This is a genomic window from Acidilobus sp. 7A (assembly GCF_003431325.1).
Classification (GTDB): domain Archaea; phylum Thermoproteota; class Thermoprotei_A; order Sulfolobales; family Acidilobaceae; genus Acidilobus.
On sequence record NZ_CP010515.1, the window covers coordinates 1 to 56,252 of the forward strand.

The following is a 56,252-nucleotide window of genomic DNA, read 5'->3' on the forward strand; positions in this document are numbered from 1 at the left end:
GGAGGATATTCCCATGATAGTGGGCAGGATATTCAGCGACAGGAGGGTCTTCGAGGAGACCTACGTGCCGAGGACGCTGCCAGTTAGGGACCAGGAGGCCGAGACCCTCCTGAGCAGGTACACGTCGCGCTTCAGCGAGGGCCCAGGGGCCACTGATGTAACCGTGATATATGGTTCAATAGGAAGGGTTGGCATAGGGAAGACAACGCTAGCTAAGTATGTAGCGTACTCGCTTCAGGAGCACTTGAGGGGCAGGGGCGTCATCCTGAGGCCTGTCTACATAAACGTCTATGGGGCCCCCAGCATACACCAGATGCTCTCGAGCGTTGTCTCAGAGCTAGGCGTTAACATACCTGTCAGGGGCACCGCTGCCATAGAGATGTTAAAGGCCATAACCGACTACCTCTACATAAAGGACTCCTACGCGCTCGTGGTCCTTGACGAGTTCCAGTCCCTCCTCATGTCAAACAGGTTGAGCAACGAGGACCTCTACATGCTGCTCAGGGTCTACGAGGAGATACCGCCTAAGGACAACGTGAACAGGCTCAACTTCCTCCTGGTTTCGCAGGACTTCAGGGTTCTGAGCTACATGAGGGAGAGGATACCCCAGGTCGAGTCGCAGATAGGCTTCAAGGTCTACCTAAAGCCGTACTCCGCTGAGGAGCTGAGGGCAATTCTTGAGCAGAGGGCGGCCCTGGGCCTCGTGGACAGCGCGTGGAGCGACGACGTAATAGGCATGATAGCTGACTACTACGGCTACTCTGAGAGAGGGGGAGGAGGGGACGGGAGCGCCAGGAGGGCAATACTCACCCTCAGGATGGCGGCAGAGATGGCTGAGGCCGAGGGGGCCTCCAGGATAACGGAGGAGCACGTGAGGAGGGCCATAAGCGCTGACGCTATATCAAACATACCGCTTGAGGTCATGAGGTCCCTCAACCTCCATGAGCTTCTGATACTTATGGCGGTCTCAACACTGATAGCCACGAGGGGCGGCTGGCTCTCGACGGGTGAGGTAAAGGGAGAGTACGAGAGCCTTGCCAGGGCCTACGGCGAGGAGCCCAGGAGGCACACGCAGTTCTACGAGTACCTCAAGGAGCTCTCAAACGCCGGCCTGCTCGAGGCGAGGGTGAGCAACCTGCCGCAGAGGGGCAGGACCACGATGGTGAGGCTGCCGCCTGAGATACCCGCTGACAGGCTGAGGGAGGTCGTGGAGTCAATAATCATGGACAGGGCGGGAGGGCCTAAGGTGCCCCAGTGAGGTGGTCTTCATTGAGGGCCGAGGACATCCTCTCCAGCAAGGGGAGGGTCAAGGTCCTCAAGGTCCTGCTCAGCGAGGGGCAGGCAAACATAACGAGAATAGTCAAGGAGTCTGGGCTGAACCACAGGCTCGTTGAGAGGCACCTGGAGGAGCTCGTCAGAATGGGCATAGTGCAGGAGAGAAGGTATGGCAGGCTGAGGATGTTCATGGTTGATCTCAGGGACCCCAAGGTAAGTGGACTGAGCGAGGTGCTCAGGCAGCTGGAAAGCCTCTGAGCCAGACCTTAAAGCCCTCCCCTTCACCTAAGCCCTGGCGAGAGCATGGCTCACATGGTTGACGTTACTCAGAAGCCGGTGATCTACAGGGAGGCCGCGGCCTCAGGGGAGATAGTTCTGAGGCCCGAGACCGTGAGGAGGATAAGGGAGGGCAGGGTTGAGAAGGGCAACGTCGAGGCGGTGGCGTCAGTCGCCGCAATAATGGCAGCCAAGGACTCCTCCAAGATCATACCTCTGGCGCACCCAATACCTATAACGGGCGTCGACGTCAGCTTTGACTACACCGAGAGCTCCGTCAGGGTTAGGGTAACCGTTAGGACTAAGGCTGAGACGGGCGTTGAGATGGACGCCCTCGCGGGCGTCATGGCCGGCCTCCTTGCCATCTGGGACATGGTGAAGGCCTATGAGAAGGACGAGCACGGCCAGTACCCGGTGACCTCAATAAGGAACGTCGTGGTGGAGTCAAAGCTGAAAGGTCAGCCTGGGGGCAGCAACTCCTATAGCCCGTGAGGTGCTGCAAAAGTACAAGGATGTTTATTCCCTGGCGTCAGGCATGAAGCGGGGGTGCGAAGTGAGGGTCCACGACGCGCTTAGAAAGGCATTCACTAAGTACAACGCCTATGCCGACCCCTTCACCCTGATGGAGATAGAGAACTTCGTAACAGCGGCCCTCAAGGACGGCCCTGAGAGCAGCAGCATGAGGACACTCGTAGACAACCTTGAGGTCATCCTTAGGAGGTCTGAGGACCCAGACGCGGAGGGTAAAGCCAGGCAGATAGCGGAGTACGTGATTCAGCTCTGCTCCTCAGGGTGCAGCTGATGAGCCTCAACAGGAACTCCTTGGCGGCCCTCCTGGCTGGAGGGGAGCCGCTCGTAATACACCACTGGGACGCCGACGGAGTAACCTCGGCAGTAACGATAGCACAGTTCGTGGGGCGGGGCGTCTCCTTCCTTGTGCCCCCCTTCACCTACAGGCCCAAGGCAGACTTCATGAACGTAGTTGCTGGGCTGTCAGCTGACAAGGACCTTGTGCTAGTGGTGGATTACAACGTTCAGCCCGAGGTCTATGCCTCGATAGTGGCGGCCGCAGCCGGTAAGCCGGTCGTAGTCATCGATCACCACGTGTCGGCCTACCCTAGGGTCGCCAACTTTTACTATTACAACCCTGCGGCCGAGGGCGACCCCATGGGCCTGTGGCCGAGCGCGGCCCACGTGATAGCGGATGCCCTGGGGTTCTACGACCCCATGCTGATAGCTGTAAGCATTTACGGCGACCTGTGGGAGGAGGCCCTGAACAACAGGGTCTACAGGGCCTACATGAACGAGCTGGGCCTTGACGTTGAGAGGGACTCAGGCCTCATAAGGGAATGCGCCATGCAGCTCTGGGCCTCGGAGGCTGCAAGGCTTACTGACGTCATAGGTGGCCTGGCCTACTCACTAGCATATGGCGGCGTCGACCCATGTCAGGCCATACTCAGCGACCCAAGGATGACAAACGCCAGGGAGGCCGTGGAGGCTGACATGAGGAGGGCTATCAACGACGCCGAGAGGGGTGAGGCGCTGGGCGGCAGGGTAATGATATATGGAATAAAAGCAAGCTACAGGGTGACAGGCATGATAGCCAGGCAGCTAGCGAGGCAAAACCCAGGTAAGGCGGTGGTGGTTTACTCGCTTGAGGGCGGCGTCGGCAAGGTCTACGTCAGGGGGCTTAGGGACTCAAGGCCTCTCATAGAGCGGCTTCGCTCAAAGGGCCTCAGCGCAGGTGGCAAGAGCCAGCTGGGCAACAATGTCGTCTCCCTCGAGGTGCCCCAGGAGTCCCTTGACGTCACCGTAAAGGAGGTCATAAGGTCCATGGAGGAGCTCGCTGGGTCCATACTCCTGGCCTAAATAATGTCAGTTATAAGTGACGCGAGGAGCCTAAGCGAGTTCGCAGGGCTTCTTACGAGCGCCCTTAGGGCGCCGTAGTAGGCCCTCCAGCTCCTGGCAGACTCTCTGAACAGGCTGAAGTGAATGTCATAGTCCACCTTGCCTGAGACCTCCTCGGCCAGCCCTGACGACGTGGCAGCGTAGACGAGGAGGTCAACAGCCTCGGGGCGTGAGTGAAGGAGCTTTGACATGTGGTAGCTCCTCCTCAGCCCCCTGTTAACGCTCTTCACAGAAGCCTCAAGGGCGTCAGCGACGCTGATTCCTTTGGCTATCATCCGCTGGGCCATCCTTGAGGCTGCCGCAGAGGGGTACAGCCCGCCGCCCGTGAGCGGCTTGTTCATGGAGGCGGCGTCCCCAACGACAACTACCCTGCCGAGCCTCACCTTATCTGACGGCGGGCCAGTTATTATGGGGCCCCCATACGTCTTCACGATGTCACCTTCTACATTGTGGGCCTTCATGGCCTCCCTGAGCTTTGCAGCTAGGACGCTGGGGCGTCTCGACGCCGTGCCGACGACGCTCACGGACCTCAGGGTCACCCTCCATGAAAAGAAGCCATCCGAGGTAGTTTCATCAAACTTCGCCTCAAAGTCAGGGCTTCCGCCGTCCTCGGCCTCTGCATTGACGCCATAAGTCACCTCTCCGTTAAAGCCTATTCCAAGCTGTCTCCTGGCGGTTCCGTTGAAGCCCTCTGCGAGGATCACGACGTCATAGCTTTTGCCTAGGGGGAGGACAGTTCCATCCGGGAGGGGCCTGGTCTTCACGCCGTCTATGAACTTAACGCCCTCGGCCTCTGCCCCCTCAAGCATGAGCTCCTCCAGCCTCACCCTGTTCAGCTTCACTATGGGCTGCGAGGCCCTGAGCCTGAGGGAAAGCCTTGGACCTGATATCACGAAGCTCTCTATGACCCCCAGCTCTGACTTGAGGGCAGGGCCGCCTATCATCTCCTCTGTGGCCCTTGATATGAGGCCAGTGCAGTGCTCAGGGAAGCCGACCCTTCTGTGCTCCTCAAATAGGTCAACGTTGACTCCAGCCTGCGCCAGTGCCGTGGCAAACATCAGGCCTGAGAATCCTGCTCCTATTACAGCCGCCCTCAAGCCCTGGACCTGCAAGTGCGCGCGCACTCGCAATAGCTAAAAATTCAGATGCTCACCTGCCCTCGGGTCAAAGTTGAGCGCGCATGATATTAGCGTAGCCTTTGAGAAGATGGACTCCTACGCAGGGCCCCTGACAATAGTCAACTTGCGGAGGCTTGAGGAGAAGGGGCTGGCTAAGGTCAGCGAGATGCCATACTCAATAAGGGTGCTGCTTGAGAACATAGTCAGAAACTATGACGGCTTCATAGTGAGGGACGAGGACCTCGAGACAATATTCAACTGGAAGGAGAGCGCCGGTAAGGTTGAGATGCCCCTTCTGCCCGCGAGGGTCGTCATGCAGGACCTCACCGGCGTCCCGGCTGTAGTGGACCTGGCGACTATGAGGGACCAGTTCACCAAGATGGGCTATGACCCAAACCTTGTCAACCCCCTAATACCTGTTGACCTGATAATAGACCACAGTGTTCAGGTAGACTACTACGGCACCGCCCTGGCGCTCAAGAAGAACATGGAGAAGGAGTTCGAGAGGAACTCCGAGAGGTACAGGTTCCTGAAGTGGGCTCAGAAGTCCTTCCAGAACCTGAGGGTCGTGCCGCCTGGCAAGGGCATAATACATCAGATAAACCTTGAGTACCTTGCAAAGGTGGTCTGGGTAGGAAACGACAGGCGCAGGGGCCTTATGGCGTATCCCGACAGCGTGCTCGGCACCGACAGCCACACGACGATGATAAACGGCCTCGGCGTGCTGGGCTGGGGCGTCGGCGGCATAGAGGCGGAGGCTGTCATACTTGGCCAGCCCTACTACATGCTAGTGCCCCCAGTCGTCGGGGTTAGACTGGTCGGCAAGCCTAAGGAGGGGGTAACGCCAACCGACATAGTGCTCTACATAACGGAGCTGCTCAGGAAGGCTAACGTCGTCGGCAAGTTCGTTGAGTTCTTTGGCCCAGGCCTCAAGTACCTGAGCGTCCCTGACAGAGCCACAATAGCAAACATGGCCCCAGAGTACGGGGCTACAATGGGCTACTTCCCGATTGACGGGGTCACTGTAAACTACCTGGTGCAGAGCGGCAGGGACCCGAGGCACGCGGCCTTTGTCGAGGAGTACGCCAAGAGGGTCGGCCTCTGGTATGACGAGAGCGCTCCTGAGCCCTCCTACAGCCAGGTCATAGAGGTCAACCTGAGCAACGTGGAGCCAGCCATAGCGGGGCCTGCCCACCCAGAGGACAGGATACCACTCGCATCAGCCAAGGAGGAGCTCACGTCGATCATGGAGTCCTATGTCAAGTCCCAGGGAAGGCAGAGGAAGTCAGCAAAGCTCATCATAGACGGCGAGACCTACGACGTCGGCGACGGCATGGTAATAATAGCTGCCATAACCAGCTGCACTAATACCAGCAACCCGACTAACCTAATAATGGCAGGTCTGCTGGCCAAGAAGGCCGTTGAGCGCGGCCTGAGGTCTAAGCCGTGGGTTAAGACGAGCAACGCCCCAGGCAGCAGGGTCGTCACGACCTACCTTGAGAGGCTCGGCCTGATGCCCTACCTTGAGGCCCTTGGCTTCCACATAACTGGCTACGGCTGCACTGTCTGCATTGGCAACACTGGCCCGCTGAGGAAGGAGGTCGAGGACTTCATAAAGGCTGAGAAGGTTTACACAGCTGCAGTGCTCAGCGGTAACAGGAACTTCGAGGGCAGGATACACCCGCTGGCCTCAGGGGCCTTCCTGGCGTCGCCCCCGCTCGTCGTCGCCTACGCCCTGGCTGGCAGGATAGACATAGACTTCAACAGGGAGCCCATAGGCTACGACCCCAACGGCGAGCCCGTGTACCTCAAGGACATATGGCCCTCTGCTGAGGACGTCGCTAAGTACGTGCAGGGAGCCCTCGACCCAAAGGAGTTCCAGGAGAAGTACAGCGACGTGTTTGAGGGCACGGAGGAGTGGATAAAGCTCGAGGCCCCGGCCAGCCCGACGTTCCAGTGGGACCCAAACAGCACCTATCTAAAGAGGCCGCCGTTCTTCGAGGGCATGACTGAGAGCCCGGAGCCGCTCAAGGACATAAGGGGCGCCAGGGTGCTCATTTATGCCCCAGACAGGATAAGCACGGACCACATAAGCCCCGCCGGGGCCATAAGCCCGAGCTCAAAGGCGGGTCAGTACCTCATGAGCCTTGGGGTGAAGCCCGAGGACCTCAACACGTGCGGCAGCAGGAGGGGCAACCACGAGGTCATGATGAGGTGCACTTTCGACAACCCCAAGTTCAAGAACCTGCTGACGCCTGACAAGGTGGGAGGCTACACAATATATTGGCCCACCAAAGAGGTCATGCACGTCTTTGACGCAGCCGTGAAGTACAGGCAGGCCGGCATACCAGTGATAGTGCTTGGCAGGGCGCAGTACGGCGTGGGGAGCAGCAGGGACTGGGCCGCGAAGGGACCGTACCTGCTGGGCGTCAAGGCCGTCATAGCTAAGAGCTTTGAGAGGATACACAGGAGCAACCTTGTCGGCATGGGCATAGTGCCTATAGAGTTCACGTCAGGTGAGGGACCCGATGAGCTAGGCCTCGACGGGAGCGAAACCTACGACATCATAGGGCTCTCAGACCTGACCCCTGGGAAGATACTTACCATAAGGGCCACCAAGCCCGACGGCAGGGTTATAGAGTTTAAAGCGAAGGCCAGGGTCGACACACCAATAGAGGTCGAGTACATAAGGCACGGCGGCATACTGCACTACATGCTCAGGAAGCTGGCGGAGGAGGCCAAGGAAAAGGGAGGCAAACGTTAGACATCATAAAACTCTTCGGGCCTTTTTCAAGTCTAAACATAAGGAAGTAAGGGTGGGGGCATGGAAGCCTTACAAAACAGCTCTTTTTGATGAAAGTATAGGGTGATCTCTCCTAGGAGCTTCGTCCTCTAGAGCTATCACCCCCACTTATGTGGGACAACAGGAGCTTAAATACTCTTCCACATATGCCGCTCTGAGAGTGCCGTGCCCGCATCTCCTTAGCGCGCTGACCCTGGGCCTGCCGCCAACAATGTTGAGTATAATTGCGTTAGAAGAAGCCAATAAAGTAAACCACGAGGCCGTTTACAACTGAAAAGCCTCGCCTTTTAAGGCGGGATGACCAGAAAAGCCTATAAGGCCCTGTTTTCCTGGTAGTAGTTAGGTGGTAGTGATTGTAAAGCTGCGGTGCCCGCACTGCGGCTACGTCTGGGACTACAAGGGAAAGAAGATGTACTACGCCACCTGCCCCAACTGCCTGAGGAAGGTAAACATTCAGAAGAACAGGGTGGAGTGAATGCTCACGGGCGGTGAGGGAGCGCTAACCGTGACCGTGAGGATGAAGGTTAGCCCCGAGCCCGAAAGCCAGCAGGCCTTGCTGGACCTAATGAGGAGGTACAGGGACGCCCTCAACTACTCGGTAAGGACGCTGATAGCGAGCAGGGCCCTGAGCCTCACTAAGGCCCACAGGCTCCTGTACAGCACCCTGAGGGAGAGGTACGGCCTGCCAGCCAGGGTCGCCCAGGACTGCTACAGGGAGGCCATAGCCATAGCCAGGTCGTGGCTTAAGAACCCGAGAAGGGGCAGTACGCCCACAGTTAAGGGCCTGAGTATGTGGCTGACGCACGGACTGGGCTACAGGGTCAAGGGCGACCACGTGGAGCTGGCAGGGAGTTACAGGCTCAGAGTCATCGGCTGGGACAGGAGGTATGACGACTTCCCTAATAGGGAGGCCAGGCTCGTATTTAGGGACGGCAGGTTTGACCTTTATGTAGCTAAGCGTGTGCCTAGGCCAGCAAAGTACGCCCCTAAGGGGGTGCTTGCCGTTGATGTAAATGAGAGGCAGATAGTCGTGGGCAACTCAAGCGTTGAGCAAAGGATAGAGACGCCCGTTGAGAGGGCCCTGCGCTACAGGAGGCTTGCTGAAAGGCTTCAGGGGAAGTACTCCTCCCCCAAATACAGCGCCTGGCGCAGGAGGAGCGGCGTAAGGAGGAGGGTAAGGCACTTCCACAGGAAGGCCAGGAACATCATAGAGGACTGGGCCAGGAGGACGGCTCATATAATCGTGTCGCTAGCAAAACAAAGCCAGCTGGCGGTAGCCAGGGAGGACCTCACGGGGCTGGTGGAGAGCCTAAGGGAGCTCCCGAAGAGCCATAGGACCGCCCTAATTGCGCTCGGCTACAGGAGGCTGGGGTTCTGGTTAGACTGGCAGGCCGAGAAGGGCGGCGTGCCGCTGTTCGTAGTTGAACCCGCTGGCACATCCTCAACGTGTCCAAGGTGCGGTACTAAGCTAGTGGAGGTTGGCTATCGCAGGCTCAGGTGCCCTAACTGCGGCCTTGAGGCCGACAGGGACAGCATAGCCGTGCTTAACATTGAGGGGAGGGCGCTTGGCAAGATGGGGGGATCTCTGGCCTCCCCGACTGCCCCCCAAATGACAACAGCATAGCCGTGCTTAACATTGAGGGGAGGGCGCTTGGCAAGATGGGGGGATCTCTGGCCTCCCCGACTGCCCCCCAAATGACAGATGTAAGCCCGAACAGATGGGGGGAACCTGTGAACCGCCCTAAGGGAACCCTCGCCCTTTAGGGCGGGGAGGAGGTCAGGCTAACCACGACCGTAGCTATAAGCATGGCCAGGGGCGCGGCCTCGCCTGCAAGTATAATCGTGGCCGTCCCAAACATAAGCAACGATATAAGGGGCGCCGGCCCCCAAATGAGAGAAAGAAAAGAAGAGCTCTCAAAGGCCTAGCTTCCCACTACGCTTCTCCTTGTTTTAGTAGAAGCTCAATCTTTGAACCTGACACTGGCGATGACCACCTACACGGCCTCCACTTATGTCACGTACAGCTTCTCAGAGTTTGACTTCGCACTGTACGGGCTTGCCATGGAGCTTGTCGGGCTGGTGGAGGCCCTGTGGTGGGTTTTAGAAGGCTATGATGTGAGAATGAGGTCAACGGATTCTCTATCAGCGATACCGTCAAAGCCATCCTATAGGCCGCTGTCATGAAAAGGGTTTTTGATGAAGTAATTGTTACATAAGTTTAAAGGGTTTGTTTTCTGTGTGCAATATGTGGGATACCTGCGTTGGAGTCCTCGAACTACTTAGAGCTGCTAGACTACCAGGACGACGGCATAGCCATTAAGGTATGGGACGAGGCGATTAAAAATCTGACATCTAAGGAAGTTAGGGCTAAGGTAATGGCTCACCGCACAAGGATCCTCTCGATGCTCTCCTCGAGCAGTTTGCAGGTCAGAATGGCCGCCTGGCTTATTGCGGTGACCCTGCTCAGGGAGGGGCTCCTGAGCGATGATGTGCTGAGGCCCCTGGGAAGTTATTATATAGAGGCGCTGAAGTCTATAGGGCCCGATGACTACTCAAAGGCTATATTTGTCTCCGTGGCCCCTGAGCTGATTTTAAGAGGTATAATAAGCAGGGATGAGGTCAAGTCGGCCAGCGATGCCATATGGAGGCTGGTCGACAGGATGGGGGCCGATCTCCCCCAGCTAGCTCATGTAGTGGAGGAGCTGCTCAGGATCGGCGCGCTTTCAAGGAAGGGTCGGCCCAGCAAAGTCAGAGTCCTAAGCGACGATGCCATAATTCTTTAAGTCTCACTAAACTTTTTAACCTCCCCTAAACCTGCTATAAGAGCAGGCAGGTGATCCTCCAGAGTTGAAACGACGAAAGTCAGGGAAGTTCATGTATGTAGCCCAGGGCCTGGCGGTACTCACATCGCTGGCCTGGGTCTTGGCGTCGCATCACGCCTACCTGGGAGAGTTGGTAGGAGCCCTTGGAATATCAATGATAGATGACGTAGTCATAGCTACCGTTCCCCTGCTAATTAAGGCCCTGAAGGCCATAGGGGCAGTTAAAGGGTCAAGCTCTGCCTGAGCTTAAGTCCCTCCATATGGAGGCCGCCGCGCTCGTGCCAATCCTAAACCTTGAGGGGTCCGGTGGCCTTCCAGAGGCCTCAAGGAGCTCTTGTACCTGCCTCAGGGTCCTTATGCCGCCGGCGGCCTTTATTCCAAGGGAGGGGTTGTACCTGTTTGCAACCTCTGCCATAAGCCTTACGTTGTCTGCCTGGGCCCCTGGCATGTTTCCTATAGACGACGCGTACTCCCTGTCCTCAAAGCCTGTGCTGGTCTTTATGAAGTCGGCCCCTGAGGTGGCAACGGTCTCATAGAGCTTCAGCTTCTCGTCCCTCGTGGTGTACGCGTCCTCCACTATGACCTTTATTACTAGGCCCTCCCCGTGGGCAGCCCTCACAACCCTCCTCAAGTCCCTGGCCACCTCGGCCCAGCGGCTCGACTTAACCAGCGTGATGGGCGCTACTACATCCACTTCATCTGCCCCGTTAGCGGCAGTCCTAACTATGGCCTGTACCCTGGACTCCGTGTCCATGGATCCAAAGGGAAAGTCTATGACCGAGCATACCTTCAGGTAGGCCCCTGCGTCGTCCACTAGGCTCCTGGCAAGGCTCACGTAAACTGGGTTCACGCAGATCGAGTGGCAGCCGAAGCTGACGGCTTCGTTGAAGACCCTCCTCACGTCTTCAAGCGTTGAGTAGGGCTTGAGCAGCGTGTGGTCGATGAGCCTCATGAGGCTCAGGTCAGTCATCAGCGCTCCCCTGGAGGTAAGCTTATTGGCGTTATTAAGTATAAGGGGATAGGTGGGCGCTTGGAGCGCTCAAAGACGGTTAAGGAGCTCCTTGACGAGCTCGGCGAGGAGAAGGTAATAGCTGACAGGAACGTGGTGGGCCTTTACTCCAGGGAGCCGGACGGCCTCACGGCCCAGGCCGAGGCTGTAGTCTTCCCCTCGACGCCCCAGGAGGTCAGCAGGGTGGTGGCCACCTGCTACGCTAATGACACGCCAATATACCCGCAGGGGAGCTCGAGCAGCCTCTCAGGCAACGCTGTCCCGCTCAATGGGGGCATAGTCCTCAGCCTTGAGAGGATGTCGTCGATACTTGACGTCAGCCTCGTTGACTCAACGACTGACGTGGAGCCCGGCGTCAGGATAGATGACCTGAACGTGGAGCTCTCAAAGCGCGGCTACATGTTCCCGGTAGACCCGGCCAGCCAGGCGGTAGCAACCGTGGGCGGGTCAATAAACAACGGGGCGGGCGGCATGAGGGGAGCTAAGTACGGTACAATGAAGGACTGGGTCAACGGCCTTGAGGTGGTCTTAGCTGACGAGGCCGGCACAAGGCTCGAGCTTGGCTGCCGCACTGTAAAGTGCAGGGAGGGCTACGATCTCGTGAGGCTCATAGTTGGCAGCGAGGGCACCCTAGCCGTAGTCACAAGGGCTACCTTAAGGATAGCCCCGTTGCCTGAGAAGGTTGTCACGGCGTTGGCCTTCTTCGACGACATAGAGTCCCTCATGAAGGCATACATATCAATAAAGTCAAGCAGGGTCCAGCCCTACATAGCCGAGTTCATGGATGCCCCAACTGTTGAGATGGCATCACAGGCGGTTAGCCTGCCCTTCGAGGCAAAGGGCGACATGCTCCTTGTAAGCCTCGAGAGCACCCCGGAGAGCTCTGAGAGGCACCTCAGGTGGCTCGAGGACCTCATGAGGTCATCAGGGGCCAGGGGTGTCTACACTGCTGAGAGCGAAGCTGAGGCCGAGCCGCTCTACCAGCTCAGGAGGTCCCTCTTCCCCGCCCAGGTGAACATGTTCAGGAGGGAGGGCAGGCCCTTCCAGCTCTTCATCGAGGACATAGTGGTGCCGCCCTCCAGGGTGCCTGATGCAATAAGGGCCCTGAGGTCGCTTGACTCAAAGTACGGCATAACGTCGTCGCTAGGCGGCCACATAGGCGACGGGAACCTGCACCCGGCCATAGGCTTCGACCCCACAGACCCTGAGTCCTCAAAGGCTGCGGCCCAGTGGTTTGATGATGTCGTTGACGTTGCATTGAGACTTGGAGGGGCTGTGAGCGCTGAGCACGGCATAGGCATAATCAAGAGGGAGGCCCTCAGGAGGGCCGTGGGGGAGAGGCAGCTGGGGCTCATGAGGGCCATAAAGGCAGCCTTCGACCCGAGGGGCATACTCAACCCAGGCAAGCTCTTCAGTGACAAAAAGGGTTACAACTGAAAAGCCTCGCCTTTTAAGGCGGGGAGGAGGTCAGCGTGTGAGCCTGTAGAGGCCGCTCTGGGCCATCAGGTTCAGCTGCAGGGAGTCCACCTGGCCGTGAGGGGTCCTGACGACCCTGCCTGCAGCCCTGTTCTCAGCCCTGACCGTCTGCACTTCCACTCCCTGCACTTCTCTACTTCTGTGGGTTTTTAAACAGTAATTCTAATTGCAGAATCTGTAAAAATAGACATTAACAGATAATGAAATGTGTACAGGCAGAGACCCACCTTAAGTGGTTATCGCCTTGGCTAGCCCGGGCAGTGAGTCTATCGGCAGTCCCTCTTGACGCCGATCCTGTACGCAAAGAGCTGGAGCAGCGCTGCAGCCGCTATTGGGTATAGCTCAGCCATGTCTCCGGCCGGCTGAAGGGGCAGGGAGCCTGATCCTCTGAAACCTCAAAATAACTTGGCATGCCTGGCTCTCAGCTCCTCCACGACCCTGGAGTAGAGCTCCACCGCCTCCTCCCTAGACATTATCACTATATTGGGCACTGGTCCCTCGCCAGCACCATGGGGCCGTGCCTCAGCTCCCCGAGCTGGACGCCCTCGGCGTGCATCATGGCTGCCTCCTTGAGCTTCAAGCTCCTCTTCATAGTAGCCATTGGGACGGCGGCCTATGGGCTCAGGTGGGCCCTCGGCCTCCCAGCAGTTAAGTACGCCTCGCGGCCCTCATGGGGGCTTCATAGCTTACTTCTCCGCAATAGCGCTTCTAGAAGGCCTCAGGCTCATCAGGGGCAGGCAGGTCAGCCAGGCAGACCCGCCGGCCTCGGGGCCGTACTTCTCAGGCCTCGCCCTCACGGCCCTCAACCCGTTCTTCCTGCTCTGGTGGCTCACAGTGGGTCTCGTCCTAGTCGCCCTCACGACCATCATGGCCGGGGCCTACGCCCTCGTTGCGCTCCTCTAGGGCTTCCTGGCTATCAGGACTCCCTCTAGGGTAGGCACCACGGCGAAGCGCCACCCAGCCCTGATCAGCACCTGGAAGGTCTCGGCAGGAGGGGCGGCCTTATGGCGTTATGGAATACCGCCAGGCCGCCGCGCTTGAGCTTCCTGAGCAGGAGCTCCGCTACCTTAGGGTACATGCAGACGTGGACATCTACAAAGGCAGCGTCAATACTCTCATCGTCAACGCCCTCTAGCAGACCCACGGCGTCGCCCTCAGCGAATGATACCTTGGCCCTCTTGAGCTCAACGCCCCTGAAGAAGTCCTGGGCAGCCTTAACCCTGTCGCCCCTGACCTCAACGGCTATCACATCGCACTGGCCTGAGCAGGCCTCCTCGAGGGCCTTTGATATCCAGAGGGTAGAGTACCCCATGGCTGAGCCCAGGTCGAGCACCTTGGCTCCTGAGGCCCCGCTCAGGTGGGTGAAGAGCACCGAGTAGAGGACGAGGCCGTCACGCTCACGATAGTGGTAGCTATATCATGGCCAGCGCGGCGCCGCTGCCGGCCAAGGCTATCATGGCTGTCCCAAACGTTAACATTGATATAAGTGGGGCCTGGCCGCCAAACGATATGAAGAGGAGGTCCCTGAACCTCAGCTGTTTGGGGCCTTGCGCCTTGTAGCTATCTTTGCCGAGGCCTCCTGGGCCTGCGTCAAGTTCAATACATGACCTCTTTCTCTGTAAGCGGCCTAAAAGGATTAGAAGGTCAAACGCGCATTAATAATAAGCAAGGCAGGTTATGCCGTTGAGGTCCTCGTCCTCAGGAAGTCAACTACTGTCTGGGTGAACCCGGCCGGGTCGTCCAGGTAGCATGCGTGCCTCTCGCCTATCCTCACGAGCTCGGCCGTGCTGACCCGGCTTATGACGGCCTCAGCGTTTTCTATTGGCGATACGTCGTCGTGGCTGCCCCATATTAGAAGTATAGGCTTCCCCGTCAGCACCTTGAACTGAGGACCGTGCCTCGCCAGGTCAACAGCTCCCACGAGCACTAGGCCCAGCACCCTGTCAGGGTGGGCCAGGGCGTACATGGCAACCGTGTTGCCCCCGAGGCTGGCCCCAAGGAGCACGCCCGAGGAAAAGTTTACCATAGGCAGAAAGTCCTCCAGGAACTTGACGCCGCCGCCGAAGCCGTACTTGCCCTGCGGCGTCTCGCCCTGGCCAGGCGGGTCTACAGAGATGGCCCTGAAGCCGGCGTCAGCCACGGCCTTTACTAAGCCCACCTGGACCCAAGTCCTTGCGTTGAAGGCGGCCCCCGGCATCATGACGACCGGGGTCCCTGAGCCCTCCTCTATGTAATGAACTCTGACTCCTCTAACGTTAACGTACTTGTCGGGCACGCCGCTCGCCCAGGCGGCGAGGGAGCCGCAGGTTAAAAACGGGCCCCGCCGCTCAGGGCCTGGGCCTCCCTATCCTGAGGCCCGCCCTCCTTATCTTACCTATGGCGTTCTTGGTTATGTCAAGGTTGCAGGAGCCGTGCGAATTGCACCAGGCTTCGCACTCCTTCGCCAGGTCCTTGCTTGAGTACACCATGCCGCAGGCCTCGCACGCGAAGAACCTGGAGTCCCCAATTACAACCTCGAGCGTTGAGGGCCACCGAGAGGTTTCTCAGCTGTTGGGGGCCTTTAAGTGGGCCTATATATGGGGCCTGTGGACTTGGCGCCGCTGCCCCGTTAGCCCACGCCGAAGCCCCGGCGAGAGCTTAAAATGTAGAGAACAACTGTTCTCTAAGGTGTGCCAGGTTACCCAAGGACCTGGGCCTGACGCTTGACAGGGCCAGGTAGGGCAGGGCCCACACGTTAACATACGCCTCCACAGCCGTAGAGTTCTTCATATGGAGCGTATTAAACGCCCTCGCCTACGCCGTTTACCCGGTGTACCAGAACGTCGTCTACATAGTAGTGGTCGCCCCCATAGGAGATCTCACCCTCTCCTGGCTCTCTGACAGGGCCCTGGGAAGGAAGGGCATGTACATAGTTACCATGAGCCTCTACGGGGCAGGCAGCGCCATAATTGCGGCTGACCTCCTCCTGCTTAAGCCAGGGCCGGCCCAGATGGCCATTTTCCTGGCGGTCTACACGCTCTCAATGATAGGGGTCAAGGGCGAGGTGCCTGTCGGCCTGGCGCTGTTGGCGGAGATAATGCCGGTCAAGTGGAGGCATAAGGCCCTGGTGCTCAGCCCCAACTTCGAGAACATAGGCGCCGCCGTGGGGGTGGCTGCTAGTGTTATAGGATGGTCTCCCTCCTGGCAGGCCTGGGCGCGTAGAGCGCGTTATGTGCCAAGGTTATAGCCGCGGCGGGCAGGGACGCTGCCACTAAAATTGTTATGAGGGCGGCTGAGGTCCTTGAGAGGGCTCTGCCCAAGAATGAGTGAAATGAAAGTGTGGGGCAAACGCTTTCCACAGCAAGGGAGGCGCTAAGGAGGCGAACCTTATTATTTTTAGTAAAGTGCTAGCTTCACTGTTTAGACGTGGTCAGCCTGCTGCGCAGCCGCGGAGTTGACAGACACACGCCTGCCCTGAAGGGTGAGGCCCCACCGTGTGAACACTTATTAACATGGCCCCGCGGTAGTCTGGTGAACTAAGATGGACCCACTGAGGCTCGTCGCCCTCACCGTTGCCATAAGCGCCAGCGGTGCCCTCTCGCCCGGTCCCCTGTCGACGGCCGCGATGATTAACGGCGCCAGGTGGTCGTGGAGGGCTGGCCTAAGGATGGCGGCCGGTCACATGACTTTTGAGCTCCCGTTCGTCGTCGCCATTGGCATGGCCGCCTACGAGCTGAGGTGGGCCCTGGGGCTCCCGGCCGTCAGGTATGGCCTAGGGGCCCTCATGGGGGCATTCATAGCCTACTTCTCCGCGACGACCATCCTGGACGGCCTAAGGTACCTCAGGGGCCGGCAGGCTGCTCAGGTGGACCCGCCGGCCTCGGGGCCGTACTTCTCAGGCCTCGCCCTCACGGCCCTCAACCCGTTCTTCCTGCTCTGGTGGCTCACAGTGGGCATGGCGCTCGTGGAACTGGCCTCAACGATGGGGCTCCTGCTTGGCTACGCAGTGATGTACCCCAGCCACGTCTGGATGGACTTCGCCTGGCTCACCCTGCTCTCCTCCCTCGGCCACCAGGGTAGGAGGCTGTCAGGCAAGAGCTACGGGGCGCTCCTCGTGGCCCTGGCAGCTGTAATGGCTGTCGCCGGCGCCTACGCCCTCTCCGCGCTCCTCTAGGGCTTCCTAGTTATCAGTATGCCCTCCAGCGTCGGCACCACAGCGAAGCGCCAGCCAGTGCGGCTGAGCACCTGGAAGGTCTCAGCTGGGGGAGGGGGCCTTATGGCGTTGTGGAACATGGCCACCCCGCCGCGCCTCAGCTTCCTCAGGAGGAGCTCGGCCACCTTAGGGTAGAGGCTCACGTGGACGTCAACGAAGGCTGCGTCAACGCTCTCATCATCAATTCCCTCCAGGAGGCTCACGGCGTCGCCCTCTACGAAGGAGACCCTCGCGCTCCTGAGCTCCACACCCTTGAAGAAGTCCTGGGCAGCCCTCACCCTCTCGCCCCTCAGCTCGGCAGCTATGACGTCACACGGGCCTGAGCAGGCCTCCTCGAGGGCCTTTGATATCCAGAGGGTAGAGTACCCCATGGCTGAGCCAAGGTCGAGCACCTTGGCTCCTGAGGCCCCGCTCAGGTGGGTGAAGAGCACCGAGTAGAGGACGAGGCCGTCCTCGAAGTCTATCCTGCTCACGCCGGCCGAGTCCGAGTCAAGCCTGAGCTTGAGCTCCAGGTCCCTGAAGTCGCTCTCCTTCATGTTGATGCCCTGGGCCAAGGGCAGCACATATTTTAAAAAGTTGAGGTAGATATCTTTATGTTAAAGCAGTTTTTTGATGCGTTCTGAGGGGAAGAGGAATTTGTAACAGTTTTGTGTATAATTCTGAAAAAGGAAATTTAATTTAAGTTCACCTAAACCCCTTGAGGCGAGAGAGTGGACGCAAGGCTAGCAGGCCTCTCGGCCCTAGTAGTAGTGTTGGTGATAGTGGCTGGTGTCCTAGGAGTCATGTACTCCTCGCTGGCCTCTAAGTACTCAAGCCTGAAGTCAGAGTACAGCAACGTCAGCTCCGAGGCCAGCACCTACAAGAGCGAGTACACCACTCTGCAGGGCCAGTACTCGAGCCTCAACAGCAGCTACTCCGCACTTCAGGGCGAGTACTCTACACTCCTCAGCGAGTACAAGAACCAGCAGGCCGACGTGGTCCTTGCCGCTGCCATGAGCCACTGGAACGACATAGCTATAGAGAACATAGACCTCGTTGCCCCAGAGTACCTGCCCAACGCAACTCTGCACTGGGTAGGAGGGCCCCTGAGCGGCACCTACAGCGGCATAAGCTCCATAGAGTCGGTCTGGAACAAGTTCTTCAACATGTACGAGACCGTCTACTGGTACACCATAATACCGCCCAGCGTGGTCATGGTGTCGCCTGGCGTCTACAACGCCACGGGCTACGCGCAGTTCCTGGTGGCGCCGACGTCAGCGCCGATAAACGTGCTGGTCCTCAACGTGACTGAGATCCTGACTTACGTCAACACCTCCAGCGGCTACAAGATAGAGACCGAGGTCTGGAAGGTGAAGCCGCTGCCGCTGACGGACGTAATAGCTGGGTACCCAGGCCAGGAGGCCCTGGCGGAGAGCGCGGTCCTGGCTGACGCCATGAGCCACTGGAACGACATAGCTATAGAGAGCCCGCAGCTCGTCATGATGGAGTACGCGCCTAATGCGGTCCTGCACTGGGTAGGTGGGCCCCTCAGCGGCACCTACGTTGGCATCTCGGCTATCAACGCCACCTGGGTCAAGTTCTTCAACACCTACGAGACCGTCTACTGGTACACCATAATACCGCCAACCGTGACGCAGGTGAGCCCCACCGAGTTCAACGTGACCGGCTACGTCCAGTTCCTTGTAGCGCCAACCGCTGTCCCGATACATCCGTTCGTGCTGAACGTAACCGAGGTGCTCACGTACGTCTACAACGCTAGCGCTGCGCAGTTCCAGCTCGTCAACGAGGTGTGGAAGGTGAAGCCCCTATCGCTGAGCGACGTGATCGCCGGCTACCCGCCGCAGACCTACGTAGAGCAGCAGATGGTGCTGGCGGCCGCCATGAGCCACTGGAACGACATAGCCATTGAGAACGCCTCCCTGATAATCTCCGAGTACGCCCCGAACGCCACGCTGCACTGGATAGGCGGGCCTCTGAGCGGCAACTACACCGGCATCACCGCCATAAACGCCACGTGGACCAAGTTCGACAACACCTACGAGTACGTGGTCTGGTACGCCCTTGTGCCGCCCACTGTGCAGGTAAAGGGCGACACGGCGATGGCGAAGGCGCCGCTGCAGTTCGTTGTGTTCCCGTTCCCGACGGCCTCTAACCCGCATCCGCAGGAGTTCGTGCTGAACGTGACTGAGATACTCTACTACCAGTACAACACCACGGCCATGCAGTGGCAGATAGTCAACGAGTACTGGATAGTGCACCCGCTGCCAATCTCTGACGTCGCCCCAGGCTACACGCCCGGCCAGTACCAGGGCTGAGGGGCTGGGGTTGGGGAATAGATTCAGGTCAAACAGTTTTTATTTTGACCTTTCACTTATTTACTCTGGGCCCTCACAGGAGGAGCCGGAGCCCCATGAATGGCTAGGAAGGGCCTCGGCTTCAGGGACTGGGACCACATGCTGTGGTGGCTGTTCGTCGGCACCAGGGGAGGGGAGATGAGGCTCAGGATCGCCGAGCAGATAATCAAGGGGCCTGCCAACGCTAACCAGCTGGCCGAGGCCCTGGGCGTCAACTACAGGACCATTAGGCACCACCTTGAGATCCTCATGGAGGCGGGACTTGTGGAGAGCGAGGGGCCTAGGTACGGGCAGCTCTACTACCCCTCGAAGGACCTGACCGAGTCGCTGGAGAGGGTGAGGAGGATGATGAAGGAGGGTGGGAGGCCTTGGCGCTGACGCTCATGTCGTTCTGGAGCGTCGAGATAGGCCTCTCCGTGGTGGGCCTGGCGCTCTCGGCCTACGTCTTCGCCTTCTACCTTCGCTCTGCCGCCAGGAGGACGTCGATAGGCAGGAGGGTGACCGCCACGGTAGGCGTGCTGACGGCCCAGATGCTAGTTACGCTGGCGCTCTCCGTGCACCTTGCCTTGAGGTTCTCGGCCGACGTAGCGGTGCCCATGCTTACCATAGTGACCCTTGAGGTCACCGGCATAGCGCTGCTCACAATGGCCGTGAGGGAGTGAAGCGCAAAGCGGCCTGGCATCATAGTTGTGCTGCCGCTGGCCTACATGTTGGTAAAGAGGGCCGCAAAGGAGCTCTGAGGCCGTCGCGCGCTTTATTTCATTTCTTCATTAGTATTTTATTAAAGGCTAGCCTTCTTTCTTCACTTGGCCCTGCCTCTCCCCTGGCGAGCTCCCTCGGCAGCCCCTCGTCCCAGTCCGGGTGTCTCCTTAGGGCCTCCTCAAGCTCGTCGGCGCCTGCCACCTAGCTTTCCCCAGATCCTGCTCCACCTCCCACACGTAGGCTGAGCCGCCCGAGGACCTCAGCAGCTCCCTCACCCTCTCCTCGCTCAAGGCGCCTCCCGCTGCTAGGCCTTGCGTAGGTTAAAGGCGCTGAGAAAAGGGTTTTTGTCCAATAGCCAACACTAGGCGAGGGGGCGTGGAGTGGAGCCAGTAAGGGCCAAGAGGCTCGGCAAGGACTCGATCAACGGCGTCTACAGGTACGACTTCGACAGCGGCTACTGGGTCCAGCTTGATGAGTCTGCCTCGCCGCTGGTGCCGGCCGAGAGGTACTCCCTGGTCTACTTTGACAACACCCTGTGCCCGGTCTGCAGGAGGTATGACCTTCACTGGTACCCCTTCGTTGAGTCTAACATTGACAAGCTGAGGGGCTTCGGGCTTTACATAGTGCTCTGCGACTGGTTCACGCAGCAGTGCACCTCGGCGAGGGCCGCCATGACGTTCATAGGGTATGAGGTGAAGGCGTCACCAACCACTGCGCTGCTCCTCAGCGAAGGCTCAAGGGTCGTCTACAGCGAGAGGTACGAGGGCCTGCTCACCGAGAGGGACCTGGGCAACGTTGTCTTCAGCTTCCCTGAGAGGGCCGAGAGGGCCGCCAGGGGCGAGAAGGTCGAGAGACCCATGACGGAGGAGGAGATGATGGAGAAGCTTTACACTATGCTCTCCCAGAGGAGCGGCAAGCCTTAGGCTAAGGCGGGCGCCAAGGCGTTCGGCCCTAGTTAAAGGGCTTTTTATTCCGCGCCTCCAGCTGGCTAAGTGGGAAGGAGGGTAGCCAAGACAGAGCCCTCTTAGGCAAGGAAGAGGTGTGAGACTTGCTGAAGTACCTGATAAGGGCATCGTTTGAAGTGGACGGTAGGGTTGAGAAGCACGACATAATAGGGGCCGTCTTCGGGCAGACCGAGGGGCTCCTGGGGTCTGAGTTCAACCTGGAGGAGCTTCAGAACAAGGACAAGATAGGGAGGGTTCACATAGACCTCAAGTACCAGGGCACAAAGACCGTCGGCGAGATGCAGATACCGAGCAATCTTGACAGGGTTGAGACCGTAATACTTGCGGCCATGATAGAGACCGTCGACAAGGTGGGCCCCTACAGCGCCAGGATAACCGTTGAGTCCATAGAGGACCTGAGGGCCGAGAAGCTTAAGTGGATAGTTCAGAGGGCCCGCGAGCTCCTGCAGAGCGTCAAGGAGCAGGAGCCTGACATAAAGGAGATAGTCAGGCAGGTCTCGCAGAAGGCCGAGGCCCAGCCCAGGGTGATAGAGTACGGCGAGGACAGGCTGCCGGCTGGGCCTGAGGTTGAGAGGTCGGACACCATAATAATAGTTGAGGGCAGGGCCGACGTCATAAACCTCGGCAGGTACGGCTACGCCAACACCATAGCCATAGGCGGAGCAAAGGAGAGGGTGCCGAAGACAATACTTGACGTGGCCAAAGGCAAGAAGGTCATACTCTTCGTCGACGGCGACAGGGGCGGCGAGATGATAATGAGGACCGTGCTCTCGCAGATGCACGTTGACTATGTGGCCAGGGCTCCCAAGGGGATGGAGGTAGAGCAGCTCACGGGGAAGGAGATAGCCAGGGCCCTGGCCCAGATGGTACCAGCGGAGGAGGCCATGAAGCAGCTTGGCATGGTCCCTGCGCAGCCTGAGGCCGCTCCTCAGCCGGCCGAGCAGGCAGCTGTGCAGCAGCCGGCCCCCCAGGAGGCTGCCCAGGTTCAGCAGCCTGCTCAGCCGGCCGAGCAGGCCGCCCAACAGCCCCAGGCCGAGCAGGCGGTCCAGCAGGCCCCTCAGCAGCCTGAGGCCGCTCCTCAGCCGGCTCAGCAGGCGGGCGTCGCCTCCCTGATAATGCCGAAGCAGGTCCTCGACAGCATGAAGGAGCTCAAGGGCACTCTTGAGGCGGTCGCCTATGACAGGTCCTGGAACGAGGTGGCGAGGCTTAAGGTAAAGGACCTGTTCAACTGGATGCAGCAGGTGGAGTCCGGCAAGGTCTACGCTGTAGTCTTTGATGGCATAATAACCCAGAGGCTCCTGGACGCGGCCTCCGAGAAGGGCGTCGCCCTTCTCATAGGTGCCAGGATAGGCAGCAGGGTCTCCTCGAGGAAGGGCGACGTGGTCTTCATGACCTTTAGCGACATCGTGTGACTTTTTAAACTTTATGGGGGCTAAGGGGGCGAAAGTCCCCTCCGTGAGGTGGGGGATGGATAGCCCCCATAGAAAAGTTTTTTATAGTTATCAATCATAAACTATTCATAAATTATAGAAGAGACATGTGCAGGCCTCTGGCTGTAAGGGCTGAGGCCGCGCCCTCGGGGCTGGGGAACTTACGCCTGCGGAGGGCGGCCTCCGCAACCCCTCCTCCGCGCGGGGCGCCACAGGGCGGCTCCGCCCGATGGAGCCTCCGCTGTGGGCGAGGGGGATCGAGGCCGCCCTGGGAGGCAGGAAGTCATCACCGCGAGGTGGGGTGCCCCGCCCGTGAGGGCGGGGCAATTCACTCATCACTCTTCTTCAGGTAGTCGAAGAGGGAGGCCTGCCTCCCCCCTGCTTTTAGCTCCCTCTCGCTCACTCCGAAGAAGCCGAGTATCCTCATGACGGCTGGCACGACCTGCTTATCTATGTAGTAGTTGACGTCCACGTCCTGAGGCTTGACAAGGAAGTAGGGCCTGGCCCTCCTGGACAGCGGTCCGTCACCCTTGACTATGACGTAGCCTATCTTCGAGCCCACGTCCACCTTGAATCCCAGCTTCTCCATCATCTTGGCTACGTAGACGTGCGGGGCCTCAGCCTCGTACTTGTCAACGCTCTTAGTTAGGGTCTTCCATATGACCAGCTTCTCCACGTCGACCTTGTTGGACCTCAGGTCGTTTATGATGCCCTTGACGTAGTCAACGGCCTTCTTAACGTCATCATATCTCAGTATCAGCTCAGCCACCTGGGCCTGGGCCTCCTTGGCCAGCTCGCTCCAGTCGCCCCTCACGGCCTCAAAGCCAACTATGTCTATCTTGCCGTCAGGCGTGAGGCCCGCGTACCTCTTCTTGGCCTCCGTGAAGAAGACCCTACTGTAGACCTTGTCAACCTTTATGTCAAACTCAAGGCCCTTGGTTATCTCATCGATAACCTTCTGAACCTTCTCGGGGTCGTTTTCAACGAAGAGGCTGTCCGTGTCGCCATAGTAAACCTTGAGGCCGAGGGACCTGGCCAGGGAGGCGGCCTTAGTTATCAGGTCCCTGCCCCAGGCCGTCACGGACTCGGCGCACTCCCTGCAGTACCACCTCGCGGCGGCCCAGCCCATGTAGCCATAGCTGGCGTTGGCGAGCACCTTTATCGCCCTCTGCCTCTCGTTCAGCAGCCTGTACTGCGGGCTGCCCTCCGGGTACTTCTTCATGGCAGCCTTGACCTCGGCCCTCCACCTGAGGAACCTCTCGAGGACCCTCCTGAAGAAGGCCTCCTTGTCGGCGCAGAATCTGTGCTTAACGCCGGGCGCCTCGTTAACGCTCTCGCAGCTCTCCCCCGGCTTTATGAGGGTGTCGGGGCCGACGTTGTACTTGACCATTATGCTCGGGTACATGCTGGCAAAGTCCAGGACGGCCACATTGTGGTGTATGCCGGGCCTGGGCTCAAGCACTATAGCCCCTGTGTAGGTCTCAAGCTCCCTACTCTCCTCCTCAGCCCTGTTGGGCACCAGCTCACCCAGCTTTCTGGCCTCCCTCATGAACCTCATCTCAAGCCTGAAGGCCACGCTTGCCGCTGCGACCTGGTCGAGCGGGAGGCCGCTTATCTGGCTGAGCTGGGCCCCAAAGGGCAGGAACTGGTACGCCAAGCCCAGGGTTGACACAACGTCATCCATGTTGTAGGCCAGCAGGGTCTTCCTCCTCTCGGGGTCGTCCCAGTACTCGGCTATCCTCCACCAGTCCACGTTAGTCCTCTTGTCCTTAGGCATGACGCCCAGGTAGTCTGCCACCTCATCAAGTGTCTTGACCTTGACCTCCTCTATCCCCTCAGCGAAGTTATAGAGGTCGACGTTCAGCCTCCCCTGCACCGACACGTGGCCGAAGACGCTGGGCGTGGGCTCGGCCCCGGCCTTCCTACCTACCTCAAGCTTCACCCCGTTGGCCCTAGCCCTCTCGAGCAGGTAGGGCCAGTCGAAGGAGTTCTGGTTGTAGCCAACTATTATGTCGGGGTCCTTCCTCTTAATGATGTCAACGAACCTCTGTATGACCTCCTTGTCTGAGTGCCCTGAGGCCTGGAGCTGGAGCCTCTCGCCGTCGTTAAACGCCAGGCCTATTATTATAACTGGGTCCCTGGCCGGGTTGGGGGAGCCCTGGGGGTTATAGGCCTCTATGTCGAAGGCCATTACCCTCAGGCCCTCGAGCGGGTCAACGTCAGCTAGAGAGGGGTCCTCCTCAGGTTTACTAAGTAGCCTGTAGGAGCCGTCAGCTATCACGTCGCTCCTGGCCAGCTGTTCGACCTCAGCGACGTACCACCTCATGGGGTAGAGGTTCAGGTCTATGAGGTACCTCATTGAGAACCTGACGTCAGCTTCAAGGACGTCTGAGACGCCCGACAGCTTTGCGGCTGCGTCCCTGTAGTCTCTGACCGTCTCCGGTATCACGGTGGTGACCTTGAGGGCCGTGACGGGCCTACCGAAGTACTTCATGTTGACCTTCTCAACGGAGGTTATTGGGCTCCTGGTCTTTGAGAGCCTTTTCAGCTCGGCCGCCAGCCTGTCAGTGTCCTCGCCATCCCTGGGGAGGACGTAGAAGTATGGTCTGAAGGCGTCGTCCAGGAGCAGGAGCCTCCTGCCCCTTGAGTCCCTGGCCCACAGCTCTATTATAGGCCTGCCGCCCTCGATCGAGTAGCTTACGTCAAGGAGCTGAAACGTGAGCCTCTCGACCACCAGCTGCACCATGTACTGGTGTGAGGCGAGGCCTTAAGGTGTTACGCTCAAAGCGAGGCCGCCAGGGCCATGAGGCCACTGGCAACGACGAGGGCAGACATGACCCAGTAGGCCGCCGCCCTGGCCCCCTTAGCCTGGCCTCCCCAGCAACGTCCTCCCTTGACGCTATCTTGCCAAGCATGTAGAGGAGTGGCGCCAGGATTATTGTAAAGGCCGCCATGAGGTCAAGTATGAGGCTTATGAGGCCGCTGAGCGAGAGGGCCACTATCACTACAGCTGGGACGCTCTCAACCACGTAGGTGAGCCTGTAGGCCAGCGTGCCCCTCCTGAAGTTAACAGCCTCCAGGAAGCCCCAGGCGGAAGCCATGGAGATCACCACGAGGGCGAGGAAGCCTGAGGCAATGAAGCCGACTCCCATGACATACCTGCTCAGGCTCCCGAGGGGCTGCAGGGCCTCTGTAAGCGCCTCAGCGTTGAGCGCGTCCCCCACCCTCTGGCCGAGAAAGATGCCAACAATCACGGTTGCAGCCATGAGAAGCTCAGACACTATTGCGCCTAACAGGGTCTCAGCCCTCTCCGGCCTCAGGTCCTTTGGCCTCAGGCCCTTCCTGGCGTCCGCGCCGGAGTGGAAGAACAGCATCCATGGCATTATTACAGAGCCAACGCTCGCCGCTAACATGTAGTCAAAGTCGGGCCTCCAGATGGGCCACGGCGACAACAGCGAGGTGCCGAGCCTTGTGGGGTCGGGCCTCACCATAAAGGCGGTTAACAGCAGGGCGGCGACCAGGACGAAGCTTATCGGGAGAAGCGCGGCCTCTGTGTGCCTGTACCTTCCGCTCCAGGCCACGGCTATGTGTATGAGGAACACCGTCAGCAGCCCAGGGAGCACGGGGAGGCCGAGAAGCTTCAGCCCGACCGCTATGCCAGCATACTCAGCGACATACTCCATGACGTCAGCTGTTGCCATCGGTATTGATGCCAGCTGGGCAGCCCTTCGGCCATAGAGCTGCCTTATGGCAGTCCCCAGGCCCATGCCTGAGACGGTCCCCAGCACGCCCGCCACGTCCTGTATTACGAAGAGAGGCACTGTGAGGGCTAGCATCACGCCTACCATCAGGTAGCCCCACGTGGCCCCGACCTGGAAGCCAGTCACTATTGAGGCCACGTCCACGTCAGCTATCATCACTAGCCACGCTGGGCCGAAGGTCCTCAGCGCGTCCCTGATACTGCTGGCGTTCAACCCTGCAGCTACACCATCCTTTCTGTCGGGCTCTGAGGCTTTTAAGTGCGCCTAAACATTAATCTTATTTATTTAATACCGCTTATCCGATTCTAGGTAACAATAAGTGAATAAAACTGAAGGGGAGCAGTTAGGGCCTAGGCTGGGGCTTGAGGGGTATTATAGTAGCGCTTGAGGGCATAGACGGCAGCGGCCTGACGACACACTCAAGGCTGTTGACCTCAAGGCTGTCAGGGGTGGGCCTCAGGGCGGTCTACACGAAGGAGCCCACAGGGGGTCCGGTCGGGCAGCTGATAAGGCAGCTCCTGGCGTCCGGGAGGCCTGACCCCAGGGTCGCGGCGCTCCTCTTCGCAGCGGACAGGGCCTGGCACCTCAGCCAGGACCCCAGCCTGCCCGGTGGCGTCCTTGGGGCGCTGGAGCAGGGCTACGTAGTAGTCATGGACAGGTACAAGTACAGCTCAATCGCCTACCAGGGGGCCTCGGGGGCTGACCCGGGGTGGCTCTGGGAGGTCAACAGCTTCGCGCCCGAGGCGGACATAATAGTCTTCATAGACGTGCCTGTGGAGGTCGCAGTGGCCAGGGTAATGAGCAGGGAGGTGAGGGAGGGCTATGAGACAGAGCGGTTCCTGAGGGCCGTCAAAGAGGCCTTCGAAGGTGTTCTCAGGGAGGCAGAGGCCAGGGGGGCCAGGGTCCTGAGGCTGAGCCAGGTGAGGGACGGCAAGGTAATGGATGTTGAGGCGTTCTCGTCACTGCTCTTTGATAAGGTCAGCGCGCTGCTCGAGGAGTCCCGCCGTTGAGAAAAGGTTAAATTTTGAGGCGACGAGAGACCCTTGGGCCAGGTGTGATCTCATGGCAAGGGACAAGACAACAGGCGCGGCGCTGCTGATCATATCTGTGCTTGTTATAGTAGTCTACAACTTCGTCATGTGGTACCCGTCGCTGGCTAATATGGCCTCATACTTCCTGCTCAAGTTGACGGACTCCATATTGATAGTGGTTGTCCTTGCTATACTGGCGTGGATAGGCTACACGCTCCTCACGACGCCTCCGCCTAAGCCCATAGAGGAGATAGAGAAGGAGCTGGAGAGTGAGCTGAAGAACATAACGGCCCAGAAACAGGCCCCCTCATCGGAGGGCGGCAAGGATCAGAAGTAAAATATGTTTGTTATAGAGAAAGTGCCGTGAACTTTTATTATTTCTGAGCGGCCTCACACGTGGCATGGGTGAACTTTTGAGGGGCAGGCTGAGCAGATTAAGCCTAAGCACAACGTCAACGATCATCATAATTATAATTGTTGCTGTGGCTGCCATAGCTGGGGTAGCAATCCTTGGCCCCCGCGCGGCCCCGCACGCCAGCACCGCCTCAAGCCAGCCGACGACCTCCAGCATTACGGTGACTTCAAGCTCAGCTCCAGCTGTCAGCACAACTAGCGTCCAGCAGCTCACGCTGAGCTCCATCGAGTCGCTCAACTCCAGCTGGGTCATCTCGCTGGGCCCTGAGAACTCCTCTAAGGTCATAGTCATAATCTACGACCCGGAGTGCCCCTACTGCTCCCTTGAGCTCAACGCGACCCTGCCCTTCTTCTACTACGTATCACTGAACACGAGCCAGGCGAGGGTGGTCTTCCTCGGCCTCCCGATACACCAGTACTCGGTGCAGATGCTCGAGATACTTTACGAGGTCTACAAGCTCTACGGCCCCAAGGCCTTCGTTGAGCTGCTCGACTTCAACTACGCCTACTACACCAGGAATATAGAGCTATACCTTAACCATGAGGTGAACCAGCTGGTGATGCCTACAAATTACACCCTGATAGAGATGGCCGACGAACTCGGCTTCAACGTGACCCAGCAGGAGAGCAACGCCTGGTACCCGGCGGTCGCCGGGGTTGAGAGCTTCCTCCTCTCGCACAACGTCAGCGCCGTCCCTACGATATTAGCCTTCAACGGCTCTCAGGAGCCGGTCTACTATCATGTGGGACTTGAGCAGCCCGTGTACCTAGTAGGCAACCTGACCGAGAGGCTTGACCTCAATGTGCCGGGGCTGAGCTAATCATCTCGCGCTGCCAGGCCCTCCTGGGGCGGACCGACGTTGAGCGCCTGCAGCGTCTACTCAGTTAAGGTCCCATGGAGTAAAGTGATGGTAGCCTTGTGCGAGGCCAATGTCAGCGACGAGGCCCTTGAGGAGGTCTCCTCAAGGCACGGGCTTGAGGCCCTCGTGCTGAGGCTCAGGGGAAGGCCTGACCCCTGCGAGGCGGCCCTCTACCTGCTGTACTCGAGGGAGGACGAGGTCCAGGGCATGGTGAGGCTGAGGAAGAGGCACCTGCAGGCGCTGCTCTACGCCACGAGGTCAAGGCAGCTCTCAGAGGCCCTCAGCGCCACGAGGGGAGGTAGAGTCATAGTGATAGCATCAGATGACGAGGGGAGGCTGAGGGAGGCGGCAGGCGAGCTGGGCCTCTCAGTAGGAAGCCCCAGCGAGGCGGCCTGCGACGTGGAGAGGCTGCAGGGCCTCGCGTCTTTTAGGCTCCAGCTGCTCGTGGGTTAAGCTTTAAGCCTCGGAGGGGACTTCAGGGAGGCCCGATGATTAGGTGGACCGCTGCTGAGCCGTGAAGAGCTGGTCCAAGGCTATGAGGGCTTCCTGGGCCTGACGTAGTCGACAATCTTCGTGTAGTCCAGCTCCCCCAGGCCGTGGAGCTCAGCCTGCTTGTAGAGGCTTGCCGCCGCTGATGTGACGGTAGCTGGGAGGCCGGCGTCAAAGGAGGCCCTGCTGGCGTACTCAAGGTCCTTCGCTGCCAGGGAGAGCCTGAAGTGAACCTCTGACCCCTTGAGCATCCTGTCTATGTACTTCTCCGCGACCCCCGCGAAGGCGGTCTTCCCCATAACAGCCTTAAGCTTCTCAGCGTCGACCCCGTATGCCTCGGCGAGCGACAGGGCCTCGGCTAGGGACGACATGGTCGTTACGAGGACGGCGTTGTAGGCCAGCTTCAGCGCCATGGCCTGCCCTAGGCCGCCTACCTCAACGACCTCCCCAGCGGCCTCGAGGACTTTCCTTGACAGCCTTATGCAGCTGCCGTCCCCCGAGGCCAGAAAGAGGGCCTTGCCGCTCACTATGTCGTTGGCGCCTCCTATGACTGGGGCCTCGACGTAGCATATGCCGAGGCCGGCGAAGTGCTCGCCCAGGGCCCTGCTGGTGCTTGGAGTTATCGTTGAGGAGTTGATGAAAAGGAGCCCGTCGGCCCTCTTCATCTCGGCCGCCACAGATATGGCAGCGTTGTCGTCAGAGAGAAACGCCACGGCAGCGTCAGCGTCCTCCGCGGCCCTCCAGGGGGACCTGAAGGCCTGGCAGCCGACCTCCTTGGCTATAGCCTCAGCCCTCTCAGCAGTCCTGTCCCAGACCCCCACCTCAAAGCCCTGGGAGCTCAGCCTCCTCACCATGGCTGAGCCCATTATGCCCGTGCCGAGAACTGCTACCTTCATCAGCCCACCCCCTGACAAAAGGTACTACAAGCTCGCCCTATCTCAGGGGCCGGGGTAGAGCTTTTAAAATTCCCAACAGTTTAAGGGGGCAGCGCACGTGGAAGTGCATGGCGGGCGTAGTAAGTGTGCGCGTATCCCCACGCAGGCACATATCCTCAAGTCCAAAGGACTCACGGGCTGAGGGCTAACCCGCGGCGAGGGGTAACGGGCCGAAGGCCCGGCCCGCGGCCTGCCGCTGGACGAGCGGAGCGGTTGGACAGTTTCCCGCCAGCCGTGAGGTGATGAAGGTGAAGGCGATAAGCCATGAACCTATGATCCGCCATGGGGGCCCTCGCCCCTCAGGGCGGGGAGGAGGTCAGCTGGAGGGCCCTGCCCTTTTAGGGGCAAACAGCATCAGCAAGATATATTGCTTTAGGGGGCGCTTTGGCAGGAGTGGGAGTAGCAGGTAGTCAGGGTTGCCAGAGAAGATATGTCCCATGTGCGGCAGGAGCAGCGCTGAGGTGGAGTTCATAGGCAACCTCTGCAAGGACTGCTTCGTAAAGAAGTACGGCGTGGCCCAGCTTCCTGAGCAGGTCGAGGTGACCTACTGCACCTCGTGCCACGCCCACAGGTCCATGGGGAGGTGGTCGGACCCCTATGAGAGCCTCGAGGAGTCAATAGCTGACTACCTAGAGGCATATCTGGCTAACAGGGTTAAGCCCGTCGAGCCCATAGAGGAGGTCACAATAAAGGGGCTGAGGCTTGAGATAGCTGGGAAGGAGGCTAGGGCCTACGTTGACCTTGAGGGCAGGTACGGCAGCGTCACGGCGAGCGAGACCGCTGTGGTGAAGGTCATACTGAAGCCCACGCTCTGCCCAATATGCTCGTCCCGCAAGACTGGCGAGGGCTACACCGCTGTGGTCCAGGTCAGGTCGTACCCGAGGCCCCTTAAGGGCGAGGCCCTCAGGAGGCTCAGGAGGATCATAGACTCCGTCAGCGAGGACGTGGTGAAGGTGAAGGAGCTTAAGGAGGGCATAGACGTCTACATGAGGGACCACCCGACCGCCAGGGTCCTGGCCGCCAGGCTCAGGTCAGAGTTCAACGCTAAGGTGGTCGAGACGTTCAAGGGCATGGGCGAGAAGGTGAAGCTCTACGTCTCCGCCAGGCTCGCTACCCTGTCGCCTGGCGACTTAATAGAGGTCGAGGGCTCGCCCATGTTCTACCTCGGGGACACCAAGAACGGCATGCTCCTCGTGAACCTGGACACGGACAAGAGGGTGATGATGAGCCCTGAGAGGCTGTGGGACAGCGGCTTCAGCCTGTACCAGGGGCAGAACCTGAAGAGCATGATGCTCCTGAGCAGGCAGGGCAACAGGTACGTCCTAGTCAGCGACGAGGACTCAATAGAGGTGCCATCTGACCAGGTGGAGGCCTTCACCGAGAGCCTTAACGAGGGCGAGAGGTACTTAGTTTATTTATCCAGGAGGCGCATATACCTTGTCAGGAGGGAAGGGTAGCGCTTGGTAGACAGGAGGAGGCAGGGCAAGGGCGAGATGCCCCTCCCCAGCGACGAGGAGGGCACAATGCTCTGCGTCACTGAGAGGATAGTGGGAGGTAACTTCGTCGAGGTCATATGCGCTGACGGCAACAAGTACATGGCTATGATACCCGGCAAGATGAGGAGGAGGGTCTGGGTCCACGAGGGCGACCTCGTGCTCTTCCTGCCCTGGGGGACCCCCGACAACAAGGGCGAGCTCGTCTACAGGTATAGCGAGTCGGAGTCAAAGGACCTCAGCAGGAAGGGCCTCGTGCCCAAGGACCTGCTCGACCTCATGAGTGGTGAGGGCGCTTCTTGAGCCCGCACAGGCTTAGGGTTGACAGGGAGAAGAGCAAGGTAAAGGACGAGGACGTTATTAAGACCGTTGAGGAGGTGTTTGACTCCTTCACTAACTACCACATATACAGGCTCAAGAACACCATGAAGGCATTCAGGGAGCTCAGGGGGACCATAAGCGCTGGCAAGGAGGCCAGGGTCTACTGGGCCAAGGGCTGGAAGGGGGAGGACGTTGCAGTCAAGATATTCCTGACATCCTCGGCCGAGTTCAGGAAGAGCATAAAGAACTACATCTCAGGCGACCCCAGGTTCCCCTCGCTGCCCTCAAAGTTCAGGGAGCTCGTCTACCTCTGGGCCAGGAAGGAGTACAGCAACCTCTCTGAGATGGCTAAGGCCGGCGTCAGCGTGCCGCAGCCTATAGCCGTCTCCGGCAACGTGCTCGTCATGAGGTTCCTTGGCGAGGGAGGGCTCAGGGCCCCCCTCCTGGTTGAGGCCGCCAGGGAGCTTGAGGCCGAGGACCTTGAGAGGATGCTTGAAATGCTGATTAAGGACGTGGAAAGCATGGTCTGCAGGGCGAGGCTGGTCCACGGTGACCTGAGCGAGTACAACGTCATGATATGGGAGGGAAGGCCGTGGATAATAGATGTGGCCCAGGCCGTCAGCCTCGAGCACCCAAAGTCGAGGGAGCTGCTTGAGAGGGACGTGAGTAACGTCTTTAGCTTCTTCTCTCACTGGCTGGACGTGAGCGAGAGGGAGGAGAGCCTCAGGAGGTCCTTAGAGGGATGTCTGGAGAGCAGGTGAGGCCACAGGCGAGGGCCTACGAGCCCGTGCCGCCCGAGGCCCTTGAGAGGGTCAAGGAGGGCCTCAAGGCCCTTGAGAAGCCCATAAGGGAGAGGCTTGGTCTGTCAGTCAAGGTCGATGAGCAGAACTCGGCCGTGATAATAGAGACCGCCAGCCCCCAGGGCTCAGCCAACGTGCTCAAGGCGAGGGACATTGTGAAGGCGATAGTCATAGGGTTCCAGCAGCAGGACATAACAGAGCTACTTGACGATGACACTATGCTTGTCGTAGTGGACGTCCAGTCGGCCGTCAATGACAGGGAGAACCACCTGAGGAGGGTCCTCGGCAGGATAATTGGGGAGAACGGGAGGGCCAAGAGGGCCATAGAGGAGATAACAGGCGTCAAGATGGCGGTGAGCGACGGCGGCCAGGTCGGTATAATAGGGGACTACGAGAGGGCCATGATAGCCAGGCACGGCGTTGAGCTCCTGGTCGAGGGCAAGATGCACGGTACCGTCTACAAGAGGCTCGAGGCCATGATGAGGGACCTCAAGAGGAGGGAGGCCACGGAGCTCTGGTACAAGTAGCCGTTTGTCCCTAGGTGTTTGTTCTCATTTGTTTATGTTTATTTGTTGCACCTAGGGACTTCCACCTCGCCCACGCCCCACGGGCTATCGGCGTAGGCTCATGGGCGGCCGTCGGGCCCAACGGCACGGGGCCCCCATCTATAGGAGTTAAAGCCCTCACGCGGCTTGGGGCATGGCCCCCATTGCCACCGAGGGCCCTTAAAAGGAGGTTGTAGCACGCAACCACGTCCCTGTGCCAGGTCTCGCCTCCCTTTGAGCATGTGCCGTGCCTGTCCTTACCGTAGACTATCTTAGCGCCGTGTATAGGGCACTTCCTTGAGGTGTTCTTAGGATTAACGTAAATCACTGGAACCCCGTACTCCCTCGCCTTCTCCTCAATGGCCCTCTGCACTCCTTTGAAAGCCGCCTGGAATATCCTGTGCCTGAGCTGGGGGTTCCTAATGCGCTCTATCATATGATTAGCTGGCTCCCTTCCAAGCCTCTCAAGTACTATGGCCGCCTGCCTCTTGGCGGCCTCCCTTACAATTAGCGCGGCCAGCTTCCACCTTATATCCCTCTTCAGAGCTTTCTCGTTGCTGCCCAGCCTCCTGAATATCCTCCTCGCTGGCCTGCTGCCCGGGCCGTAGACCCTGTCATATTTCTCCTGGACGCTCTTCCTCCTGTAATAATAACCCAGGGTCACCCTGCTCAGGCCAGTCTCAAAAAGGTAGACAATTCCGTCAATGAGGACTGCCTCAGCGTTCTCGTTAACGTCAACTGTGATGTAGTCCTTCGGCCTGTACACACTGACCTCCTTCCTGAACGTTAGGTAGAATATCAGCCTCCTCTCCCTGTGATCCAGCTTGACCTTTGCCTCCGAGGAGAGCCTCCAGCCCCTGTTAACGTACCTCAGGATGTGCCTGTTGATCTCAATGGAGACCCTGACCCTGCCCCTGTGGGTGGCCAGGCTCACCGACGTCAGCCCCTCGGCCCTCCACAAATGGTCGTCGAGCCATATGCTGACGCCCCTGACCTCGGGGTGGGGCTTCCTGGTCCTCCCCGTCCTCCTTAGCTTAAGGAACGAGTGGGACCTCTCTGCTGCGTCCTGGCAGGCGGTGTATGCGTAGTGTGAGGGAAGCTGAGGGTAGAGTGACCTCACCTCGCGGTACCTCTCAGCCTTTAGCCTGGTGAACTTAGTTATGTTATTGTCAACGGCATATAGGACTAGCTGCTCGACCATGTTCCTGTACATGCCCTCAAGCTCAACAAATACCTTGAAGGTCCTCCTGGGCAGCTGCTCAGACCTCACGGTAACCGTCCTTGTAACTTCACTTGCTCCTCTCTGCTCCTCATCGGCCCCCTCATCTACTGCCAGCCTGGCTATGTTAGCCCTGTACACCCTTACACCTCCTGTACTCCTCAATTAGCCTGGTTATCACGTCGTCGTAGGTCTCCCTGGGGTGAACCTTCAGCCTGTTCAGCTCCTCCTTGGTCTCCCTCCTGACCCTGATGGGCTCGGTGACAGGCACCCTCGCACCAACTACAGAAGTAGCAAACAGTAGCTTAAAAGCCTTGCCCCGCCCTGAAGGATGGGGAGGAGGCCAGCTAGCTAGGGCAGAATAACTGATGCCAGCCTTTGACAGGCCTCCCTAGGCCTCAGCAGCCTCTCCAAAGATGTTGACACTAATAATAAAACAAAATCAGAGCTCATAAACCTAATCATCAATCACCAGCAATGAAACAGCCTCCATGCTTTTCTACTGCCGCGCTTTGCAATACTAGGGGTTTCGGGTGTCGGGCTCGGGTCTGGTCTTCTCAGCCGACCTTGCCCCCCTCAGGGACAAGGTCATAGCGGTCATAGGCTACGGGAACCAGGGCGAGGCCCAGGCCAAGGCGCTGAGGGACAGCGGGCTTAACGTCATAGTTGGCAACGCCAGGGACGAGTACAGGTCCAAGGCGGAGAGGGACGGGTTCAAGGTTTACGACATACCCGAGGCGGCCGCCAGAGCTGACGTCATAATGCTGCTCCTCCCTGACGAGGTTCAGCCCGGAGTCTTCAAGGACATAGAGTCGGCCGTCGGCAGCAGGGGCGTGGTCCTTGACTTCGCCAGCGGCTACAACGTCGCCTTCGGTCTCATAAGGCCGCCCAGCTCCTGGGACGTGGTCATGGTGGCCCCGAGGATGATAGGGGCTGGCATACTTGAGCTTCACTCGAGGGGGAGAGGCTATCCGGTCCTGGTGGGAGTTGCGAACGACAGCAGCGGCCGCGCGTGGGACTACGCCCTTGCCATAGCCCAGGGCATAGGGGCCATAGGGAGGCCGGGCGGCGCGGCCGTCAAGGTCACCTTCAAGCAGGAGGCGCTCATAGACCTCCTCGACGAGCACACTAACTGGCCGCTCATACTGGCCAGCTTCATGGCCTTCTTCGACGTGGCCACAGAGGAGTACGGGGTGCCGCCGGAGGCCGTGCTGCTGGAGATGTACGCCTCAGGCGAGATGGCCGAGGTCGCGTCGCAGATGGCCACCATGGGCGCCTTCGAGCAGCTCAGGCTTCACTCGACCACGAGCCAGTACGGCCAGCTCAGCAGGGCCTTCAGGTTCTACGGGGAGGTGAGGAGAATAGTTGAGGACGAGGCCAGGCAGATATGGCTCGGCGACTTTGCCAGGGAGTGGGCCCTTGAGCAGCTCGCCGGGAGGCCTAAGTTCCAGGCCCTCTGGGAGGCGGCCAGGAGCTTAACCATGGCGAGGGCCGAGGAGGGGCTGTTCAGGGCCCTCAGCAGGAGGTAGTCACCTGCTTACCTTGGACTCAACCTCTGACACGAGCTCAGCTATGTCTGGCCTCTCAAAGAGCTTCCTGGGGGCCTCCAGCAGGGTGTTGAGGGCATCCGCCACCGCCTCCTTCAGGTCAAGCGGGTGCAGCCTGCCCTCAACATAGGCCCTCTCAAGCTCAGCGTAGCTGGCGAAGTCGACGGGGCCGCCGTACTTCGTCGGCCTCTCGACGTGGAGCACGAAGCCTGGCCTCGAGAAGAGTATGTACTTGGCTATCTCAATGACGGGGTTCAGCTCGACCTGCCTCGGTGGGCAGTAGGCCGCCCTTATCTTAGCCCTGACCTGCTCTGGGCTGTCGTTGAGAAATATGGCTGAGGAGGCCTTCGACTTCGACATCTTGAAGGCAGCCGCCTGCTCGTCGCTCTCGGCGTTGTCCATCCTCTTGCCCCCCTCGAGGCCGGTGAGTATTGGCGTGTGGATGGCTATGACCTTCTTTTTGCCGAGCCTCTCAGCCACCTCCCTCTGAAGCACGTGGGCCTTCCTCTGGTCCAGGCCCCCGAGTGCTATGTCAAGGTCCATGTAAATTATGTCAGAGACCTGCATGGCTGGGTAGACTAGCTTTGAGGAGTCCAGCTCTGCCTCGTCCACTGTTCTGCCCATTATAGTCAGGGCCCTCTTCATCCTGGCAAGGCTTGTCATCTTCATGACCTTGAGCACAAGGGCCCAGTAGTCCTTGTCCGAGGCCATGCTCTCGGCGTCCACGAAGTTTACCCTCTCAACCGGGACCCCGAGGGACCTCATAATCTCCCTGAAGAGCACCGCGGCCCTCCTTATGAGCTCCACGTTGCCCCCGAGCTTGTCGTTTATCATGGCGTGCCACGTGGCCTCAAGAACGTTGAACTCGACGCCCGCCTCCACCAGGTCCTTCACCTTGAACATCCATATAAGGTGCCCTATGTGGGCCAGGCCGCTGGGCTCGTAGCCTATGTAACCCTTCAACTTGACGCCGGAGTTCACCTTCTCCCTGAGCTCGTCGTAGGTTATTACCTCGACCAGGTTCCTAGTTATCAGCGAGAGCCTCTCCTCCACGTCCAAGGTGATCCTATCATGCGCTTTTAGTGGGAAGCTAAAAAGCTTCGCAGCTTCGGCAGCGCAACGAGCGGCTCAGCAAAGGCCATTCTCCTCACTGCTCAGGGATAGCTGGCTCCTCATCGCCGACACCAGAGGCTATTGCCTGAACTTAAAACCTTAGGGTTCCTCGACCTGTGGGGGCTTAACATGAGGCTATGCGACAAGGAGGCGTCCCAGCTGGGCCTGGGCACCTGGGGCATGGGAGGCGGCTACTGGGCCCCTGACTACAGCAGGGACGACTTCTACGTTAGCGCGATAAGGTACGCCTACGAGAGGGGAATAAGGGTCTTTGACACTGCAGAGATGTACGGCGGCGGCCACTCCGAGGAGCTGGTAGGCAGGGCCCTGGCTGACGTGGCTGACGATGTTATAATAGTAAGCAAGGTATGGCCAAACCACTTCCGCTACGACGACCTGATAAGGTCTGCGGAGGCCAGCAGGAGGAGGCTCGGCGTCAGGGCTATAGACCTCTACCTGCTCCACTGGCCGAGCAGTGAGGTGCCGCTCAGGGAGTCCATCAAGGCCCTTGAGGACCTCATAGACATGGGCGTTATAAGGTGCATGGGCGTCAGCAACTTCGACAGGCGGCTGCTCGAGGAGGCCATGGGGCTCGCTAGGAGGCACGAGGTGGTGGCTGACGAGGTGGAGTACAGCGTCTACAACAAGTGGGCCGAGAGGGAACTGGTGCCTTTCGCCAGGGAGAGGGACGTGGCAATAATAGCTTACTCGCCCCTGGGCAGGGGTTCTATAGCCTCAGATGAAAGGCTCAGGAGGATCGGCGTGAAGTACGGCAAGACGTCTGTGCAGGTGGCCCTCAACTACCTTCTTAGGAGCTCAATACCTATACCTAAGGCCTCGAGGAAGGAGCACATAGATGAGATACTCGGGGCCGTTGGGTGGAGCCTGAGCGAGGAGGACTATAACTACCTCAGGTCCCTTTGACGGTGTAGTCTTCGTCAGGAAGCTGCTCAGGACGAGGAGCGGGGAAGATAATAGAGCAGGTCAGGGAGGAGCTCAAGAGGGCCGTGCAGGGCCCTTAGCTCACTTGATGACCAGCGCCGGTATCACAAATATGGCCAGCATTAGGTTCATGAAGACAATAGCAGTGATGACGGTGTAGAGCCAGTTCCTCTCGTAGGCGAACTGTGCTATCCCTATGGCCACCCTCAGCACTGGCGTGGCCATGAGGACTATGAGGCCTATCAGAACGAAGGCCAGGCCGTTGAGGCTGCTCACGCTCCTCATATTTATGTAGCTCACGGGCAGTATAGAGGTGTTAACCGGGGATCTTGAAATGACCAGGTCCCTGAAGCTGTAGGCGCCCGCGCCGTGGTGTATGTATATCAGAGCCACGCCGAAGATTATGAAGGCTGCCGAGATCAGGACCCCTATCCTGAGGGCCCACCCAATTATGTCCTCGAAGCTTACATTCCTTGCCATTGGCGGTCACCTCAGTGGATCACTCCTAACCCCCTCAGCACCATCTCAACTCCTAGGAAGGCCAGTATTGCAGTGAATAAGTACCTTATAGACTTGCTGGTCATCTTTGGCAGTACCTTAGAGGCCGACATGGAGCCTAGAAGGACGCCGAGGGCCGTGAAGCCAGCAAGTATGGGCTGTATGAGGCCGTAGGCCCAGTATATGGCGCTTCCCGTGGCCGCCGTGACCCCTATCATAAAGTTGCTGGTAGTCGTGCTGACCTTCATGGGGAGGTTCATGGCCCAGTCCATGCCCAGGACCTTGAGGGCCCCGCTGCCTATCCCCAGGAGGCCAGATATGAAGCCTGCGAAGAACATTACTATCTCGCCCAGCCACCAGCGGACGCCGTAGTACTTGACCTCCTGCTTCAGGGCCTCGTCGTAGTACTCCCCGTGGAGCTGAAAAACCCTCGTAGTCCAGTCGGGCTTCATGGGCTGGGGGAGCTCGAACTTAGACCTCTCAAGCTGGAAATATATCTGGCTGAGGAGCACCACGCCGAACGCTATATAAATTATGTACTCAAGGTGGTGGGCGTAGATTAGGGCCGCCGTCAGCGACCCGACTATCGAGCCCGTAGTGGTGGCTATCTCGAGGCCCATGCCTATCCTGACGTTCGTTATTCTGTCCCTGATGTACGCGCTCGCTGAGCCGCTGGAGGTGGCTATAGTAGATATCAGGCTCGCCCCCGTGGCGTATGCTATGGGAATTCCAAGGAAGAGCGTGTAGAGGGGCACCAGGAACGTGCCGCCGCCGAGCCCCACCAGCGCTCCAAGGAAGCCCGATATTATACTTACAGCGACGACCAGGGCAAAGAACACGTCAATCGGCACATTCAGCAACCCCTGCACCCGGCCTAGGGTCTCTAAGATCTTAATTAAAAAATTTTCAGTGACCCTGTAACGTTTCAGCTTAATTATTGACATCTCAGTTTAGAGATTTACGGGTGGCAGCTGGCGTTCATAACACTTATACCTTAATTATTTTGCTGTTAACCCAACCCCAGGGGCATCGATTGGAGGAGCCTGAAGCGTTCTCCTACAGGGCAGTAGCGATAAGGGTAGCGGGCGAGATAGCCCTCAGCAGCTCGCCGGGGGCGGCGCTCAGGAAGTGGAGGGAGTACTTCGGCTTGAGCCAGCAGGACGTGGCCAAGGTCATGAGCGTCTCCCCGAGCGTGCTGAGCGACTACGAGAAGGGCCGCAGGACCCCTGGGGCGGGCTTCATAAGGAGGTTCGTCATGGCCCTCCTAAGGGCTGACGCCGAGAGGGGCTCCAAGAGGGCCGAGAACCTGATCAGGGCCCTCGGCATACCAACGACTGGAGTAATAGACATGCAGGAGTTCAGCGAGCCCCTAACGCTTGAGGACATAATAATAACAGTTGATGGCATACTTCTCTACCACGACTACCCAAAGGGGGTCATGGTCTACGGCTACACGGTGGTGGACAGCATAAAGGCAATAACTGAGCTCACCAGCATGCAGTTCTACGCGATGCTGGGCTCGGTGCCTGAGAGGGTCATAGTCTTCACTAAGGTCACAGCGGGCAGGAGCCCCATGGTGGCCGTGAGGGTCTCCCTGGTGAAGCCGAGCGTCGTGGTGCTACACGGCCCCAGGGAGCACATGGACAGCCTCTCAATAGAGCTGGCCAGGCTGGACAGGGTGCCCCTCGTGCTCAGCACCCTGGGCAGCGTCGAGGAGCTCGTGAGGAGGCTGAGGGGGAGGGTGAGCGGCAGGGGCCTATGAGCCCTTAAGCTTAAGTATGGCCTCCGCTATGTCGCCGTTGGCCTCTATGAGGGCCCTCCTGGCGGTCTCCACGTCAACCCCCGCCTGCTCGGCGACCAGCTTCACGTCCTCCTCGCTCACCTGGGGCTGCTGGGCCGCCGCCTGCTGCTTCACCTCCCTCGGCTCCCCGACGACATATATCATGGTGGGCTGTCCCCTGCCCCTGACTATTATGACCTGGGGTGAGTCAACGACGTACCGGGAGTCCTTTGCCTCAATGGTGACCCTGGTGGCCTCCAGCTCCTCGGCCTCAATGCCCATCCTCTTGAGCATCCTCCTGAGCTCCCTTGGGTTTACCCCCATCAAGCTCCGCGCCCACTCTACAAGTAAGTATCGCTTAATATAGCCTTCTAGCAGACACAGCTGTGGGGCAAAGCAGAAAGGTCAGATGGAAGATGAGCAGCGAGAGCTCAGGTAAGCCTAAGGTTAAGATCCTTGGGAGCGGCAGGGAGGTAGGAAGGGCAGCCATAGGGGTTGAGTACAAGGGGCGGACGGTGCTCCTGGACTACGGGGTCAACTTCGACGAGAACGAGCAGCCCATATACCCGCTGCACGTCAGGCCGAAGGACGTGGAGGCTCTTCTCCTGACGCACAGCCACCTCGATCACATAGGGGCAGCCCCGGCCCTCTTCATCTCAGTGAAGCCGAGGCTCCTGGCGACCCCCCTGACCCTTGACGTCACAAGACTGCTGCTCTACGACATGATAAAGCTTAATGGCCCGAACCTCATATTTGACAACAGCACCGTGGATGACATGCTTGGCGTTGCGGAGAGCGTGGATTATGAGAGGTCTGTGGAGCTGGGGGACTTCACGCTGACGCTCATGTCAAGCGGTCACATACCTGGGTCAGCCTCTGCCCTGGTCGACGTGAACGGCACCAGGGTCCTCTACACCAGCGACATGAACAACATAGAGACCAAGCTGATGAGCCCCCACAGGCTCGCCGGCGTCAAGGCTGACGTTGTCATAATAGAGTCCACGTACTCCACGGTGACCCACCCTGAGAGGTCTGTCACGGAGAGGGAGTTCTACGAGTCGGTCGAGGACGTCGTTAAGAGGGGGGGCACCGTCCTCGTCCCGGCCTTCAGCGTGGCCAGGGGGCAGGAGATTATGTGCCTTCTCGAGGAGAGGGGCTTCGGCTGGCCCGTCTGGATAGACGGCATGATAAGGTCCATCACCGACCTCTACCTGGCGCACAGCAGCTTCATCAGGGACCCAAGGCTCCTGGCGAGGGCCTCGGAGGAGCAGAACCTGGTCAAGGGCTGGGGCGACCGCAAGAAGGCGCTTAAGAAGCCTGGAGTCATAATTTCAAGCGCAGGCATGTTAAAGGGAGGGCCAGCCCTCTACTACTACTCAAGGATAGTCCAGAACGACAAGGACGCGGTGTTCCTAGTGAGCTACCAGGCCCCAGGGACCCCTGGGAGGCAGGCGCTCGAGGAGGGCGTGTTCTTTGACGGGGAGAGGAAGCTGCCGGTCAAGGCAAGGCTCCAGCTCTTCGACTTCTCAAGCCACGCCGACTGGAGGGGGGTCATGCAGACGCTGAGGTCCATAAGCGGCGTCAGGAAGGTGATACTGGTCCACGGGGAGCCGCAGGGGCAGATGGAGCTGGCCTCCAAGATAAGGGACGAGCTCAGCCTTGAGGTCATGATTCCTCAGAACGGCGACGACATAGAGCTGGGCTGAGCGTTTTAAAGCCCGCGCGCCCTCCCTACGCTTGATGAGGAATTTGCCGAGTGCTGAGCCTAACGGCTGTGAGGAGAGGGAACCTCGCCTGAGGCGCTTAGGCCTTCCCTGAGTTCAATGAGGATGTGCCCTGAGCGCCTGCGACCTCAGAGGAACTTGAGCCCGGTGGCCCTGCTGCCCCTGGCTATCAGAGAGAGGAACACTATGTCTATTACCATAGGCGGCAGCGCCGCAACCAAGGCCAGCGAGGCCAGCATGCCCCAGTCTATAGTCGACTCCTGTATGGCCGTCAGCGCATATATCATCATTGTCTGGGCCCCCTGGGGCGGGAAGCTGAAGTTATAGGGCGTGGCGCTGAATATGAGTGGGTAGAAGAGGGCGTTCCAGGCCCCCACTGTGGCAAGCATGAACGTCGAGAGGAGCACAGGCCTTGAGAGGGGCAGTATGAGCCTCCTGAAGCTGCCCTTAATGTTGTACATGGCCGCCACCTCGTCGTAGGCCTTCGGCAGGTCGACGAAGAAGCCGTTCATGAGCCAGAGGGCGTAGGTCACATAGCCGAGGGGCATTGCCATTATCAGGGCCCACCACGTGTTGAGCAGGTGCACCTTAGCGTAGGCGATGTAGAGCGGTATCACAAATGCCATGGGTGGCAGGACGTAGAGGTAAATGGAGAGCGGCAGGAGCCAGCCCCACGCCTTGCCCCTGGCTATCTCATAGGCCGCCCCTGAGGCGAGGAAGACCGCTATGACCCCGACGGCGATGCTGACGACAACGCTGCTTATAATGTATGGCACTGAGCCGCGGAGCGCGTCCATGAAGAACCTGCCCGTGAAAGCTATGGGAAGCATGACGGGCGGCGACCTGAAGTCAAGGGTGTTGGGCCTGAAGGCCACAAGGAACATCCAGTAGACGGGCATTATGTTGAAGAACAGTATGACCGCCAGTATGGCCAGCATGAGCCCCTTGAAGACGGGGTCTGGCATCCTGAGCCTCACAGAGGGCAAAAGTGTCCTCCTGCTCCTCAGCACTATGAAGAGGGCTACGGCGGGGGCCGTGGCTAGCAGCGCTATGGAGGCCGCTATGAGGGCCCCTGCCGAGTAGCTGCCCAGGTTGTAGACGGCATAGTAGGTGAGTATGCCCAAGGTCGTTGTCGCGTACCCGGGGCCGCCGCCCGTGAGCACGTAGGGGGCGTCGAAGGCACCGAAGCTGAAGGCCAGCTCTATTATGAAGGCTATAAGTATAGCCTTGCTTGCCAGGGGTATCGCCACCTCGCCGTAGTACCTGGCGAGGCCGACGTTGTCCATCATGGAGTTCTCCCTTATCTCAGGCGGTATCGACCGCAGCGTGGCGTAGATTATTATGAAGGGGAACGCTATGGCACCCCAGACGCTCACGAGTATAACTCCCCACAGGGCTGTCCTTGAGAGATAGAGGGGATCATATGGTATGTGAAAGATGTAAGTGAACCAGCCCCAGCCGCCGCCGTAGAGGCTTATCGACCATATGAGGGCCGCTGAGACGAAGGGCACTGTGTGGGGCAGCACGGTGAGCAGCGATAGCACCCTCTGGTACCTTACGCTTAGCATGTCAACTGCTACGGCGGCCAGGAGACCTATGAGCGTCCCGAAGGTGGATGTCATGACAGCCAGTATCAGTGTGTTCTCGAAGATCTTGGCCACGGGCACGAGGCTCAGGGTCACGAGGGCAGAGTGATAGTCAACGCCAACTAAGGCGAAGGTGGCGGCGAACGGTATTATTCCAAAGGCCACTATGTAGGCAACGTAGGGGGCCGTGAGCCGCAACAGCGCTCCCGCACAGGCCTGGCAGGCCGATGTTTTAAAGTGCTAGGGTCCACGTGTAGGGAATTGAATTTAGCTAACCTAAACCTCTCGGCTGGAACTTTTTAATCTCTTGGGGCCTCGGCCAGCGTGTGGTCAACGTGAGCTCCATAGGTGAGGTTGCCAGGAGGAAGACCGAGGAGGCATCGGCTAAGCTCAAGGAGCAGTATGACCAGGCCATCAAGGCCGTGAGGGAGGCCAGGGAGAAGGCGCTGCAGGAGGCCTCAAGGAGGCTTGAGGAGGCTGCCAGGGAGTTTGCCGCCTCCCTCAGCTCCTAAGGGGTTCAGCTCTCACATAGGCTTACATGACTTGATACATTGAGACCACGCGGAGACAAGCGGAAACAAGGGAAAAGAAAGAATGGGAATAGTTTTAAGCAGGGATAGTTTAAGTCAACCTATCATGAGCTTGAGGCGCTGGAGCTCGTGGTTGTCGTGGTACTCAGGTAGTACGTTTTCAGTATACTTATGTACTGCGCGGCCACTGAGTTGAGGACCTGCTGCGGCGTCGTGCTCGTCGGGTTCTCAAGGTAGTTGAGGAGGGCGGTGTCAAGGGCGTCGCCCAGGTTGTCGGTCACTGGTATCAGGGGCTCCCACGCGTTGCCGTTCTCGGCTGATATCTCGTTCGCCAGCAGCCAGTTCTTCTGGTAGGCCGGCAGGGACGAGTTGCTGAGCAGCGCTGAGTAGGCCTGCTTAGATATTGGGAAGAGGCCCAGCTTCAGGAACATCTCCTCCTGGACCTGCGGCGACTCTATGAACTGCAGGAACTCCATAGCCAGCTGCTTGTGCAGCGAGTACTTGCTTACTGCAAAGTACGTGCCCCCAGCCATAGAGTAGTTGCCGGGCAGCGGCGCCAGGCCAACCTCCTGCGGGCTCACGTTAAGGGCAAGTATAGCCGCGAGCCTTGAGGCGTAGTTTATGCCGGCAGGCCCGAAGCCCTCGACCAGGAGCTCAGGCATGTTGTCGAACGACACCTGGAGCGTCGTGGGGCTCGGCTCGTAGCTGACAAGCTGCTGCATTATCTCGAGCGCCTGGACGCCAGCGCTCGTGTTAATTGCGGGCGGAGGGAACGGGTAGCTCCAGCCGCTCGGCATACAGCCCCAGAACTCTATGCCGAAGCCCGGTATGCCGTGTACTGTGCCGCAGTTCAGGGTCCTGTTGTTTATGTAGTAGTAGCCGTATATGGACTCAAAGCTTGAGCCTATGTCGCCGCCCTGGGTGTCATCCATTACTAGGACCCCAGCCTTAGTTATGTGGTGCGACACGAAGAACTGGCTGACGTCAACGACCACGGTCCAGTTGTGCCAGGTCCACGGGTTGAGCTGCATGTGATACTCGTTGTAGAACTCCTGCTGCAGGGTGGCGTTGTTGAAGTACGTGGTGTTGTATATTATCAGCACGTTTGAGACCCATGGGGCCACGCCGGCGATCTCTGAGGTGTTGGTGGTGGCGTTATATATGACTCCGCCGAAGCTCTCCGCAGGCCATATTATGTCGCTCGCGTTTATGACTGAGGAGTTGAGGGGCACAACGTAGGGCGCCAGGGTCCTGGCGGTCGTGGGCGTGAAGGTCACTATGTCGTAGCTGCTCTGCCCGGCCTTAAGCACCGTCAGCTCGTTACTTATGTAGTCGCTAAACGGGAGGGCGTCAACCTGGACCGTCACGCCTGGGTGCGTGGCCTCAAACATCGGTATGACCATTTTCAGGAACTGCTGTGGGGCGCCCGTGTAGGTTGCTATAACTAGCGTGGCCTGAGGCGTGGTTGCCGTGGTCGGGACGCTGGTGGTTGTCATAGTAGATGTCGTGGTTGTCGTGGTTGTAGTAGTTGACGTCGTAGGTTTGTGATAGTACACATATGCCATGTAGCCGCCGACTGCAACGATGACAATTATTAAAATGACTATCCCTGCTAGGGCAGCGGAGGAGATGGACGACCTATTTCTCACTCCTGAACCCTGTGGGCCTATGGGAGGCCTCAATTAAAAAGGTGAGCGACGCAAGGGCTGTAACACTATATAGGCCTCAATAGGCCTCAGGGGGTGCCGAGGACCTTTGCCTCGGCCGAGGCGGCGGCCTGGTTGAAGGGGGCCTGCACAAGCTCTATGTCGCAGCAGTCCATTGAGATCCTCCTAATGTTAAAAGTCCTAAGCGGCGCCCTGTGAAGTGGGGAGTTAACGACGACAGTGTGATATTCCCCGTTCTCACCAAGTGGGTCGGCCCCGTCGCTCTTTGCAAGGGAGAGGAACCACTCTATGTTGTCCCTGTTGATGACCTCCCCCACGGCCCTCCTGAGCGCCCTGCCCCTCGCGCCCAGGACCTTCATAGAGTAGCCCTCCCCCACGTCCTTCATGAGTATCTCAAGCGTGTCCTGTCCCCAGAGGGGCTCAAGCAGGGAGGCCCCAGCCTCGGAGGCCAGGGACTCCATGTACTTCAGGTGGTCCTCCACGAAGACGTCCCCCGCTATTAGCTTATCAGCGCTCAGCCTCCTTAGAAGCTCAGCCGTCTCCTGGAACTCCCTCCCCTTGTCGAGCCTTGCTGCCACTATCGGCTTCCCTATGAGCGACGCCTCAGCTATGGTCGCCTGCACGTTCTCTATGTGAGGGCTCGGCTCTGGGAAGTCGTAGACCAGAAAGAGGAACACGTCGACGGGCCACGCGAGGCTTGCGGCCCTCAGCCCGTCCTTGCCGCCAGAGAACATGGCGACCCTGTTTCCCAACGTTTCACCCTCCAGTTGGAGGCTTCGCCCTTTAGGGCGGGGAGGGTATGAACATTTATAAGCTCTTTGGAGTTGGGCGCGGGCGAGCTCAGCAGGCTGTGAGCCCGCGCCTCCCCGGGGCTGGCGGCGGGGCCTGAGCTTGTGATGCAGCGCCCGTGGGGGCCCTGAGAGGTGATGGGAAGGCCCCAGTGGGCGCAGAGCTCCCGTCCTTTAGGGCGGGGGCCGTCAGCGCGAGAGGCGGAGGGCCTGGCAGGTTTAAAGCGGCGCGCAGCGCCCACGGCTCTGCCTTAAGGATGGCCTGCGGCGCTCAGGGCCTCGGAGTACTGAGGCTCGAGAGCCCCGCCCTTCTCAGCTATGACCTTCAGGGCAAGGTCCCTTATCCTGGCCACATCGGCCCTGCCGTGGTACACGTCATCCTCAAGCCTGAGGCAGAGGCCCAGCCTCTCGCCTATCCTTATGGCCGCGTAGTTGTCGCCGTGCATGTAGGCCTCCATAGTCCTTATGCCCCTCCTGTAGGCCTCAAGTATAAGGAGGGCAGCTATCACCGTGGCCAGCCCCCTCCTCCTGTGCTCAGGCATTACAGCGAATGCCAGCTCCGCGTCGGTGCAGTTTGAGAACCCCTCGCCCAGCGCCACTATTCTGTCGCCGAGGAAGCCGCCAACGGCATAGTTGCAGCTCCCTGAGAAAAGCCTCCTCGCGTGCCCCTCGAAGTCCCTGAAGACGTCAAGGAACCTGTAGTAGAGCGAGAGGGTGTCAAGGGAGGAGTAGAAGGACGCCACGAGGGGGGCGTCGGAGGGGCAGAGCAGCTCGAGCGAGTAGCTGCCAAGCGTCGCCAGCCTGCGCCTTGAGCAGGAGCTCAAGTTCCTCCCTGTTAAAAAGTGGATTCAAAAAATTTAAATTGTAAAGGGGGTGTTCAAGTGAGAGAAAGATTAGGGGCCCACCTGTGGGAACCTCACAGGCCTCACGCTGGCAGCGCCGGCCTCTTGGCAACCCAGTTGACGAGCAGGGCGGCCCCTAGGTAGAGTGCGTCAAGCCCTGTTATCAGCCCTATCCAGCCGCCGGCCTTTGTTATAGCGGCGCTCCCAGTGAAGAAGGCCGCCGAGAGCACCCAGAAGGTTACTGTCAGCAGCGCCAACACGGAGGCTAGCACCCTGGCCTTGGCCATGTAGGCGCCCACCGTGTATATGAGCGTCAACACGCCCCACAGGGCGAACCAGGCGCCGTTCTCGCTGCCGCTCATTGGGAACGCCTTGGGGTCCCAGCTGTTAAGGACGAAGGCCATCGCTAGGCCTATCCAGAAGAGGCCGTAGGTGCTGAAGGCGGTGCCCCCTAGCATGTTGCCCCTCCTGAAGTCCATCCAGCCAGCGAAGACCTGGGCCGCCCCTCCCCAGAAGAAGGCGTATGCTAGGGTGAGGCCAGCAGTGGGTATGATGCCCGCGTTGTGGAGGCTCAGCACTATAGTGGTCAGGGCAAAGCCCCAGAGGCCCAGCGAGCTCGGGTCCGCGAAGGGCTGGTCCTGGCTCAAAGGGATCACCTCACTTCATCTGCGCCTTGAACTCCTCCCAGGCCTTCACCAGCTCCTCGACGGCCGTCGGGTCCTCAAGGGTCGTGGTGTCGCCCAGGGGCCTGTCCTCCATTATGTTCTTGAGGAGCCTCCTCATTATCTTCCCGCTCCTCGTCTTGGGCAGCTTCCTGACGAAGAGCACGGTCTTCGGCGTCGCTATAGGGCCTATCTGGGTCCTTATCAGCTCTATCAGCTCCTTCCTGAGCTGCTCGTCCGGCTGGTAGCCTGCCTTGAGCACCACCGCCGCCACGGGCACCTCGCCCTTCACCGGGTCGGGGGCGCCTATGACTGCGGCCTCGGCCACGGCCGGGTGCTTTATCAGGACGTCCTCCATCTCGGTAGTCCCTATCCTGTGGCCGGCCACCTTGAGGACCTCGTCAGCCCTGCCGAGGAGCCAGAAGTAGCCCTCCTCGTCCTTGACGGCGTAGTCGCCAGCGTAGAAGTAGCCTGGGAACCTGCTCCAGTAAGTCTTTACGTACCTCTCAGGGTCGCCCCAGACGCCCAACATCATGCCGGGCCACGGCTTCTTGATTATAAGGTAGCCCCTTACCCCTGGCGGCGTCGGGTTGCCGTTCTCGTCTACTACATCAGCCACTATTCCGGGCAGCGGGAACGTGGCCGAGCCAGGCTTGAGGGTGACAAGCGATATGCCTGGGGCGGGCGATATCATGGCTGCCCCGGTCTCTGTCATCCACCATGTGTCTACTATTGGGCACCTCATCTTGCCGATCAGCTCGAAGTACCACCTCCAGACGTCGGGGTTTATGGGCTCGCCCACGGTGCCCAGTATCCTCAGCGTTGACAGGTCGTGCTTCCTGACCCACTCGTCGCCGTACTGCCTGAGCGTCCTCAGGGCGGTGGGGCTCGTGTAGAATATCGTGACGCCGTACTTCTCCACTATCTGCCACGGCCTGTCGGGCTGCGGGTAGTCTATGGCGCCCTCGTACATGACCTCTGTGGCGCCGTTCAGCAGCGGACCGTAGACTATGTAGGTGTGGCCCGTTATCCAGCCCACGTCGGCCATCGTCCAGTGGACGTCCTCAGGCCTTATGTCCCAGTTCCACTTGAACACGTTGTAGACGTAGACCATGTAGCCGCCGACGCTGTGCATTACCCCCTTCGGCTTGCCAGTGGTGCCGCTGGTGTAGAGTATGAAGAGCACGTCATCAGACTTCCTCGGCACCGGCTTGACGTAGGTGGTGTCGGGGTACTTGGAGGTCAGCTCGTGGTACCAGACGTCCCTCCCCTCAACCCAGTTCACCGGGTTCCCGAGCCTCCTGACCACAACGACCTTCTCTACCTTGGCCCCCTGCTTCTCAGCCAGGGAGACGCCCTCGTCGGCGCCCTTCTTGAGCTCAACTACCTTGCCCTTTCTCCAGTAGCCGTCAGCCGTTATCAGGACCCTCGACTTGGCGTCGACTATCCTGTCGGCGAGGGCCGAGGGGCTGAAGCCCGAGAAGACCACGCTGTGTATGCCCCCGACCCTGGTCACTGCGAGCATGGCTATGGGCAGCTCCGGTATCATGGGCATGTATATCGTGACTGTGTCGCCCGGCTTCACGCCCAGGTCCTGGAGAGCCCTGGCGAGCTTGTTGACCTCCCTGAAGAGGTCCCTGTAGCTCAGGACCCTGCTGGTCCCGTCCTCGCCCTCCCAGTAGTAGGCCACCTTGTTGGCCACGTGGGTGCCCATCCAGCGGTCAAGGGCGTTCAGGTTGATGTTGGTCTCCCCTCCCACGAACCACCTGTAGAAGGGCGGGTTAGAGTCATCAAGGACCTTGTCCCAAGTCCTATACCACACCAGCTCCCTGGCCCTCTCGTCCCAGAACTTTATGGGGTCCTCAACTGAGGCGCGCCAGAAGTCAAGGTACTTGTTGTGGTGAGGGAAGTACTTCTCGCCGTAGGGTAAGGGCTCTATCCTCTGGGCCTCAGGAGATGACGTATATCCCACCTCGTATTCACAACTTTATACATATTAGCCCACTATTTAAAGGTTCCATATAGTGGGTTTTATTATGTTCTGTCCCACTTATATCCTAGTTAGAGTTAAATATGTTTATATATATATTATAATTTAGAGTTACTTTCGATAGCCCTTAGGACCAGGCCCTCCCGTAAAGGTCCTTTGAGCAGGGGGCCCTGAGGAGTCCCCTTCACAACGCCGTGAGCGTAGCCCTCCAGCCCCTTCCCCCTCATGCCTGAGGCCAGGAGCCTCCTCTGCGCTTCAACTCGCCTTGCAGAAGGCGTTTAACCCCTCCTTGGTAGAGGTCTCTAGACGCGAGGGCGACGCCGACGATGGGCGACTGTGAAGAGCTTTACGAGAGGCTTGCCGAGACGAGGGAGAGAGTTAAGGACATTGAGAGTTCACTCACGGAGATATTAGACGATCTTCAGAAGGTGGCCAGCTCTGAGGTAGACCTTATATCATGCTTGAAGTCTCATGCCCCCGACTACTTCTCATGGCTTGATGGGAGTCCTGCGGACGGCCTTCAGCTCAACGTTCAGCTTAACGGCGACCCCGCCGCACAGGCCGGCGCGGGGCCTGAAGACTGCACGAGGGTACGTCAAGCCCTCATACAGGCCACCTCCAGAGAGGCCTCGCTCTCGTTCCAGATGGCTGAGGTCGGCGCCGTCATTAGGAACGAGGTGATAAGGCTGTCCGGCCTAGCGGCGCTCTGCAGGCACTACGAGCCTGAGCGATCTGAGAGGGTCAGCAAGGAGACGTTATACCCCCTTATCTCTAAGTACCTCTCCCTATAGCTCGCGGGTGCGCCCAGGCGTCAGAAGGCCTCGACCTGGCTCAGCGGGCTCCGCGCGGCTTAAACCTGTGCCGCGGTTAACGCTTACCTCTTCGCCATCACAAAGGCGGGAAGCCCGCAGTGAAGAGCAGGAGGTCAGCTTTCTGGCGACCCTGACGTCGTTGGTTCAATAAGGCGAGCGCTTTTAAGGGCCCCGCTTATCAAGGGCACAGGCGACGCCGATTGGGGGTACGGGGCTTTACCTGCTGGGCTCAAGGGGGTCAAAGGCTAACGAGAGGGTCCTCTGGGACCTGAGAATTGAGGAGCTAGTGGATGATATTTTGGGTAAGGAGAAGGATCAGCTTCTGGCAGACATCTTTAAGGAGCCGCTCACGGACAAGGAGGTCATTGCGTTTAGGCAGAGGGTGTTCGAGGACCTTATTGACGAGAGGGCTTACACCATAGTGAGGGGCTTCGTAGAGAGCATTAAGGAGGTCAGCAGGCTGCTGAGCCTAGAGGCCGAGGCTTACGAGGAGTTCAAGTACGGCCTTCACATTGACGCAGCCCTAACTTACGTGAACGCCCTAGAGGCGACGTTGAACCTAGTGCGAGGCCTGAACGTGAAGTCTGAAGGCATCGCCAGCTTTATCAGTTACCTTGAAGGCCTGGTCCAGGGCAAGGAGTTTCAGGCCCTAAAGGGGTTGGCGTACGAGGCGAAGGCAGCCAGGGACAAAATAAAGGTTAGGGTAAGCGTGGACGGGAACAGGGTAAGGGTCACAGGTGACGGCGGCGAGGATCTATCTTCAAGGGTCGAGCAGCTGTTCTCAAGGTTTAAAGGACAGCAGGTTCGTCAGATCAGGTTCACGGGCAGCCGCGAGCAGACAACCCACGTGCACGCTATGATATTAAGGGGCATCTACACGATCTTCAAGGAAGAGTTTGATGTCATGAGAAGGCTGAGGGACGAGTTCCCCAACATACTGGATGAGGGCGTTAAGAACTTCGCTAAGGAGTTCGAGTTCTACATTAAGTACATCGAGTACATGAGGGACATAGAGTCCAAGGGGTACAAGTTTTCAATACCACAGTTCACGGAGGACGGTTCGATTCACGTCAAAGGCTTCTATAGCATGTTGTTGGCTAGGAGGAGCACCGCCGTGACTAATGACATTCACGCCTCCGGCGACAGGAGGGTTTTCATAATAACTGGCGTGAACGGCGGAGGGAAAACAACTTTTGCAATTACCTTCGGCCAGCTGGCGTTCTTAGCCTCAATAGGCGTGCCCGTCCCAGCCGAGGAGGCCAGGGTGCCCCTGTTTTCTAACATAATTACAGCCTTCCCGGTTGAGGAGGACAGGCTGGAGAGCCTAAGCAGGCTCGAGGAGGACATAGTAAGGGCAGTCAACATATTAAAGGCGGCTGACAGCAGGACGCTGGTCATAGTCAATGAGCTCTTCTCCACCACTACGTCAGACGAGGGCTTTGAGCTCGCGAGGCGCTTCGTAAGTGAAATAGCTAGCAGGGGCTCATACCTCATCTACGTCACCTTCATCACTAAGATAGCCACGCTTGAGAACGTGATCAGCCTCGTGGCGCAGGTACAGGACGGGAGGCCGACCTTCAAGATAGTGGAGGGAGGCCCTCCGTCCAGCTACATGGCTGTCCAGATAGCCGCAAGGCACAGGCTGCTTTACGAGGATGTTAGGGGCCACGCCGGACGGTGAGCCCCAGTGATAGAGTTCGACCTCTTGAGGGTAGGCGACGTCCCTGAGGCGAAGGACAAGGAGGACCTGGTGAAGGACCTGGAGCTGGGGAAGATACTGGATGCCGTAGCCCAAAAGGACGAGCTTATTAGGGGCGTATGGAGCCACGTGCTCCTCCTCTCTGGCGCGGACGTAGAGTCCATAAGGTACAGGCAGGAGGCCGTCAAGGACGCCATTCAGAACAGGGACGTCGTTGTAGAGCTGTACAGGTTCACAGGGGACGTCATAACAAGGACTGAGAGGGCGGCGTTCCTCGTGACTTATGACAACCCAGAGCTAGTGGTCCTCGAGACAGCGGCCGGAATGAGGGTGATGATAGACGCCTTTAAGGACCTAAAGGGCATCCTCAGCAGGGCAAGCTTCTCCTCCCAGGCCTTCCAAGGGCTGGTGAACACGATAAGGGAGAACGTGGACGAAAACTTTATAGCGTCTGCAAAGGAGCTGCTGAGCTTTTTTGACATCAGGAACAACACGCTGGAGTTCTCAGTAAAGCTCGGCGCGCATAACACCTTAGTTGACCCGGTAGTTCTGGCCCCCAAGAAGGAGGGCGGCGTAATAAGGAAGCTGTTTAACAGGGAGAGCGCCTATGAGTTTAGGCTGGACCCCCACGATGAAAGAGGGGCGGAGATCCTAGGGGACATAAGGAAGTGGGTTCTCGCCGGCTTAGCGCCGACCATGCTGAACGCCTACGAGCACCTGCTGCAGTTCTTTAAGACCTTGAACGAGCAGCTGGCATTCTTTGTGGGTGCCATAAACCTTCACGACCTCTTCCAGAGGCTTGAGTTGCCCTTAGCCTACCCTGAGATCTCCGAGGGCACGCTGTCGTTCAGGGACCTGCACTGCCTCTCCCTCGCGATTTCGCTTAACAGGAGGCCTGTCCCGAACTCCCTGGAGACCCGTAACGTTAGCGCGTTCATAATAACGGGCGCCAACAGGGGCGGCAAGACTACGTTCCTGAGGTCGGTAGGCCAGGCGATACTGCTGGCGAGGGCCGGGGTCTTCGTGCCGGCCAGCAGGCTGGCGCTGCCGTCGGCCGGGGCCCCCCACACGCACTTCCAGAGGGAGGAGGAGAGGACGATGTCCTACGGGAAGTTCGAGGAGGAGGTGATAAGGTTCAGGAAGCTGGTTGACCTAGTGAGGCCTGGGGACTTCGTCCTAATGAATGAGAGCTTCTCAACCACTAACCAGGTTGAGGCGTCGGAGGTAGCTAAGCAGGTCGTGTCGGCCCTAGTGGACAGCGGGGTGACCGTCTTCTACGTCACGTTCCTGCAGGACTTCATACACCACTTCGTCAAGGAGTATGGTGACAGGGTAGTCCTCCTAACGCCTGAGAGGCTGAAGGACGGAACCAGGACCTTCAGGCTGGTGCGGGGCTCCGTTCAGCCAGGTTACGCGCTTGATATATGGGATAAGCTCTTTAAGCGCGAAAGCAGTGCAGCGAAAGCCCTCTAGATCCCTCACTGTCGCGGCCGCTGCAAGGACATCTTAATTTATTAAAAGGGATAATGTTGATTTTGGGAAAGGCCGTTGGACCCTTGACTAAATGAAGGGCAGGCCCCGCACCTTCAGGGCGGGGAGGAGACCAGATTTGAACTAGAGTGGGATAAGCCGTTCCCCCGCTTTAAAAGGTGGAAGTGAGAGCTGCAAGTAGCGCTAAGAGCGCGCCGTTGCCTTCAGCGTAGAAGGGCCTGAAGTTAAAGCTCTAAGGAGCTGTAGGCCCCGTCTATGCACGAGGCCCCGTAGACCTCCTCCGCCGTGCCGTGAGCGTAGCCCTCCAGCCCCTTCCCCCTCATGCCTGAGGCCAGGAGGGTCATGAAGACCTCCTCCATGTACTCCCTGGGGCTGGCGTTTGAGACGGCCGGGTAGTCAGAGCCGTACATAACCCTCCCTGCCGGGAAGTCCCTAACGACCTCGGGCACCAGCTGAGGGGGCAGGGCTGAGGTGTCAGCGTAGACGTTGTCGAACCTCCTGGCTAACGACATGGTCTCCTCGAAGAAGACGCCCGGCGCTATGGCGCTGTAGCCTCCCGCGTGGGCTATGGTAACCACCGCGTCCCTATGCCTTGAGAGGACCGGCTCAAGCTTCGAGGGGTCACCGTACTTGCAGTACCTGGGCAGCTCCCATATGCCTGGGTCGCAGCCGCCGTGCACTACCACCGGCACCCCCTTGGCCTCCGCCACCTTGATGACGCTCTCCACCTGCTCGGAGTCGAGCCTCTTAAGGAAGAGCGTCGATATCACCTTGAAGCCCCTGAACCCCCTCGCTATTGCAGCCTCGAGCTGGGCCTCCAGCTCGTCCGGCGGCAGGCTGAGGTTAGCTGGGAACAACACGGGGAAGTTGGCGCTCACCGCCGCCTGGGAGTGCCTAGCGAAGGAGCAGAAGCTCTCGGCGAGCTTAACAGCTGAGAGGTAGAGGGCCTCAGGCTCCAGCTGGTCCATTATGTCCCTAGCAAGCCTCTCTATGAGCCCCCTGACCCTCTCGTGCTCGGCCCTGACCTCGTCAATTGGTATGTCCGCCAGCACGTCCCTGAAGGGCGGTATGCCCAGGATCACCGCCCCCCTAACGCCTGACTCCACGAGCCCCCTGACGTAGGAGTTGAACTCCCCAACCTCCTTCACCACGGGCATGTGGACGTGGGCATCTATGACGCACTCTACTGGGACGTCAGCCCTCAAGGCGCCTCGGAGGGCCTGTGACCACCTGAGGTATTAAACGATGTATACTGTCACGCCCTCCTGGAGCAGGGCCTCAGCCCCCTGGACTTGAGGTAGCCGTCTATGTCCTGACCGGGCAGGAAGTAGTAGGACCTGCAGGGGCCCCCTGATGTTGCCTTGACTAGTACAACCATGCCCTTCCTTGTCAGGGAGGCAAGCACGTAGCCCAGGGCGCCCTTAGATATGTTGGCCTCCCCGCCTATCTCATCCCTGGCATGAAAGCCCCTGGATATGACGTCGAGGACTAGCTTCTGCACGTTGCCAACCTTCCTGGACCTGCCGTCGACCCACGCTATTGCCCTGGAGACCTGAACAACTGCCGGCCCCTCAACCACTACGCTGCCGTCATCGTAGCAGGTGACGTTACCGTACTTTACCGTGATGCCTATCGAGCTGCACTGCACCTGCCTGGACAGGGCAAACACCGCGTTGACGAGGCGGGGTCCGGCATAAATGCGTTAAGACGACGTGAAAGGGTTTATGCTCCGCCTTAGTATAGAGAGGCGGGTCCGTGGCGTAGTCAGGACCAGCGCGCCGGCCTTCGGAGCCGGAGGTCGGGGGTTCAAATCCCCCCGGACCCGTGGGCCTTGATCCTTCAAGCGGCCTGAAGAGGTTCGCAGGTCCTGGAGGCAACGACATTACCTACACGGCTTTGACTGACCGGCTGAAGTATCCCTGTAGGTCCGCAAAGCCTTACGGCCTCAAGGAGCAGTTATGCTCCTGGGAGTCCATAGCTACTGCGGTAAGGACCGCCCTGGCAAGGGGGTTCTCGACATTTTTAGCGGTCTCGAGGATCTTCTCAGCGTGCCTCACCTTCTCGTCAGCCCAGGCCTCCAGCCTTGACTTGAGCTCCCTCGCTGACAATCAGCGTCCCAGGTCTGTAGCGTATTCATCATTATATATAAGTGATACGCTGTAGTTTTATATCGTATTGCAAATTTACAGTTTTTAGCTACCTAACCCTTGAGGCCTCGCCTGGCGCCGAGCTGGAGATATGCCCAGGCCTTACTCATGAAGGCCTTGGCTTCAGGAAGAAGGCAAAAACTCAAGGGAAGACTTAAGGGAACTACCAATGGTCACGGAAGCGCTATCCCAACGGCGCCCGCGTAGGCCATTATGAGGAACACGAAGGCGTCAAT

64 protein-coding genes and 1 tRNA gene (1 of these 65 running past the window's edge) are annotated in these 56,252 nt (G+C 58.9%); 37 read left to right on the top strand and 28 right to left on the bottom strand.

Annotated features, from left to right (window positions below; all coding sequences use genetic code 11):
- Positions 1–13 precede the first annotated feature (13 nt).
- From SE86_RS00005 to SE86_RS00025, 5 genes are all read left to right on the top strand, one after another.
- Entirely contained in the window at positions 14–1,258 is a 1,245-nt protein-coding gene (locus SE86_RS00005; RefSeq protein ID WP_211096583.1) for an AAA family ATPase, read from the top strand.
- A gap of 11 nt (positions 1,259–1,269) precedes the next feature.
- Complete coding sequence (locus SE86_RS00010; protein ID WP_117353631.1) at positions 1,270–1,533, top strand: helix-turn-helix domain-containing protein; 264 nt, start codon at positions 1,270–1,272, stop codon at positions 1,531–1,533.
- A 54-nt stretch (positions 1,534–1,587) separates the two neighbouring features.
- A complete protein-coding gene (gene moaC / locus SE86_RS00015; RefSeq protein WP_117354992.1) occupies positions 1,588–2,043 on the top strand; it encodes a cyclic pyranopterin monophosphate synthase MoaC in 456 nt (151 codons plus the stop codon).
- A 61-nt stretch (positions 2,044–2,104) separates the two neighbouring features.
- Positions 2,105–2,353: a hypothetical protein gene (locus SE86_RS00020; RefSeq protein WP_148666712.1), complete on the top strand. Its 249-nt coding sequence runs from the start codon at positions 2,105–2,107 to the stop codon at positions 2,351–2,353.
- The gene (locus tag SE86_RS00025; RefSeq protein WP_148666713.1) at positions 2,353–3,420 is read left to right on the top strand and encodes a DHH family phosphoesterase; all 1,068 of its coding nucleotides are present in this window, start codon (positions 2,353–2,355) and stop codon (positions 3,418–3,420) included. The genes SE86_RS00020 and SE86_RS00025 overlap by 1 nt, the downstream gene beginning before the upstream one ends.
- Here SE86_RS00025 and SE86_RS00030 read toward each other — a convergent pair.
- Positions 3,417–4,556, bottom strand: a complete 1,140-nt coding sequence (locus SE86_RS00030; RefSeq protein ID WP_148666714.1) for an NAD(P)/FAD-dependent oxidoreductase — start codon at positions 4,554–4,556, stop codon at positions 3,417–3,419. The two genes, SE86_RS00025 and SE86_RS00030, sit on opposite strands and share 4 nt — an antisense overlap.
- Before the next feature lie 73 nt (positions 4,557–4,629).
- Between SE86_RS00030 and acnA the strand changes: the two genes are divergently transcribed.
- The 6 genes from acnA to SE86_RS00055 all read left to right on the top strand — a co-directional run bounded on the left by acnA (position 4,630) and on the right by SE86_RS00055 (position 10,446).
- A complete protein-coding gene (gene acnA / locus SE86_RS00035) occupies positions 4,630–7,341 on the top strand; it encodes an aconitate hydratase AcnA (RefSeq protein ID WP_117353639.1) in 2,712 nt (903 codons plus the stop codon).
- A gap of 382 nt (positions 7,342–7,723) precedes the next feature.
- The gene (locus SE86_RS08265; protein ID WP_148666715.1) at positions 7,724–7,855 is read left to right on the top strand and encodes a hydrogenase maturation nickel metallochaperone HypA; all 132 of its coding nucleotides are present in this window, start codon (positions 7,724–7,726) and stop codon (positions 7,853–7,855) included.
- On the top strand, positions 7,856–9,004 hold the full coding sequence (locus tag SE86_RS00040; RefSeq protein WP_211096585.1) for an RNA-guided endonuclease TnpB family protein: 1,149 nt from the start codon (positions 7,856–7,858) through the stop codon (positions 9,002–9,004). It abuts the gene before it with no gap.
- A gap of 344 nt (positions 9,005–9,348) precedes the next feature.
- On the top strand, positions 9,349–9,564 hold the full coding sequence (locus SE86_RS00045; RefSeq protein WP_117353641.1) for a hypothetical protein: 216 nt from the start codon (positions 9,349–9,351) through the stop codon (positions 9,562–9,564).
- A gap of 77 nt (positions 9,565–9,641) precedes the next feature.
- Complete coding sequence (locus tag SE86_RS00050) at positions 9,642–10,163, top strand: hypothetical protein (protein ID WP_117353643.1); 522 nt, start codon at positions 9,642–9,644, stop codon at positions 10,161–10,163.
- A 91-nt stretch (positions 10,164–10,254) separates the two neighbouring features.
- Positions 10,255–10,446: a hypothetical protein gene (locus SE86_RS00055; protein WP_117353645.1), complete on the top strand. Its 192-nt coding sequence runs from the start codon at positions 10,255–10,257 to the stop codon at positions 10,444–10,446.
- Here SE86_RS00055 and deoC read toward each other — a convergent pair.
- The gene (gene deoC, locus SE86_RS00060) at positions 10,432–11,172 is read right to left on the bottom strand and encodes a deoxyribose-phosphate aldolase (protein WP_117353647.1); all 741 of its coding nucleotides are present in this window, start codon (positions 11,170–11,172) and stop codon (positions 10,432–10,434) included. The genes SE86_RS00055 and deoC overlap by 15 nt on opposite strands.
- A 60-nt stretch (positions 11,173–11,232) precedes the next feature.
- Between deoC and SE86_RS00065 the strand changes: the two genes are divergently transcribed.
- Entirely contained in the window at positions 11,233–12,648 is a 1,416-nt protein-coding gene (locus SE86_RS00065) for an FAD-linked oxidase C-terminal domain-containing protein (RefSeq protein ID WP_211096586.1), read from the top strand.
- 30 nt (positions 12,649–12,678) lie between these two features.
- Here the strand turns inward: SE86_RS00065 and SE86_RS08270 are convergent, their stop codons facing one another.
- Positions 12,679–12,807, bottom strand: a complete 129-nt coding sequence (locus SE86_RS08270) for a hypothetical protein (RefSeq protein ID WP_257791315.1) — start codon at positions 12,805–12,807, stop codon at positions 12,679–12,681.
- A gap of 495 nt (positions 12,808–13,302) precedes the next feature.
- Between SE86_RS08270 and SE86_RS08060 the strand changes: the two genes are divergently transcribed.
- Entirely contained in the window at positions 13,303–13,590 is a 288-nt protein-coding gene (locus tag SE86_RS08060) for a hypothetical protein (RefSeq protein WP_179948719.1), read from the top strand.
- Positions 13,591–13,654: 64 nt separating this feature from the next.
- Here SE86_RS08060 and SE86_RS00075 read toward each other — a convergent pair whose 3' ends face one another.
- The 3 genes from SE86_RS00075 to SE86_RS07915 all read right to left on the bottom strand — a co-directional run bounded on the left by SE86_RS00075 (position 13,655) and on the right by SE86_RS07915 (position 15,155).
- Complete coding sequence (locus SE86_RS00075; RefSeq protein WP_117353650.1) at positions 13,655–14,059, bottom strand: class I SAM-dependent methyltransferase; 405 nt, start codon at positions 14,057–14,059, stop codon at positions 13,655–13,657.
- A 303-nt stretch (positions 14,060–14,362) separates the two neighbouring features.
- On the bottom strand, positions 14,363–14,962 hold the full coding sequence (locus tag SE86_RS00080; protein ID WP_117353652.1) for an alpha/beta hydrolase: 600 nt from the start codon (positions 14,960–14,962) through the stop codon (positions 14,363–14,365).
- 52 nt (positions 14,963–15,014) lie between these two features.
- Entirely contained in the window at positions 15,015–15,155 is a 141-nt protein-coding gene (locus tag SE86_RS07915) for a hypothetical protein (RefSeq protein ID WP_158543040.1), read from the bottom strand.
- Between the two features lie 341 nt (positions 15,156–15,496).
- On the opposite strand from SE86_RS07915, the gene SE86_RS00085 reads away from it, so the two are divergent.
- The gene (locus tag SE86_RS00085; RefSeq protein WP_117353654.1) at positions 15,497–15,913 is read left to right on the top strand and encodes a hypothetical protein; all 417 of its coding nucleotides are present in this window, start codon (positions 15,497–15,499) and stop codon (positions 15,911–15,913) included.
- A gap of 294 nt (positions 15,914–16,207) precedes the next feature.
- Entirely contained in the window at positions 16,208–16,840 is a 633-nt protein-coding gene (locus tag SE86_RS00090; protein ID WP_117353656.1) for a LysE family transporter, read from the top strand.
- On the opposite strand, the gene SE86_RS00095 is transcribed toward SE86_RS00090, so the two are convergent.
- A complete protein-coding gene (locus SE86_RS00095) occupies positions 16,837–17,433 on the bottom strand; it encodes a class I SAM-dependent methyltransferase (RefSeq protein WP_117353658.1) in 597 nt (198 codons plus the stop codon). The genes SE86_RS00090 and SE86_RS00095 overlap by 4 nt on opposite strands.
- Positions 17,434–17,589: 156 nt before the next feature.
- Here SE86_RS00095 and SE86_RS00100 point away from each other — a divergent pair, with 156 nt between their 5' ends.
- The 3 genes from SE86_RS00100 (at position 17,590) to SE86_RS00110 (ending at position 19,895) form a co-directional block, all read left to right on the top strand.
- A complete protein-coding gene (locus SE86_RS00100; RefSeq protein WP_117353660.1) occupies positions 17,590–19,194 on the top strand; it encodes a hypothetical protein in 1,605 nt (534 codons plus the stop codon).
- Between the two features lie 99 nt (positions 19,195–19,293).
- A complete protein-coding gene (locus SE86_RS00105; protein ID WP_117353662.1) occupies positions 19,294–19,611 on the top strand; it encodes a winged helix-turn-helix domain-containing protein in 318 nt (105 codons plus the stop codon).
- Positions 19,602–19,895 (top strand): hypothetical protein, encoded by a 294-nt coding sequence (locus SE86_RS00110; protein ID WP_117353664.1) that lies wholly within the window; start codon positions 19,602–19,604, stop codon positions 19,893–19,895. The genes SE86_RS00105 and SE86_RS00110 overlap by 10 nt, the downstream gene beginning before the upstream one ends.
- Before the next feature lie 97 nt (positions 19,896–19,992).
- Here the strand turns inward: SE86_RS00110 and SE86_RS07920 are convergent, their stop codons facing one another.
- Complete coding sequence (locus tag SE86_RS07920; RefSeq protein WP_158543041.1) at positions 19,993–20,136, bottom strand: hypothetical protein; 144 nt, start codon at positions 20,134–20,136, stop codon at positions 19,993–19,995.
- On the bottom strand, positions 20,103–20,225 hold the full coding sequence (locus SE86_RS08275) for a hypothetical protein (protein WP_257791316.1): 123 nt from the start codon (positions 20,223–20,225) through the stop codon (positions 20,103–20,105). Before SE86_RS08275 ends, SE86_RS07920 begins: the two co-directional genes overlap by 34 nt.
- Positions 20,226–20,315: 90 nt before the next feature.
- Between SE86_RS08275 and SE86_RS00115 the strand changes: the two genes are divergently transcribed.
- Positions 20,316–20,858: a hypothetical protein gene (locus SE86_RS00115; protein ID WP_117353666.1), complete on the top strand. Its 543-nt coding sequence runs from the start codon at positions 20,316–20,318 to the stop codon at positions 20,856–20,858.
- Between the two features lie 125 nt (positions 20,859–20,983).
- On the top strand, positions 20,984–22,312 hold the full coding sequence (gene dnaG, locus SE86_RS00120) for a DNA primase DnaG (protein ID WP_117353668.1): 1,329 nt from the start codon (positions 20,984–20,986) through the stop codon (positions 22,310–22,312).
- A gap of 346 nt (positions 22,313–22,658) precedes the next feature.
- Here dnaG and SE86_RS00125 read toward each other — a convergent pair whose 3' ends face one another.
- Positions 22,659–25,076: a DNA polymerase II gene (locus SE86_RS00125; protein ID WP_117353671.1), complete on the bottom strand. Its 2,418-nt coding sequence runs from the start codon at positions 25,074–25,076 to the stop codon at positions 22,659–22,661.
- Positions 25,033–26,304 (bottom strand): divalent metal cation transporter, encoded by a 1,272-nt coding sequence (locus SE86_RS00130; protein ID WP_117353673.1) that lies wholly within the window; start codon positions 26,302–26,304, stop codon positions 25,033–25,035. Before SE86_RS00130 ends, SE86_RS00125 begins: the two co-directional genes overlap by 44 nt.
- A gap of 149 nt (positions 26,305–26,453) precedes the next feature.
- On the opposite strand from SE86_RS00130, the gene tmk reads away from it, so the two are divergent.
- From tmk to SE86_RS00150, 4 genes are all read left to right on the top strand, one after another.
- Entirely contained in the window at positions 26,454–27,101 is a 648-nt protein-coding gene (gene tmk / locus SE86_RS00135) for a dTMP kinase (RefSeq protein ID WP_117353675.1), read from the top strand.
- 52 nt (positions 27,102–27,153) lie between these two features.
- The gene (locus SE86_RS00140; RefSeq protein ID WP_117353677.1) at positions 27,154–27,459 is read left to right on the top strand and encodes a transcriptional regulator; all 306 of its coding nucleotides are present in this window, start codon (positions 27,154–27,156) and stop codon (positions 27,457–27,459) included.
- 76 nt (positions 27,460–27,535) lie between these two features.
- Positions 27,536–28,357, top strand: coding sequence for a hypothetical protein (locus tag SE86_RS00145; RefSeq protein ID WP_117353679.1), 822 nt, complete (start codon positions 27,536–27,538; stop codon positions 28,355–28,357).
- Positions 28,358–28,396: 39 nt separating this feature from the next.
- Entirely contained in the window at positions 28,397–28,849 is a 453-nt protein-coding gene (locus SE86_RS00150) for a hypothetical protein (RefSeq protein WP_148666716.1), read from the top strand.
- Positions 28,850–28,929: 80 nt separating this feature from the next.
- On the opposite strand, the gene SE86_RS00155 is transcribed toward SE86_RS00150, so the two are convergent.
- Positions 28,930–29,781 (bottom strand): NAD(P)-dependent oxidoreductase, encoded by an 852-nt coding sequence (locus SE86_RS00155; RefSeq protein ID WP_117354994.1) that lies wholly within the window; start codon positions 29,779–29,781, stop codon positions 28,930–28,932.
- A gap of 455 nt (positions 29,782–30,236) precedes the next feature.
- On the opposite strand from SE86_RS00155, the gene SE86_RS00160 reads away from it, so the two are divergent.
- The 4 genes from SE86_RS00160 to SE86_RS00175 are packed head-to-tail and all read left to right on the top strand — an operon-like array spanning position 30,237 to position 32,961.
- Entirely contained in the window at positions 30,237–31,277 is a 1,041-nt protein-coding gene (locus SE86_RS00160) for an NMD3-related protein (protein WP_117353683.1), read from the top strand.
- 3 nt (positions 31,278–31,280) lie between these two features.
- The gene (locus tag SE86_RS00165) at positions 31,281–31,616 is read left to right on the top strand and encodes a hypothetical protein (RefSeq protein WP_211096588.1); all 336 of its coding nucleotides are present in this window, start codon (positions 31,281–31,283) and stop codon (positions 31,614–31,616) included.
- On the top strand, positions 31,613–32,395 hold the full coding sequence (locus SE86_RS00170; RefSeq protein ID WP_117353685.1) for a serine protein kinase RIO: 783 nt from the start codon (positions 31,613–31,615) through the stop codon (positions 32,393–32,395). The genes SE86_RS00165 and SE86_RS00170 overlap by 4 nt, the downstream gene beginning before the upstream one ends.
- Entirely contained in the window at positions 32,392–32,961 is a 570-nt protein-coding gene (locus SE86_RS00175; protein ID WP_211096589.1) for a KH domain-containing protein, read from the top strand. The genes SE86_RS00170 and SE86_RS00175 overlap by 4 nt, the downstream gene beginning before the upstream one ends.
- A gap of 10 nt (positions 32,962–32,971) precedes the next feature.
- Here the strand turns inward: SE86_RS00175 and SE86_RS00180 are convergent, their stop codons facing one another.
- Positions 32,972–34,339 carry a zinc ribbon domain-containing protein gene (locus SE86_RS00180; protein WP_211096590.1) on the bottom strand — a complete coding sequence of 456 codons (1,368 nt, stop codon included), beginning with the start codon at positions 34,337–34,339 and terminating at the stop codon, positions 32,972–32,974.
- The gene (locus SE86_RS07925; RefSeq protein ID WP_158543042.1) at positions 34,326–34,469 is read right to left on the bottom strand and encodes a hypothetical protein; all 144 of its coding nucleotides are present in this window, start codon (positions 34,467–34,469) and stop codon (positions 34,326–34,328) included. Before SE86_RS07925 ends, SE86_RS00180 begins: the two co-directional genes overlap by 14 nt.
- A 262-nt stretch (positions 34,470–34,731) precedes the next feature.
- Here SE86_RS07925 and SE86_RS00185 point away from each other — a divergent pair, with 262 nt between their 5' ends.
- Positions 34,732–35,727, top strand: a complete 996-nt coding sequence (locus SE86_RS00185) for an NAD(P)-binding domain-containing protein (RefSeq protein WP_211096591.1) — start codon at positions 34,732–34,734, stop codon at positions 35,725–35,727.
- On the opposite strand, the gene SE86_RS00190 is transcribed toward SE86_RS00185, so the two are convergent.
- Positions 35,728–36,804 (bottom strand): tyrosine--tRNA ligase, encoded by a 1,077-nt coding sequence (locus tag SE86_RS00190; protein WP_117353689.1) that lies wholly within the window; start codon positions 36,802–36,804, stop codon positions 35,728–35,730.
- 183 nt (positions 36,805–36,987) lie between these two features.
- On the opposite strand from SE86_RS00190, the gene SE86_RS00195 reads away from it, so the two are divergent.
- Complete coding sequence (locus SE86_RS00195) at positions 36,988–37,782, top strand: aldo/keto reductase (RefSeq protein WP_117354998.1); 795 nt, start codon at positions 36,988–36,990, stop codon at positions 37,780–37,782.
- A 99-nt stretch (positions 37,783–37,881) separates the two neighbouring features.
- Here SE86_RS00195 and SE86_RS00200 read toward each other — a convergent pair whose 3' ends face one another.
- Both SE86_RS00200 and SE86_RS00205 read right to left on the bottom strand, forming a co-directional pair.
- Positions 37,882–38,280 (bottom strand): DUF1634 domain-containing protein, encoded by a 399-nt coding sequence (locus SE86_RS00200; protein WP_117353691.1) that lies wholly within the window; start codon positions 38,278–38,280, stop codon positions 37,882–37,884.
- Positions 38,281–38,291: 11 nt separating this feature from the next.
- On the bottom strand, positions 38,292–39,155 hold the full coding sequence (locus SE86_RS00205; RefSeq protein WP_117354999.1) for a sulfite exporter TauE/SafE family protein: 864 nt from the start codon (positions 39,153–39,155) through the stop codon (positions 38,292–38,294).
- 176 nt (positions 39,156–39,331) lie between these two features.
- Between SE86_RS00205 and SE86_RS00210 the strand changes: the two genes are divergently transcribed.
- The gene (locus tag SE86_RS00210) at positions 39,332–40,060 is read left to right on the top strand and encodes a helix-turn-helix domain-containing protein (RefSeq protein WP_117353693.1); all 729 of its coding nucleotides are present in this window, start codon (positions 39,332–39,334) and stop codon (positions 40,058–40,060) included.
- On the opposite strand, the gene SE86_RS00215 is transcribed toward SE86_RS00210, so the two are convergent.
- Positions 40,055–40,402, bottom strand: coding sequence for a nascent polypeptide-associated complex protein (locus tag SE86_RS00215; RefSeq protein WP_117355000.1), 348 nt, complete (start codon positions 40,400–40,402; stop codon positions 40,055–40,057). The two genes, SE86_RS00210 and SE86_RS00215, sit on opposite strands and share 6 nt — an antisense overlap.
- Positions 40,403–40,494: 92 nt before the next feature.
- Between SE86_RS00215 and SE86_RS00220 the strand changes: the two genes are divergently transcribed.
- On the top strand, positions 40,495–41,784 hold the full coding sequence (locus tag SE86_RS00220) for an MBL fold metallo-hydrolase (protein WP_117353695.1): 1,290 nt from the start codon (positions 40,495–40,497) through the stop codon (positions 41,782–41,784).
- Between the two features lie 146 nt (positions 41,785–41,930).
- Here SE86_RS00220 and SE86_RS00225 read toward each other — a convergent pair whose 3' ends face one another.
- A complete protein-coding gene (locus SE86_RS00225) occupies positions 41,931–43,586 on the bottom strand; it encodes an ABC transporter permease subunit (protein ID WP_117353697.1) in 1,656 nt (551 codons plus the stop codon).
- Positions 43,587–43,723: 137 nt separating this feature from the next.
- On the opposite strand from SE86_RS00225, the gene SE86_RS07930 reads away from it, so the two are divergent.
- Positions 43,724–43,900, top strand: coding sequence for a hypothetical protein (locus tag SE86_RS07930; RefSeq protein WP_158543043.1), 177 nt, complete (start codon positions 43,724–43,726; stop codon positions 43,898–43,900).
- 122 nt (positions 43,901–44,022) lie between these two features.
- Here the strand turns inward: SE86_RS07930 and SE86_RS00235 are convergent, their stop codons facing one another.
- The 5 genes from SE86_RS00235 to acs form a co-directional block, all read right to left on the bottom strand.
- Positions 44,023–45,567: an extracellular solute-binding protein gene (locus SE86_RS00235; protein WP_148666717.1), complete on the bottom strand. Its 1,545-nt coding sequence runs from the start codon at positions 45,565–45,567 to the stop codon at positions 44,023–44,025.
- An 86-nt stretch (positions 45,568–45,653) separates the two neighbouring features.
- Positions 45,654–46,337, bottom strand: coding sequence for an ATPase (locus SE86_RS00240; RefSeq protein WP_117353703.1), 684 nt, complete (start codon positions 46,335–46,337; stop codon positions 45,654–45,656).
- A gap of 287 nt (positions 46,338–46,624) precedes the next feature.
- The gene (locus SE86_RS00245) at positions 46,625–47,197 is read right to left on the bottom strand and encodes a GNAT family N-acetyltransferase (RefSeq protein ID WP_158543044.1); all 573 of its coding nucleotides are present in this window, start codon (positions 47,195–47,197) and stop codon (positions 46,625–46,627) included.
- A gap of 101 nt (positions 47,198–47,298) precedes the next feature.
- Entirely contained in the window at positions 47,299–47,862 is a 564-nt protein-coding gene (locus tag SE86_RS00250) for a GPR1/FUN34/YaaH family transporter (RefSeq protein ID WP_117353707.1), read from the bottom strand.
- 10 nt (positions 47,863–47,872) lie between these two features.
- Positions 47,873–49,849, bottom strand: coding sequence for an acetate--CoA ligase (gene acs, locus SE86_RS00255; protein ID WP_117353710.1), 1,977 nt, complete (start codon positions 49,847–49,849; stop codon positions 47,873–47,875).
- Positions 49,850–50,193: 344 nt separating this feature from the next.
- On the opposite strand from acs, the gene SE86_RS00260 reads away from it, so the two are divergent.
- The 3 genes from SE86_RS00260 to SE86_RS00270 all read left to right on the top strand — a co-directional run bounded on the left by SE86_RS00260 (position 50,194) and on the right by SE86_RS00270 (position 53,851).
- Positions 50,194–50,658: a hypothetical protein gene (locus SE86_RS00260; RefSeq protein WP_117353712.1), complete on the top strand. Its 465-nt coding sequence runs from the start codon at positions 50,194–50,196 to the stop codon at positions 50,656–50,658.
- A gap of 319 nt (positions 50,659–50,977) precedes the next feature.
- Positions 50,978–52,360, top strand: a complete 1,383-nt coding sequence (locus SE86_RS00265) for a hypothetical protein (RefSeq protein ID WP_117353714.1) — start codon at positions 50,978–50,980, stop codon at positions 52,358–52,360.
- A gap of 6 nt (positions 52,361–52,366) precedes the next feature.
- Positions 52,367–53,851, top strand: coding sequence for a hypothetical protein (locus SE86_RS00270; protein WP_117353716.1), 1,485 nt, complete (start codon positions 52,367–52,369; stop codon positions 53,849–53,851).
- Between the two features lie 242 nt (positions 53,852–54,093).
- Here SE86_RS00270 and SE86_RS00275 read toward each other — a convergent pair whose 3' ends face one another.
- Positions 54,094–55,074 (bottom strand): amidohydrolase family protein, encoded by a 981-nt coding sequence (locus tag SE86_RS00275; protein ID WP_117353718.1) that lies wholly within the window; start codon positions 55,072–55,074, stop codon positions 54,094–54,096.
- Positions 55,075–55,124: 50 nt separating this feature from the next.
- Positions 55,125–55,517 (bottom strand): hypothetical protein, encoded by a 393-nt coding sequence (locus SE86_RS00280; RefSeq protein ID WP_158543045.1) that lies wholly within the window; start codon positions 55,515–55,517, stop codon positions 55,125–55,127.
- Between the two features lie 101 nt (positions 55,518–55,618).
- Here SE86_RS00280 and SE86_RS00285 point away from each other — a divergent pair.
- A tRNA-Arg gene (locus tag SE86_RS00285) sits at positions 55,619–55,694 on the top strand.
- A 112-nt stretch (positions 55,695–55,806) separates the two neighbouring features.
- Here the strand turns inward: SE86_RS00285 and SE86_RS07935 are convergent.
- Both SE86_RS07935 and SE86_RS00290 read right to left on the bottom strand, forming a co-directional pair.
- On the bottom strand, positions 55,807–55,977 hold the full coding sequence (locus SE86_RS07935) for a hypothetical protein (RefSeq protein WP_158543046.1): 171 nt from the start codon (positions 55,975–55,977) through the stop codon (positions 55,807–55,809).
- Between the two features lie 212 nt (positions 55,978–56,189).
- Positions 56,190–56,252: the final stretch of a hypothetical protein gene (locus tag SE86_RS00290; RefSeq protein ID WP_211096594.1), read on the bottom strand. The gene runs 471 nt beyond the window's last position; the window shows 63 of its 534 coding nt (coding positions 472–534); the start codon falls outside the window, past its right edge; its stop codon occupies positions 56,190–56,192.

Coding starts and splice junctions, on each gene's coding strand:
- SE86_RS00220 (WP_117353695.1), top strand. CDS start 40,495: ATGAGCAGCGAGAGCTCAGGTAAGCCTAAGGTTAAGATCCTTGGGAGC.
- SE86_RS00195 (WP_117354998.1), top strand. CDS start 36,988: ATGAGGCTATGCGACAAGGAGGCGTCCCAGCTGGGCCTGGGCACCTGG.
- SE86_RS00125 (WP_117353671.1), bottom strand. CDS start 25,076: ATGGTGCAGCTGGTGGTCGAGAGGCTCACGTTTCAGCTCCTTGACGTA.
- SE86_RS07915 (WP_158543040.1), bottom strand. CDS start 15,155: ATGGTGTACTCAAGCAAGGACCTGGCGAAGGAGTGCGAAGCCTGGTGC.
- SE86_RS00140 (WP_117353677.1), top strand. CDS start 27,154: ATGGCAAGGGACAAGACAACAGGCGCGGCGCTGCTGATCATATCTGTG.
- SE86_RS00005 (WP_211096583.1), top strand. CDS start 14: ATGATAGTGGGCAGGATATTCAGCGACAGGAGGGTCTTCGAGGAGACC.
- SE86_RS00105 (WP_117353662.1), top strand. CDS start 19,294: ATGGCTAGGAAGGGCCTCGGCTTCAGGGACTGGGACCACATGCTGTGG.
- SE86_RS00025 (WP_148666713.1), top strand. CDS start 2,353: ATGAGCCTCAACAGGAACTCCTTGGCGGCCCTCCTGGCTGGAGGGGAG.
- SE86_RS00040 (WP_211096585.1), top strand. CDS start 7,856: ATGCTCACGGGCGGTGAGGGAGCGCTAACCGTGACCGTGAGGATGAAG.
- SE86_RS00055 (WP_117353645.1), top strand. CDS start 10,255: ATGTATGTAGCCCAGGGCCTGGCGGTACTCACATCGCTGGCCTGGGTC.
- SE86_RS00260 (WP_117353712.1), top strand. CDS start 50,194: ATGGGCGACTGTGAAGAGCTTTACGAGAGGCTTGCCGAGACGAGGGAG.
- moaC (WP_117354992.1), top strand. CDS start 1,588: ATGGTTGACGTTACTCAGAAGCCGGTGATCTACAGGGAGGCCGCGGCC.
- SE86_RS08060 (WP_179948719.1), top strand. CDS start 13,303: ATGGGCTCAGGTGGGCCCTCGGCCTCCCAGCAGTTAAGTACGCCTCGC.
- deoC (WP_117353647.1), bottom strand. CDS start 11,172: ATGACTGACCTGAGCCTCATGAGGCTCATCGACCACACGCTGCTCAAG.
- SE86_RS00215 (WP_117355000.1), bottom strand. CDS start 40,402: ATGGGGGTAAACCCAAGGGAGCTCAGGAGGATGCTCAAGAGGATGGGC.
- SE86_RS00090 (WP_117353656.1), top strand. CDS start 16,208: ATGGACCCACTGAGGCTCGTCGCCCTCACCGTTGCCATAAGCGCCAGC.
- SE86_RS00155 (WP_117354994.1), bottom strand. CDS start 29,781: ATGAAGGTAGCAGTTCTCGGCACGGGCATAATGGGCTCAGCCATGGTG.
- SE86_RS00200 (WP_117353691.1), bottom strand. CDS start 38,280: ATGGCAAGGAATGTAAGCTTCGAGGACATAATTGGGTGGGCCCTCAGG.